General features: G+C 41.5%; 60 protein-coding genes and 3 pseudogenes (1 of these 63 cut by a window edge). 24 read left to right on the top strand and 39 right to left on the bottom strand.

The annotated features are described in order from the left end of the window. Together H6G86_RS06995 and H6G86_RS06990 are read right to left on the bottom strand one after the other, a co-directional pair. Positions 1 to 166, bottom strand: the beginning of a protein-coding gene (locus H6G86_RS06995; protein WP_190933719.1) for a DICT sensory domain-containing protein. Its footprint begins 1,232 nt before the window's first position; the window shows 166 of its 1,398 coding nt (coding positions 1–166); its start codon is at positions 164 to 166; its stop codon lies beyond the left edge, outside the window. Positions 167 to 243: 77 nt separating this feature from the next. Next, positions 244 to 1,836 (bottom strand): photosystem II high light acclimation radical SAM protein, encoded by a 1,593-nt coding sequence (locus H6G86_RS06990; RefSeq protein ID WP_114082787.1) that lies wholly within the window; start codon positions 1,834 to 1,836, stop codon positions 244 to 246. A 575-nt stretch (positions 1,837 to 2,411) separates the two neighbouring features. Between H6G86_RS06990 and H6G86_RS06985 the strand changes: the two genes are divergently transcribed. After that, positions 2,412 to 2,792: a DUF1830 domain-containing protein gene (locus H6G86_RS06985; RefSeq protein ID WP_114082788.1), complete on the top strand. Its 381-nt coding sequence runs from the start codon at positions 2,412 to 2,414 to the stop codon at positions 2,790 to 2,792. 82 nt (positions 2,793 to 2,874) lie between these two features. Here H6G86_RS06985 and H6G86_RS06980 read toward each other — a convergent pair whose 3' ends face one another. After that, positions 2,875 to 3,102 (bottom strand): hypothetical protein, encoded by a 228-nt coding sequence (locus tag H6G86_RS06980; protein ID WP_190933718.1) that lies wholly within the window; start codon positions 3,100 to 3,102, stop codon positions 2,875 to 2,877. Between the two features lie 4 nt (positions 3,103 to 3,106). Here H6G86_RS06980 and H6G86_RS06975 point away from each other — a divergent pair, with 4 nt between their 5' ends. The 3 genes from H6G86_RS06975 to H6G86_RS06965 all read left to right on the top strand — a co-directional run bounded on the left by H6G86_RS06975 (position 3,107) and on the right by H6G86_RS06965 (position 5,132). Continuing rightward, positions 3,107 to 3,568 carry a DUF4079 domain-containing protein gene (locus tag H6G86_RS06975; protein ID WP_190933717.1) on the top strand — a complete coding sequence of 154 codons (462 nt, stop codon included), beginning with the start codon at positions 3,107 to 3,109 and terminating at the stop codon, positions 3,566 to 3,568. Between the two features lie 109 nt (positions 3,569 to 3,677). Continuing rightward, positions 3,678 to 4,244 carry a hypothetical protein gene (locus H6G86_RS06970; protein ID WP_190933716.1) on the top strand — a complete coding sequence of 189 codons (567 nt, stop codon included), beginning with the start codon at positions 3,678 to 3,680 and terminating at the stop codon, positions 4,242 to 4,244. 120 nt (positions 4,245 to 4,364) lie between these two features. Then, complete coding sequence (locus tag H6G86_RS06965) at positions 4,365 to 5,132, top strand: ABC transporter ATP-binding protein (RefSeq protein WP_190933715.1); 768 nt, start codon at positions 4,365 to 4,367, stop codon at positions 5,130 to 5,132. 88 nt (positions 5,133 to 5,220) lie between these two features. On the opposite strand, the gene H6G86_RS06960 is transcribed toward H6G86_RS06965, so the two are convergent. Then, complete coding sequence (locus tag H6G86_RS06960) at positions 5,221 to 5,994, bottom strand: response regulator transcription factor (protein ID WP_012410259.1); 774 nt, start codon at positions 5,992 to 5,994, stop codon at positions 5,221 to 5,223. A gap of 577 nt (positions 5,995 to 6,571) precedes the next feature. Between H6G86_RS06960 and H6G86_RS06955 the strand changes: the two genes are divergently transcribed. After that, on the top strand, positions 6,572 to 6,820 hold the full coding sequence (locus H6G86_RS06955; RefSeq protein ID WP_190933714.1) for a DUF6761 family protein: 249 nt from the start codon (positions 6,572 to 6,574) through the stop codon (positions 6,818 to 6,820). Positions 6,821 to 7,126: 306 nt separating this feature from the next. On the opposite strand, the gene grxD is transcribed toward H6G86_RS06955, so the two are convergent. The 7 genes from grxD to H6G86_RS06920 form a co-directional block, all read right to left on the bottom strand. Continuing rightward, complete coding sequence (grxD, locus tag H6G86_RS06950) at positions 7,127 to 7,450, bottom strand: Grx4 family monothiol glutaredoxin (protein ID WP_163928538.1); 324 nt, start codon at positions 7,448 to 7,450, stop codon at positions 7,127 to 7,129. An 85-nt stretch (positions 7,451 to 7,535) separates the two neighbouring features. Then, a complete protein-coding gene (locus H6G86_RS06945; RefSeq protein ID WP_069070136.1) occupies positions 7,536 to 7,793 on the bottom strand; it encodes a BolA family protein in 258 nt (85 codons plus the stop codon). 228 nt (positions 7,794 to 8,021) lie between these two features. After that, on the bottom strand, positions 8,022 to 8,630 hold the full coding sequence (locus tag H6G86_RS06940) for a hypothetical protein (protein WP_041566305.1): 609 nt from the start codon (positions 8,628 to 8,630) through the stop codon (positions 8,022 to 8,024). Positions 8,631 to 9,183: 553 nt separating this feature from the next. Further along, complete coding sequence (locus H6G86_RS06935; protein WP_190933713.1) at positions 9,184 to 9,942, bottom strand: lysophospholipid acyltransferase family protein; 759 nt, start codon at positions 9,940 to 9,942, stop codon at positions 9,184 to 9,186. A gap of 113 nt (positions 9,943 to 10,055) precedes the next feature. Continuing rightward, complete coding sequence (tadA, locus tag H6G86_RS06930) at positions 10,056 to 10,541, bottom strand: tRNA adenosine(34) deaminase TadA (RefSeq protein WP_190933712.1); 486 nt, start codon at positions 10,539 to 10,541, stop codon at positions 10,056 to 10,058. Positions 10,542 to 10,859: 318 nt separating this feature from the next. After that, positions 10,860 to 11,174 carry a glutaredoxin 3 gene (gene grxC, locus H6G86_RS06925; protein ID WP_099102680.1) on the bottom strand — a complete coding sequence of 105 codons (315 nt, stop codon included), beginning with the start codon at positions 11,172 to 11,174 and terminating at the stop codon, positions 10,860 to 10,862. A 47-nt stretch (positions 11,175 to 11,221) separates the two neighbouring features. Further along, positions 11,222 to 11,794: a DUF981 family protein gene (locus H6G86_RS06920; protein WP_190933711.1), complete on the bottom strand. Its 573-nt coding sequence runs from the start codon at positions 11,792 to 11,794 to the stop codon at positions 11,222 to 11,224. A gap of 355 nt (positions 11,795 to 12,149) precedes the next feature. Between H6G86_RS06920 and glpX the strand changes: the two genes are divergently transcribed. The 4 genes and pseudogenes from glpX to H6G86_RS06900 all read left to right on the top strand — a co-directional run bounded on the left by glpX (position 12,150) and on the right by H6G86_RS06900 (position 16,006). Next, positions 12,150 to 13,187 (top strand): class II fructose-bisphosphatase, encoded by a 1,038-nt coding sequence (gene glpX / locus H6G86_RS06915; RefSeq protein ID WP_190933710.1) that lies wholly within the window; start codon positions 12,150 to 12,152, stop codon positions 13,185 to 13,187. A 238-nt stretch (positions 13,188 to 13,425) separates the two neighbouring features. Next, positions 13,426 to 14,712 (top strand): glutamyl-tRNA reductase, encoded by a 1,287-nt coding sequence (locus H6G86_RS06910; RefSeq protein ID WP_190933709.1) that lies wholly within the window; start codon positions 13,426 to 13,428, stop codon positions 14,710 to 14,712. Between the two features lie 99 nt (positions 14,713 to 14,811). After that, positions 14,812 to 15,372, top strand: coding sequence for a DUF2087 domain-containing protein (locus H6G86_RS06905; RefSeq protein WP_190933708.1), 561 nt, complete (start codon positions 14,812 to 14,814; stop codon positions 15,370 to 15,372). Between the two features lie 43 nt (positions 15,373 to 15,415). Then, positions 15,416 to 16,006, top strand: a pseudogene (locus tag H6G86_RS06900) (Uma2 family endonuclease). An 88-nt stretch (positions 16,007 to 16,094) separates the two neighbouring features. On the opposite strand, the gene H6G86_RS38565 reads toward H6G86_RS06900, so the two are convergent. From H6G86_RS38565 to H6G86_RS06885, 3 genes are all read right to left on the bottom strand, one after another. After that, positions 16,095 to 16,319 carry a hypothetical protein gene (locus tag H6G86_RS38565; protein ID WP_242064717.1) on the bottom strand — a complete coding sequence of 75 codons (225 nt, stop codon included), beginning with the start codon at positions 16,317 to 16,319 and terminating at the stop codon, positions 16,095 to 16,097. 132 nt (positions 16,320 to 16,451) lie between these two features. Continuing rightward, positions 16,452 to 17,234 carry an ABC transporter ATP-binding protein gene (locus tag H6G86_RS06890; protein ID WP_190933707.1) on the bottom strand — a complete coding sequence of 261 codons (783 nt, stop codon included), beginning with the start codon at positions 17,232 to 17,234 and terminating at the stop codon, positions 16,452 to 16,454. Further along, the gene (locus H6G86_RS06885; protein WP_190933706.1) at positions 17,224 to 18,357 is read right to left on the bottom strand and encodes a branched-chain amino acid ABC transporter permease; all 1,134 of its coding nucleotides are present in this window, start codon (positions 18,355 to 18,357) and stop codon (positions 17,224 to 17,226) included. The genes H6G86_RS06890 and H6G86_RS06885 overlap by 11 nt, the downstream gene beginning before the upstream one ends. Before the next feature lie 315 nt (positions 18,358 to 18,672). On the opposite strand from H6G86_RS06885, the gene H6G86_RS06880 reads away from it, so the two are divergent. The 3 genes from H6G86_RS06880 (at position 18,673) to H6G86_RS06870 (ending at position 20,889) form a co-directional block, all read left to right on the top strand. Then, entirely contained in the window at positions 18,673 to 18,870 is a 198-nt protein-coding gene (locus H6G86_RS06880; RefSeq protein ID WP_114082804.1) for a hypothetical protein, read from the top strand. Positions 18,871 to 18,932: 62 nt separating this feature from the next. Then, positions 18,933 to 19,190 (top strand): hypothetical protein, encoded by a 258-nt coding sequence (locus tag H6G86_RS06875; RefSeq protein ID WP_012410276.1) that lies wholly within the window; start codon positions 18,933 to 18,935, stop codon positions 19,188 to 19,190. Between the two features lie 112 nt (positions 19,191 to 19,302). Then, positions 19,303 to 20,889, top strand: a complete 1,587-nt coding sequence (locus H6G86_RS06870) for a glucose-6-phosphate isomerase (RefSeq protein WP_190933705.1) — start codon at positions 19,303 to 19,305, stop codon at positions 20,887 to 20,889. Between the two features lie 430 nt (positions 20,890 to 21,319). On the opposite strand, the gene H6G86_RS06865 is transcribed toward H6G86_RS06870, so the two are convergent. From H6G86_RS06865 to H6G86_RS06850, 4 genes are all read right to left on the bottom strand, one after another. Then, a complete protein-coding gene (locus tag H6G86_RS06865) occupies positions 21,320 to 21,982 on the bottom strand; it encodes a Nif11-like leader peptide family natural product precursor (RefSeq protein WP_190933704.1) in 663 nt (220 codons plus the stop codon). 366 nt (positions 21,983 to 22,348) lie between these two features. Further along, entirely contained in the window at positions 22,349 to 23,833 is a 1,485-nt protein-coding gene (locus H6G86_RS06860; RefSeq protein WP_190933703.1) for a DUF1802 family protein, read from the bottom strand. Then, a complete protein-coding gene (locus H6G86_RS06855; protein ID WP_190933702.1) occupies positions 23,830 to 25,668 on the bottom strand; it encodes a hypothetical protein in 1,839 nt (612 codons plus the stop codon). The genes H6G86_RS06860 and H6G86_RS06855 overlap by 4 nt, the downstream gene beginning before the upstream one ends. 20 nt (positions 25,669 to 25,688) lie before the next feature. Continuing rightward, positions 25,689 to 26,342 (bottom strand): hypothetical protein, encoded by a 654-nt coding sequence (locus tag H6G86_RS06850; RefSeq protein ID WP_190933701.1) that lies wholly within the window; start codon positions 26,340 to 26,342, stop codon positions 25,689 to 25,691. Positions 26,343 to 26,680: 338 nt separating this feature from the next. On the opposite strand from H6G86_RS06850, the gene H6G86_RS06845 reads away from it, so the two are divergent. Further along, positions 26,681 to 27,169, top strand: coding sequence for a hypothetical protein (locus tag H6G86_RS06845; RefSeq protein ID WP_190933700.1), 489 nt, complete (start codon positions 26,681 to 26,683; stop codon positions 27,167 to 27,169). A 93-nt stretch (positions 27,170 to 27,262) separates the two neighbouring features. Next, entirely contained in the window at positions 27,263 to 27,586 is a 324-nt protein-coding gene (locus H6G86_RS06840) for a translation initiation factor (protein ID WP_190933699.1), read from the top strand. A 254-nt stretch (positions 27,587 to 27,840) separates the two neighbouring features. Here the strand turns inward: H6G86_RS06840 and mdh are convergent, their stop codons facing one another. The 5 genes from mdh to H6G86_RS06815 all read right to left on the bottom strand — a co-directional run bounded on the left by mdh (position 27,841) and on the right by H6G86_RS06815 (position 31,420). Continuing rightward, on the bottom strand, positions 27,841 to 28,824 hold the full coding sequence (mdh, locus tag H6G86_RS06835; protein ID WP_190933698.1) for a malate dehydrogenase: 984 nt from the start codon (positions 28,822 to 28,824) through the stop codon (positions 27,841 to 27,843). An 88-nt stretch (positions 28,825 to 28,912) separates the two neighbouring features. Further along, positions 28,913 to 29,128: an NAD(P)H-quinone oxidoreductase subunit O gene (locus H6G86_RS06830; protein ID WP_114082812.1), complete on the bottom strand. Its 216-nt coding sequence runs from the start codon at positions 29,126 to 29,128 to the stop codon at positions 28,913 to 28,915. Positions 29,129 to 29,214: 86 nt separating this feature from the next. Continuing rightward, positions 29,215 to 30,081: a DNA-formamidopyrimidine glycosylase gene (locus H6G86_RS06825; protein ID WP_190933697.1), complete on the bottom strand. Its 867-nt coding sequence runs from the start codon at positions 30,079 to 30,081 to the stop codon at positions 29,215 to 29,217. A gap of 251 nt (positions 30,082 to 30,332) precedes the next feature. Then, entirely contained in the window at positions 30,333 to 30,548 is a 216-nt protein-coding gene (locus H6G86_RS06820; protein ID WP_012410286.1) for a photosystem I reaction center subunit IV, read from the bottom strand. 287 nt (positions 30,549 to 30,835) lie between these two features. Continuing rightward, positions 30,836 to 31,420, bottom strand: a complete 585-nt coding sequence (locus tag H6G86_RS06815) for a PAP/fibrillin family protein (RefSeq protein WP_190933696.1) — start codon at positions 31,418 to 31,420, stop codon at positions 30,836 to 30,838. A gap of 242 nt (positions 31,421 to 31,662) precedes the next feature. Here H6G86_RS06815 and H6G86_RS06810 point away from each other — a divergent pair, with 242 nt between their 5' ends. Further along, a complete protein-coding gene (locus tag H6G86_RS06810; protein ID WP_012410288.1) occupies positions 31,663 to 31,899 on the top strand; it encodes a DUF3134 domain-containing protein in 237 nt (78 codons plus the stop codon). A gap of 79 nt (positions 31,900 to 31,978) precedes the next feature. Beyond that, complete coding sequence (mraY, locus tag H6G86_RS06805) at positions 31,979 to 33,070, top strand: phospho-N-acetylmuramoyl-pentapeptide-transferase (RefSeq protein ID WP_190933695.1); 1,092 nt, start codon at positions 31,979 to 31,981, stop codon at positions 33,068 to 33,070. Positions 33,071 to 33,350: 280 nt separating this feature from the next. Here the strand turns inward: mraY and H6G86_RS06800 are convergent, their stop codons facing one another. From H6G86_RS06800 to dtd, 4 genes and pseudogenes are all read right to left on the bottom strand, one after another. Continuing rightward, a complete protein-coding gene (locus H6G86_RS06800) occupies positions 33,351 to 35,108 on the bottom strand; it encodes a diguanylate cyclase (RefSeq protein ID WP_190933694.1) in 1,758 nt (585 codons plus the stop codon). A gap of 126 nt (positions 35,109 to 35,234) precedes the next feature. Beyond that, on the bottom strand, positions 35,235 to 35,747 hold the full coding sequence (locus H6G86_RS06795) for a MogA/MoaB family molybdenum cofactor biosynthesis protein (RefSeq protein WP_190933693.1): 513 nt from the start codon (positions 35,745 to 35,747) through the stop codon (positions 35,235 to 35,237). A gap of 104 nt (positions 35,748 to 35,851) precedes the next feature. Beyond that, positions 35,852 to 36,193, bottom strand: a complete 342-nt coding sequence (gene psb28, locus H6G86_RS06790) for a photosystem II reaction center protein Psb28 (protein ID WP_185585945.1) — start codon at positions 36,191 to 36,193, stop codon at positions 35,852 to 35,854. A gap of 102 nt (positions 36,194 to 36,295) precedes the next feature. Continuing rightward, positions 36,296 to 36,719: pseudogene (gene dtd / locus H6G86_RS06785) on the bottom strand (D-aminoacyl-tRNA deacylase). Here dtd and H6G86_RS38150 point away from each other — a divergent pair. Beyond that, positions 36,694 to 36,816 (top strand): annotated as a pseudogene (locus H6G86_RS38150) (DUF4351 domain-containing protein); the annotation flags it as partial. The pseudogenes dtd and H6G86_RS38150 overlap by 26 nt on opposite strands. Before the next feature lie 14 nt (positions 36,817 to 36,830). Here the strand turns inward: H6G86_RS38150 and H6G86_RS06780 are convergent. After that, complete coding sequence (locus H6G86_RS06780; RefSeq protein ID WP_190933692.1) at positions 36,831 to 38,312, bottom strand: GTP-binding protein; 1,482 nt, start codon at positions 38,310 to 38,312, stop codon at positions 36,831 to 36,833. Between the two features lie 233 nt (positions 38,313 to 38,545). On the opposite strand from H6G86_RS06780, the gene tpiA reads away from it, so the two are divergent. Together tpiA and folP are read left to right on the top strand one after the other, a co-directional pair. Continuing rightward, positions 38,546 to 39,277 carry a triose-phosphate isomerase gene (gene tpiA / locus H6G86_RS06775; protein WP_163930153.1) on the top strand — a complete coding sequence of 244 codons (732 nt, stop codon included), beginning with the start codon at positions 38,546 to 38,548 and terminating at the stop codon, positions 39,275 to 39,277. A 52-nt stretch (positions 39,278 to 39,329) separates the two neighbouring features. Next, entirely contained in the window at positions 39,330 to 40,190 is an 861-nt protein-coding gene (folP, locus tag H6G86_RS06770; protein WP_190933691.1) for a dihydropteroate synthase, read from the top strand. Between the two features lie 3 nt (positions 40,191 to 40,193). Here folP and H6G86_RS06765 read toward each other — a convergent pair whose 3' ends face one another. Next, complete coding sequence (locus H6G86_RS06765) at positions 40,194 to 41,030, bottom strand: SPFH domain-containing protein (RefSeq protein WP_190933690.1); 837 nt, start codon at positions 41,028 to 41,030, stop codon at positions 40,194 to 40,196. Between the two features lie 409 nt (positions 41,031 to 41,439). Between H6G86_RS06765 and H6G86_RS06760 the strand changes: the two genes are divergently transcribed. Together H6G86_RS06760 and rpsU are read left to right on the top strand one after the other, a co-directional pair. Beyond that, positions 41,440 to 41,784: a hypothetical protein gene (locus H6G86_RS06760; protein WP_190933689.1), complete on the top strand. Its 345-nt coding sequence runs from the start codon at positions 41,440 to 41,442 to the stop codon at positions 41,782 to 41,784. 405 nt (positions 41,785 to 42,189) lie between these two features. After that, positions 42,190 to 42,369 carry a 30S ribosomal protein S21 gene (rpsU, locus tag H6G86_RS06755; protein WP_012410658.1) on the top strand — a complete coding sequence of 60 codons (180 nt, stop codon included), beginning with the start codon at positions 42,190 to 42,192 and terminating at the stop codon, positions 42,367 to 42,369. 231 nt (positions 42,370 to 42,600) lie between these two features. Here the strand turns inward: rpsU and pth are convergent, their stop codons facing one another. The 3 genes from pth to psbH all read right to left on the bottom strand — a co-directional run bounded on the left by pth (position 42,601) and on the right by psbH (position 44,023). Next, positions 42,601 to 43,242 (bottom strand): aminoacyl-tRNA hydrolase, encoded by a 642-nt coding sequence (gene pth, locus H6G86_RS06750; protein WP_190933688.1) that lies wholly within the window; start codon positions 43,240 to 43,242, stop codon positions 42,601 to 42,603. A 151-nt stretch (positions 43,243 to 43,393) separates the two neighbouring features. Further along, a complete protein-coding gene (locus H6G86_RS06745; protein ID WP_190933687.1) occupies positions 43,394 to 43,669 on the bottom strand; it encodes a TatA/E family twin arginine-targeting protein translocase in 276 nt (91 codons plus the stop codon). A 150-nt stretch (positions 43,670 to 43,819) separates the two neighbouring features. Beyond that, on the bottom strand, positions 43,820 to 44,023 hold the full coding sequence (psbH, locus tag H6G86_RS06740; protein WP_094327589.1) for a photosystem II reaction center phosphoprotein PsbH: 204 nt from the start codon (positions 44,021 to 44,023) through the stop codon (positions 43,820 to 43,822). Between the two features lie 85 nt (positions 44,024 to 44,108). On the opposite strand from psbH, the gene psbN reads away from it, so the two are divergent. After that, the gene (gene psbN, locus H6G86_RS06735) at positions 44,109 to 44,240 is read left to right on the top strand and encodes a photosystem II reaction center protein PsbN (protein WP_012410654.1); all 132 of its coding nucleotides are present in this window, start codon (positions 44,109 to 44,111) and stop codon (positions 44,238 to 44,240) included. Between the two features lie 76 nt (positions 44,241 to 44,316). Here psbN and H6G86_RS06730 read toward each other — a convergent pair whose 3' ends face one another. Continuing rightward, the gene (locus H6G86_RS06730; RefSeq protein ID WP_190933686.1) at positions 44,317 to 47,571 is read right to left on the bottom strand and encodes an alpha-mannosidase; all 3,255 of its coding nucleotides are present in this window, start codon (positions 47,569 to 47,571) and stop codon (positions 44,317 to 44,319) included. Between the two features lie 87 nt (positions 47,572 to 47,658). Here H6G86_RS06730 and H6G86_RS06725 point away from each other — a divergent pair, with 87 nt between their 5' ends. Next, entirely contained in the window at positions 47,659 to 49,311 is a 1,653-nt protein-coding gene (locus H6G86_RS06725; RefSeq protein ID WP_190933685.1) for a hypothetical protein, read from the top strand. A gap of 90 nt (positions 49,312 to 49,401) precedes the next feature. On the opposite strand, the gene H6G86_RS06720 is transcribed toward H6G86_RS06725, so the two are convergent. Continuing rightward, entirely contained in the window at positions 49,402 to 50,277 is an 876-nt protein-coding gene (locus H6G86_RS06720; RefSeq protein ID WP_190933827.1) for a lysophospholipid acyltransferase family protein, read from the bottom strand. Positions 50,278 to 50,610: 333 nt separating this feature from the next. On the opposite strand from H6G86_RS06720, the gene H6G86_RS06715 reads away from it, so the two are divergent. Continuing rightward, positions 50,611 to 51,516, top strand: a complete 906-nt coding sequence (locus H6G86_RS06715; RefSeq protein ID WP_190933684.1) for an alpha/beta hydrolase — start codon at positions 50,611 to 50,613, stop codon at positions 51,514 to 51,516. 171 nt (positions 51,517 to 51,687) lie between these two features. On the opposite strand, the gene H6G86_RS06710 is transcribed toward H6G86_RS06715, so the two are convergent. The 5 genes from H6G86_RS06710 to H6G86_RS38370 form a co-directional block, all read right to left on the bottom strand. Continuing rightward, entirely contained in the window at positions 51,688 to 54,312 is a 2,625-nt protein-coding gene (locus H6G86_RS06710; RefSeq protein ID WP_190933683.1) for a carboxypeptidase-like regulatory domain-containing protein, read from the bottom strand. Positions 54,313 to 54,701: 389 nt separating this feature from the next. Beyond that, complete coding sequence (locus tag H6G86_RS06705; protein WP_190933682.1) at positions 54,702 to 55,529, bottom strand: fimbrial biogenesis chaperone; 828 nt, start codon at positions 55,527 to 55,529, stop codon at positions 54,702 to 54,704. Positions 55,530 to 55,710: 181 nt separating this feature from the next. Then, positions 55,711 to 56,184: a hypothetical protein gene (locus H6G86_RS06700; RefSeq protein WP_190933681.1), complete on the bottom strand. Its 474-nt coding sequence runs from the start codon at positions 56,182 to 56,184 to the stop codon at positions 55,711 to 55,713. Between the two features lie 41 nt (positions 56,185 to 56,225). Next, entirely contained in the window at positions 56,226 to 56,705 is a 480-nt protein-coding gene (locus tag H6G86_RS06695) for a hypothetical protein (protein ID WP_190933680.1), read from the bottom strand. 259 nt (positions 56,706 to 56,964) lie between these two features. After that, positions 56,965 to 57,148: hypothetical protein (locus H6G86_RS38370; protein WP_206758427.1), on the bottom strand; the 184-nt coding region annotated here is incomplete at its 5' end.

The following is a 57,148-nucleotide window of genomic DNA, read 5'->3' as shown; positions in this document are numbered from 1 at the left end:
GAAAGGCTGTGATAACTAGGGGTGTACCGTCATCTGTTAAGATATGGTCTTCTAGAGCGTGGCACAGGGCAACTAGGGTATTTTTGTAGTAAACACCGAATCGAATTGGCCTGGTGGTATGGCGATGGGCTGTTTCTAGCTGTTGTAGGATTGAACCTTCTAACATGGGATTTGGTAAAAATAACCGCAGAGGCGCTAAGGACACAGAGAAAGAGAGGGGGAGAAAATCAGAATTCGTGTTTTCTAGGATATACCCGCTAACTGTTTTTCTTTCGTTTCTATTGGTGCGGAAAGTGCTGCTTCTAGGTCGGCACAACCCAGTTTTTCTTCTAAGATTTTCATGACTTCGCGTCCGAAATCGTTGGGGTTTTGTTGCCAAGCTTGCAAGCAGACTTCGCCGAAGAATGAACCAAGGGGTTCGGGATTCCAGAGAAGTTTTTTGGCTGTCCACGGCATCAAGCTCATTGGATCATACCCTGGTTTGAGGATGCCTTCTTTGAAAGCGTATTCTTCTAAATGGGTATGAGGTTGCAGCCCAATAAAAAAGATAGCAGGTTCGACTTTATCAGCACCAAAAATTCGTTCTAGTTCGCGGTGGTAGGCGATGGTTTGGCGGATGGTTTCGGGACGTTCGTCAATAACGTTAAAGGAGTAGTTGACGGAAACTAAGTCATTGAAACCAGCTGCTTTTAAGTCACGGCAGTTTTGCAAGACGGTTCGCAGGTTGTACCCCATCCGCATTTTCCGCACGAGTTCTTGAGAACCACTGGTAATGCCGATTTCAAAGTAATTCATCCCGGTTTTCGCCATCAAGTCGCACAATTCGGGTGTCAAATTGTCGGCTCTGATATATGCTGCCCAGTGGATATCTGTCATACCAGAATCGACGATTTTTTGCAATAGTTCTATGGCATCGTCGATAAATTTTCGTGCGGGGATGAATTGGGCATCGGTAAACCAAAAGTTGCGAATGCCGCGATCGTATAATTGGCGCATCTCAGCAACTACTTCATCTGCTGGGTTGATGCGTACTTGTTTGCCTTCGACAACCGTATAGACGCAATAACAACAGTTGTGGGGGCAACCACGCTTAGTTTGTACACCTATATAAAAGTCTTCTTCTTGCAGGTAAAAGTTAAATTCCGGCCAGATGGTTTCGATATAGTCGTAGTTACAAGCTGTTTTTTCTAGTGGGGTGGGTTGTTCGTGAATCAGGCGTTTTCGTGGTTGGGTTTCTCCCGCAACATAACAGCGTTCATCTCGAAAATCTTTGCCACTTAAAAGTTTTTCCAGCAGGGTTTCCCCTTCACCCACAGAAATAATTGTCCCTTGGGGTAAGCTTTTACCCAATTGTTCGTAAAATACGCTAACTGCACCACCACCGACAACGACACGGGCATTAGAATTATATTTTTGGGCACGCTTTAAACCGCGTTTGATTAAGCCCTGGTTTCGCCATAACTCTACATAGTAAGCGATGAAAATTCGTAAACCGCCCAATCCACCACGTAGTTTTAATAGAGGATTCTTAGCGTAGTAAAATTCAAAGGCGTTTTGCAGTGGGTTGCCACCACGTCCGCCAACTGGGGCATAAATTTGAATATCCCGCCAAGAAAATACTAGCAGTGTCGGTTTAAATTCATCGATACAGCGATCCAGAGCAGAATTGTAGTCTAAAGGTGGCACCGTTCCTAAATCGAAGATGCGCTGTGCAATATTAGGAAACTGCTTATGGACATGATCGCTCAAGTAGACAACCCCAATAGGAAAGATGGGGTTACAAGGAAGGCGAACGTAAAGAATTCGATTTTCCATCATTTGTGTTTTGACTTCCATCTTGCCAATCTTTGGAGAAAGCGAGAAAAACATCCAATTTTAAAGTATGTGCTTGTTTTATTGGGTTTTAATTATCACAATCGCCCTTGACATTTCATTTGATTGCTGGTAAGGAGAAAATTAATATTAGCAATTGCAGGAAACGCTAAAATTGCTATGCATAAAACATACATAGAATTTATAGATAGGCTTTATGAAGATATTTTTCATATAGCTTTACCATAACATTGAGTTTATTCATTAAGCGATGATCCCAGCCTATTAATCCTGAGATAGATGAAACGGCAAAACTCCCTTACTCGCTAGGCGAAAAGCAAGGGGATCGTCGTCTTATCTGCTCTAAGAGAATTAAAGCTTTAATACCAGGATAAAAATCTTAAAAACTTTTGTGTATAGTGTATAATTCCGAAAAAGCCACAAAAAATTACAAAATTTTTATAACTAAAAATATATCTTTAGGAAGAAATAATCTCCAAAGACACAGTTGGTATTCACAGTTACAGCAACTGGGGATCAGTGAGTGCTAGGCTTGCCTCGTGTAATGTAAAATTGTGGCGTAAAGCTCCTCAGCAGTTATGGCTCAAATATTAGATCCTCTACCACCAGAGCAATCGGGAAAAATTCTCTGCTGCTACATTAATGCCACGAGCAAAATACAGGTGGCTCGCATCTGCAATATTCCCAACTGGTACTTTGAAAGGGTTGTTTTCCCTGGACAACGTTTAGTTTTTGAAGCTCCACGAAAAGGTCAATTGGAGATTCATACAGGGATGATGGCAAGTGCAATTTTATCCGATAAGATTCCGTGCGATCGCCTGATGCTCGAAGAAACCAGTACTCATGAGTTTGATACAGACTCATTATCTGGAAAAGACCCTATTAATACCAAATCATTGGTGCAGCAAATTAATACAAACACTGGAGATAGTATAAAACCCTTACAAGTCGCTCTTTAGGAGCTATTCATTAAAAAAAACAATTTGACTAAATTTTAGGGTTGCTGAATTCGGTAGCCCTTTTTATATTGGGCATGGGACATCAATACTTTTCGGTTAAGGGGGAAAGGGGAAAGGGAAAGGGTTTAAATTTACCTTTACCCCAAAACCAGTAAGCTTTACCCAGACCAAAAGAGAGATTGTTGGGTTTATCCGAAAAGTATTGCATGGGACATGGAAACAAGGAGAGTTGGGGACAAGGGAAAAGACTTGTTGCAATTTCTCGCTTTTTCTCCTGATCTCCCCACTGCCCACTCTCATCTACAATCATTCTTATGAATCTGCCTTCATTTCTTTGGTTGTGGAAAATAGCGGCCTGGTCGATGGGTTTGTCCCTGCTGGCATATCTGATGTTAGCAATCACCGGCGTTTTAATGTTTCGAGCGAGAACTTCGCAGCAATTTCCTTTTATTACGCCATTTATGGGCGGAAATAAAGGGGTGCGATCGCTCCACTATACAATGGGCATCAGCATGGTCAGCTTAGTGTTACTATTGCTGGCGATCGGTATTGTTGGCACTTTAGGGCACTTTGGTTCTTTAGGTCACTCCTCACACTTGGTCGCTGGATTGATAGTCGTAACATTAGTTTTACTGTCTGCTTTCAGCGCCACACAGATTAGCACCAGACGACCTTGGGCTAGACCCTTACATATCGGCATAAATATTATTCTGTTTATAGGATTTGCCTGGGTATCCCTTACTGGTTGGATTGTAGTGCAAAAGTATTTACCTTAAAGAATTAGTAATTACGAATTACGAATTGTTAAAGTGGCATACCTTATTTCAACAGTCCAGCTAAGACATAGACCTACCCTACAATGAAGAAAAGCATTGTAATTAAGCCGTGACAGCAAACTCAGCCAATATCTCAGTTTCTATTTTTCGTCTGTCTCCTTTAATTCGGATAACGCTGCTGAGTCTATACATAGCACTCACAGTCCCATTACCCTTTTTATCGCAGGTAACAGCCGCACCCGTACCCCCAGAATTTTTGTGGATAGGGATTAGCATCGGTTTAGTTGCCTTGTACGCGGTATTGACTGAACAAGTAATGGTAGATGACCAGGGAATTCAGGTTACTTACCCCGCTTGGGTGCCCCGATTTTTTCGTAAAGGCTGGTTTTTACCTTGGTCAGAGGTGAAAGAGTTAAAACCCCGCACCACTGGTCAAGGAGGGTTAGTTTATTACTTCCTCAGCCAGGATGGAAAAGCTTATTTACTACCAATGCGTGTAGCTGGATTTGCCCGTTTCGTGCAAATTGTCCAAGCAAAGACAGGCATTGATACTACAGATGTTCGCCCTTTAGCACAGCCGTGGATGTACCTGATTTTACTAGGATTCACACTGCTGTTACTATTAGTCGATGGCTGGGCGATCGCTACAGCCTTAACTACTGCACAATTAACTTAAAATTGACATAGGACATTGGGCATAGGGCATGGGGCATGGCTCAAGAATCAATCAGTAGTTCATTCTTCCCCTGCTCCCCCTGCTTCCCCTGCTTCCCCATCTCCCCACTCCCCACTCCCCTTGAATAAGGTAACACTCAGGCTAGAGCAAGTTAATCTGTTTACAAAGCTGAAAACCCAACTTCCAGGCAATCAGCAAGGGTATCCCATATTGCAAGATATTGACTTGGAAGTATTTCAGGGCGAACGTATTGCCATTGTAGGGTCAGTAGGAGCTGGTAAAACTTCGTTATTACGCCTCATCAACCGCCTAATTGAACCCACCAGTGGCAAAATCTATCTAGAAAATCAAGAATATCGCCAAATTCCTGTCATCCAGCTACGCCAGATGCTTGTACTTGTATTGCAAGAGTCAAAGCTGTTGGGGATGACAGTTGGGCAAGCTTTGGCTTATCCTTTAGTTTTGCGTGGTTTGCCCAAACAGACAATTCAGCAACAAGTAAGTTATTGGACAGAACAACTGCACATTCCCAATGAATGGTTAGGGCGAACTGAGGTACAACTTTCTGCTGGACAACGACAACTAGTAGCGATCGCCCGTGCCTTACTCATCCAGCCTAAAATATTATTATTAGACGAGCCAACCTCTGCCCTTGATACTGGTACAGCTTCTCATCTAATGCAAGTCTTAAACCAGTTGAGTCAAACTCATCAAACCACGATTCTGATGGTAAATCACCAACTGGAACTTGCCCAAATGTTTTGTACTCGATTATTACACCTAGAACAAGGTCGTTTATCCGCAAATCAAACAGTCTCTGAGATAGACTGGCTTGAATTACGAGAAAGCTTAATTCAAGCAGAAGCTCAGGATGATTTTGGATTTTAGATTTTGGATTTTAGATTTTGAATTGGTTAGGAGACAGGAGTTAAGAGTCGTTATCTTACTTTCTCAATTCCCAATGCCCAATTCCCCATCACACTTGACTACTAGTAAGTGTTGAACGTTGATTATTAAATCTCTCTCTAGCTAACTTTGTTGTTTGTGATTGTGAAATATTGGTATTCAAAATTTCCATGTTAAAACGGTATCCTACATTGCGGATAGTTTGAATCAAGTTTGGTTGGCGAGGATCAAGTTCAACCTTTTTCCGCAGTGATAAAACGTGAGTATCAATGGTACGAGGGTTATCGATAGCGTCGGGCCAAGCACGACGCAGCAATTCCGACCTACTCAGAGGTACTCCTCCAGCTTGTGCCAAGACGTACAACAAACTGAACTCTTGGGGCGTTAAGTCGATAAACTCCCCCTGGAAGCGGACACGGCGCTGGACTAAATCTATTTGTAAAGTGCCATAATCCAAATAAGCTGGTGCAGTAGGTGTGCGTTTCCGGCGAATCAGTGCCTCTACCCGTGCCAAAAACTCTTGCATCCCAAAAGGTTTACTCAGGTAATCATCTGCACCCGCCTTTAAACCTGCGACGATATCACCTTCACTATTACGAGCAGATAGCATTAAGATTAGAGGTTGCTGCTGACGATGCAACCAACGACAAAACTCAATGCCATCACCATCGGGCAGGTCTGCATCCAATACTACCAGTGTTGGTTGATGGCTTAAAAATACTTCCCTTGCTTGATAAATACTGGCAGCTTGATGCACACGGTATTCCAGCTGTTGCAAGTGCCAACCCAACAACGACCTCAGATGGGGATTCCCCTCAATGATTTCTATACAAACCGAACCCACGGCGGCAAGACCCCTTAGCGTCTGATGACTTTCAAAGTAACAAGCCCATCTCTAAGGTTTTGTAGCCTTTGTTACTTCAACTGCTATTAGCTTTACATTTCCTCATAAAAAACGTGGCAATATCTTTAATTTATGCCTTGCCGATAGGGGATTAGAAATATTATTAAATTTTTATTAAATTTCTCAGCAGTGTTGTTAGACGTATCAAAAATTCTTGTAACTTAACATTCTGCTTTTAATGGGTGTAATGTGGGAATATCTATAACCAATCAGCTAAACGTTAATACAACAGCTTTTCAACCTGATGGTAAAAGTAGATTTCTCCGCAAAATTACTGCCCTCTCCAGGAATATAACACCAATACAATTGTGCCATTGAATATGAAAATCAGACAAATAACTGAGCAGATAACTAGAATCGATGTTTTCTGGAATAGGATTAAAGTAGCTTGTAGCTGCTAGGGGTAGTACCCAAAGTAGATGTGTTGACTTTGAATTAATGCCAAAGTGAAATTACACTTCACATTTGAGCGTGAATCATTTACAATTCTCATTCCAAAGAGATTAATACAGCAGTTATGCTCCAAGACACACAAACCATCCGCTATTACCAAAGACTCACCGACACCTTCGTCGAGTTATGGAATCGCGGTTATCGCACGGATGATATGCGGATGTATTTGGATGGATATCTAGCCGCACTGCGACATAGCAACGTTATTGAACCTTATCTGATTCATCGTCTAGAAGAGGAAGCCAGCCGCTACTTGTACGATGGGTCAAACTTTGCAGTGCCGCAACCACAGCCACAACCAGATTACTACTAAGTACCATTTAGTTGGTCATTAATAGTAACCGTTAATTACCGCAGATGATTATAGCATATTATCTGTATTGGTCAACGGGTTGCCGTGGTGTGAGATTTTGGAGATATTGTATTGATTAAACGCATCCCCTCAGCCCTATATTGGTCTTGCCAATACGACTGAGGGGATTGTTGTCTAAAACCTATTAAAAAACCTTGAAAGGGGAGATAAATAGTGTCTCTCCTCTCAAGGACATTAAAAATGGCATATAGCCTAGATAAAGAAGCGCAAATTGAGCGTATTCCCTCTAGTTTGCTTAGAGAAACATTAGGAAGCTAGTGCTACTTCTACCTTTTGCTGCAATTCACCTTTTTGGTAAAGTTCAATCAAGATATCAGAACCGCCAACAAATTCACCATTGATATACACTTGGGGAATTGTCGGCCAGTTAGAGTATTCTTTAATTCCTTGACGGATTTCAGAGTCTGAGAGAACATCAACCGTCTCGAAGGGAACTCCCAAGGTATTGAGAATCTGCACAACGTTGTTGGAGAAACCACATTGGGGCATTAACTTGTTTCCCTTCATAAAAACTAGAATTTTGTTCTGTTCTAGCAAGTTATCAATTTTCTCTTTGAGTTCTGGTGTCATGGTATTTGTGTTTCCTATGTTGCATTCAACGATGATGATTCGGGAGTTAAAAATTTTATAACTCCTAACTCCTATACTCCTAACTTTAGGAACTTGCTGTAGCTTGCCAAGCTTCAGGAGTGTATGTTTTTACCGCCAAGGCATGAATCGCTTCAGTTGACATAGCTTGACCCAACGCACCATAAACTAACTGGTGCTGTTGCACTAGTCCTTTACCTGCAAAGTGCGATGAAACTACTGTCACTTGATAGTGGTCGCCGCCACCAGTCAAGTCTTGCACCTGAACCTGTGCGTCTGGCAGTTCCGCCTTGATCATTGCCTCAACCTGCTGCGGACTAATCATCGCAATTCCTGAAAAAACTTACTTTTCTATTATTAACAGATATGGAGTAAATGCCCGTGCCAACTTCAGGTTTTGGCAAGGCTGTAGATAAACCCACCTCTGAGGTGTATTTTTGAGAACGCTCAGGTTTTGGCAATGGCGGATAGCTCTATCCTAGCACTGGGGCGTTCCCAAGCGACTGGTTAGGGAGATAAGGGAGATGGGAAAAAGAGGCAACAAAAATTTAATTTATTTTTTTGGGGAGGAGGAAGATGAAGTACCACCTTCTCTGGGATAGGGAGAATCAACAAAACCCAACTCAAACAACTGTTTATAGGCTTTCTTGCCTAAATCTCGTGTCGGATTTTGACTCTTAATTATTTGAACCAACAACGGCACAGCTAATTCTGGTTGATTTTGGGCGCGATGTACCAATGCTAGCTGAAAGGTGGCTTCATCCCGCTTTTGGGCTGTTAATAGAGCTTTTTGACGCTGAGAATCAGAAACTCTGTTGTCAATTCCCGAAAAGCTAGAATTTAACTCTTGATAAAAATTAGATAGCTGATTATAAACCTGACGTGCTTCTTGTAGCTTTTTAGCAGCTAAGGTGTAGTTTTGAGCAGAAACAGCTTGTTCTGCATCTTTTACTAAGCGATCGCCACCTTCAATGCTCAAAAGGCTGTTACTTTGGGTTATGGGGCGCAGATTATTAGGATCGTTGGGGTCAATGGGTTGTGGTTGGCTAGTAGTGCCTGGTGACTGTGATACCTGAGCATTCACAGGTGATAGCAGGCTGAGGACTGCTATGACTGATAAAAGGGTACGGTGCATCAAGGTAACAGCGGCAGCAGTGTTCATGGGATCAATTAGTGCGACAACTATATAAAAAGTTATGGAAACTTCGGGTATCTTAACTCTGTTTTGGTTTTGGACAAAGCAAAGTTACATCCTAAGTATCTCTGATTTAGGACTGAAAATCGCTTTAATAGAGTTCCCATTGCCCTTGTATAGTAACTAACTTAAATCTTCGTGATGAGCGATACTACGGTGGGCTGGGTTAACACGTTAATTACTCTGATTTTCCAATCATCGGTTTACTCGCAACCACCTTGTAACTATCTAACTGAAGTAGCAAAAATGTTTCTTCTAAAGCGATTCAGTAGTTTGCAGACAATTATTAGCTATTTACTCAAAAAAATGCCAATTTGGCTAAATATCCTGTCAATAGGGAGTAATCTATATATGTATACATCCTCAAAGCTTGCAAAATAGCACTAAATCTTTAGTGACTTAATTCAGGATGGATATAGCTAGTTAGCAATTAGTGTCAAATATTGAAAACGTGCAGTTTCTTAATCATGCACGGTCAGTGGTTAAGAGGCAGTATTGGGACTTTTGCCTTTTGACAAGATCAAGAATTAGTAATTTCTGCAAATGCGTGATTAGTAATTTTTGTTTCTTGATGACTTAATTGTTGCAGTGCCTTTCCTAAATCAGTTGTGATGCTTTTGGCATCGTGTTTTATACAACCACTCATGTAATCCGCTACTCTAATTGGGGAGCCAATGTCAATACTGACATCTGTACCCCAATTTGGATAAGGTTGGCTGTAATTAATACCTATGGGTATAATTTTCACTCCCAGCCCAGAATGACTAGATTCAGCACTCAAAGCAAGACGAGCAATTCCCGGCTTCAACTGGTGAACTTGGCCATCACGAAAAATATTACCTTCTGGAAAAATTACCAGGGTTTTTTTCTGCTGAAGTAGCTCAACTCCATGTCGCAGTGTGCGGATTGACGGATGCTTAGAATTTACAGGAAACCCCCCCAAACGTTTGACAAACCAGCCTTGCAAACCTTGGCATTCGTCAATTGTCACCATAAACCGCAGGTCTTGTTCTCTGCGACAATCAGCAGTCGCGTAGGGTACAAGTAATGCATCCCAACGTGCCCGATGAGTAGGCGCGAGGATAATAGGCCCAGTTGTAGGGATATTTTTTTGTCCGGTTATTCTAATTTGTCCAAAGAATAATGGTAATAGGCAGTGACGACCTAATAAATATGCCAGAGGACTTAACCAAGGAGAAACCCTTGAGGTAGTACCAGCTACCTGATGATTTGCTGGTGGGCGCTGGCAGGGATCGGATGAAGAGTAAAATTCCATCATGACGGATGCAGCTGATTGACGGGTAAAAATTTAACGAAAAGCCTGATTAGTTACACCGTAGATTCTCTTGCGTGACTTGTGTCGTACTAGATGGACAGTTTTACCTCTGTCCGTTAGTTTACCTTACGCCGCCTAGTAGCAAACCAAGCCTGTAATTGTTGACGACAAGCTGACTCTAGAATGCCTCCAATGACTTGGAGACGGTGATTAGAAGCAGCACTATCGGGTATGTTAATAACTGTACGTATTGCGCCAGTTTTTGTATCGTCTACTCCATATACAAGTTGTCCGAGACGCGCTTGCAAAATAGCACCTGCACACATCGGACACGGTTCAAGAGTTACGTAGAGGGTACATTCATTAAGATGCCAATTTTGTAAAGTTGTTGCAGCTGTCTTGAGAGCGAGAATTTCCGCATGGGCGGTAGGGTCTTTGTCGCGTTCTTTTCTGTTTTCTCCTTGTGCCAGCAATTTGCCTGTTGAATCAATGATAACAGCACCTACGGGAACCTCACCTGCATCACCTGCTGCTTTTGCTAATTCTAAGGCACAATTCATCCATTGCTCATGTATAAGATATTCTGTGTATTTAGTTAGCATATTCTTATCAATATAAAAATTTTAAAATTATGCTTGCCTTGATTAAGACAAGAGACGCGATGAATCGCCGTCTCTACAATAATTCAGTCTTTCATCTTGACGGCAATTTATCGCGTCTTTGCGATCTAGAATTTTCATCAAAAAAGAAAAAGCATATACCCCGCAAATCTAGAGGGGTTTCCAAAAAATAAATGATCCAAAATTATTTGCAGATTTTTTGGGGCGCACAAATGTAAGCCCCAGAGATGGGATGTTTTTTTACTAGAAATCTGAGGCTAAACAATTTAGCAGTTTAACTGTTGGAGATTAATTTGATTTCTAAATAGCGGCTTGGGCTAAAAGGGGATCGAGTTGACTTTGTGTGTCTAGCTGATAGAGGTCATCGCAGCCACCAATGTGCTGGTTATTAATAAAAATTTGCGGTACGGTACGTCGACCGTTAGCGCGTTCTGCCATTTTAGCTCTGGCTGCTTCGTCACCGTCGATTTTATATTCAGTAAAATTTACACCTTTCCACCACAGCAGTATCTTGGCACGAATGCAGTAAGGGCAAGTTTGCCAGGTGTAAAGCTCTACGTTGGCTTTAACTCGTTCTGGATGGCGATTTAATAAGGGATTAAGAAAGTCCAGCATATTGTCTTAAGCAAGATTTTAACTATGTCTCTAGCCTAGATCATTGCTTACCGCATCGGCGCTGGAACCCACTTTTGAAAACCCTCTAAATGATTCCAGTAAGCCAAATATCCAGTTAATGCCCAAATTAGAGCGGCTACTATTAGCACTGCTACGCCAATTAACCGCCAGGTTCGGTTGGTTTTCCAGTAGAGGGTTGGCGCTGCAAAAATACCACCTAAGCCAGTTAAAATAAAGCCAATTCCCGATAAAAGCGGTTGCTTAGTCAAATTCATGTTGATGATGCGGAAACCCACTACGATCGCAACTAGACCAGCAAAGAAGCCGTAAATTGCTATTGTCAATAAATCCCAACCTTGAGCAAGAGAAACCGCAGCCGCAACAAACAAGATTCCAAATAAGACACTTGTTTCACCGAAAGCAATATTAAAGCTACCAATAATGGGCCAAGTGAAACTCATGTGTAAACCAGTTGTGAGTGCGATCGCACCCGTAATTCCAAAACCGGGAATCCACTGTCTCTGATTAGAACTATCTATACCACGATACACATAGTCAGCCAGTAGAAATAGCCCAGCTACCATATTGATCAACATGAGTGTGATGTAGTCGATAAACACTATTGACCTCTCAATTTGACAAGCTATTTACTCTGCGCTTCGTTTTTCAGTTTTTAGTGAATTTACTAATTTTTTTATTTACTATTTTATACCTGAATATAAACACTGAAGAACAGCAATATTCTAAAATATTTACTGCTAAATAATTTTTGCAGTTTTTAACTTAGTTACTTTTAAACAGGTTTTATACTGGAGTTGGATGAGTGAAAAATAAGGATGTGCTAAATGGTACTTTTCTAACCAGTTAGCAGTAAAACTTAACTTTCTTCCACGTGTATCCGCCCTTTGGTAGACTTGAAGACTGAAATAGCCAGATAAAGCGGCGGAAATTCAAGCAGTTGAGAGGGCAGACTCTGTGGAAAATACACTTGGGTTAGAGATTATTGAAGTAGTAGAGCAAGCCGCGATCGCTTCCTCGAAATGGATGGGCAAAGGCGAAAAAAATATCGCTGACCAGGTAGCTGTGGAAGCTATGCGGGAGCGGATGAATAAAATCCACATGCGTGGTCGCATCGTTATCGGAGAAGGCGAACGCGATGACGCACCGATGCTATACATCGGGGAAGAAGTTGGTATCTGTACCCAACCAGATGCTGCAAATTTCTGTAACCCTGATGAACTAATTGAAATTGATATCGCCGTTGACCCCTGTGAAGGTACGAACTTGGTAGCTTATGGACAACCTGGTTCGATGGCTGTCTTGGCAATTTCTGAAAAGGGTGGATTATTTGCAGCTCCTGACTTTTACATGAAGAAGTTAGCAGCACCTCCTGCGGCTAAGGGCAAGGTAGACATCAACAAGTCAGCAACAGAAAACCTCAAGATTCTCGCTGAGTGCCTAGATCGGAGTATTGAAGAACTTGTGATCGTGGTCATGAAGCGCGAACGCCACAACGATTTAATTAAAGAAATCCGTGAAGCTGGAGCGAGAGTCGCCCTAATTTCAGACGGTGATGTGGGTGCAGCTATAAGCTGCGGTTTTGCTGGAACTAATATCCACGCTCTGATGGGTATTGGTGCGGCTCCTGAAGGTGTAATCTCGGCAGCTGCAATGCGTGCTTTAGGTGGACACTTCCAAGGTCAACTGATTTACGATCCGGCAGTAGTCAAAACAGGTCTGATTGGAGAAAGTAGAGAAGCTAACATCGATCGTTTAAAGTCGATGAATATCAATGACCCCGATAAGGTCTATGATGCTCACGAACTAGCATCTGGTGAAACTGTTCTGTTCGCTGCTAGCGGCATTACCAGTGGTAATCTGATGAATGGTGTACGTTTCTTCAACGGCGGAGCCAGAACTCAAAGCTTGGTAATTTCCAACCAGTCGAAAACTGCTCGATTTGTTGATACAATTCACATGTTTGGTGAACCCAAGACTCTCCAACTGAACTAATTTTTAGGGAATGGGGAAATAAAAGTATGGGCGAAGCATTTGGAAAGAAATCTTTCGATCAAACTGAAAAATAGTCACCCAAATGCTTCACCCTTGCAGTAGTTAGTAGTTAGTAGTTAGTGATTATTTATTGTTTGTTGCTGGGAAAAACTACCAACCAATAAACAAAAATTCCCCATTCCCTATTCTGACTCAATGCCCTATTTTCAACTACCAACTAGTAACTACGATTTAGCAAATGAATATAGCAGTGGTGGGGTTAAGCCATAAAACAGCCCCAGTAGAAGTCCGGGAAAAACTGAGCATTCCAGAACCACAAATTGAAAGTGCGATCGCTCAACTGGCCAGCTATCCTCATATTGATGAAGTTGCAATTCTTAGCACTTGTAATCGCCTGGAAATCTACATTGTTACCAGTGAAGCAGACCAAGGTATCCGAGAGATAACTCAGTTTCTTGCGGAATATAGTAAATTGCCCGTGCTTTCTCTGCGACAGCACTTATTTATGTTGCTACATGATGATGCAGTGATGCACGTTATGCGAGTAGCAGGTGGTTTAGATAGTCTGGTACTCGGAGAAGGTCAAATTCTGGCTCAGGTGAAAACTACTCACAAACTGGGACAGCAATATAACGGTATAAAAACCATTTTGAATCGATTATTTAAACAAGCGCTCACAGCTGGTAAGCGGGTTCGGACTGAAACTAGTATTGGTACTGGTGCTGTTTCTATTAGTTCGGCAGCTGTGGAATTAGCACAGATAAAAGTGGCAAATTTAGCAGCTTGCCGAGTGGTAATTCTGGGCGCTGGTAAAATGTCACGCCTGCTGGTGCAACACCTACTTTCTAAAGGTGCTGTGCAAATTAGTATTGTAAATCGCTCTCGGGAACGTGCCGAGGAATTAATAAAGCAGTTCCCTCAGCAACCTATTGAAATTCATCCGCTATCAGAAATGATGGCAGCGATCGCTAATAGTGATTTGGTATTTACAAGTACTTCGGCAACAGAGCCGATACTTGACCGCGCCAAGTTGGAAATGGTTTTAGAAGTTCAGCGTTCATTGATGTTATTTGATATTTCTGTGCCGCGTAATGTTCATGCGGATGTCAATGAACTGGAAAATGTGCAAGCGTTTAATGTGGATGATTTGAAGGCTGTAGTGGCGCAAAACTACGAAAGCCGTCGGAAGATTGCACAGGAAGCCGAGCGACTTTTAGAAGAAGAAGTGGAAGCTTTTGATATTTGGTGGCGCAGTTTAGAAACTGTTACCACTATTAGCTGTCTGCGAAATAAAGTTGAAACCATCCGCGAACAAGAGTTAGAAAAAGCTTTATCAAGATTGGGTTCGGAATTCGCTGAAAAACATCAAGAGGTGATTGAAGCATTAACACGGGGAATTGTCAATAAAATTTTACATGACCCGATGGTACAGTTGCGATCGCAGCAAGATGTTGAAGCTAGACGGCGCTGTATGCAAACTCTGCAAATGCTGTTCAACCTCGATGCAGAAGAACAATTTAGTTAAATTTAACAACAAAATCCCCAGCTTCTGTGAAAAGTTGGGGATCTGAGCTTTCAATTAGATATACTTCTAATTAGATAGATATCTAATTAGAAGTTAGTTATGCAACCAGAGCAATTTAACATCTTACTCCGCTTTTTCAAGGCATTAGCGGATGATAGCCGATTGAAGATTGTAGGTATCCTGGCGAATCAGGAGTGCAGCGTTGAAGAACTGGCGGCGCTACTGCAACTCAAGGAACCAACGGTATCTCATCATTTAGCGAAACTTAAAGAGCTAAATTTGATGACAATGCGTCCTGAAGGTAATAGCCGTCTATATCAATTGGATAGTGAGGCTTTGCAAACCATTAGTAAAGAAATTTTCACACCTGAGAAAATGGCATCCTTGATTGAGAATGTGGATACTGAAGCTTGGGAAAGCAAAGTGTTGAAAAACTATTTCGAGGGTGGATACCTTAAGGAAATCCCCGCTAGTCGCAAAAAGCGTCTAGTAATTCTCAAGTGGTTAGCAAACCAATTTGATTTAGGAGTCAACTACCCTGAATGCCTAGTAAATGATATTCTCAAACGCTACCATATTGACTGCGCTACCCTGCGACGAGAGTTAATTGCTTGCAAGTTAATGCAGCGAGAAAATGGGATTTATTGGCGTACAACATAGATGTGAAAGATGAATAAACCGCACAATCATAGGTTGTATTTTTATGCAGTTAGAAACACAAAAATTCTATTACACACCTGAAGAGTATTTAGAAATTGAAGAAAAGGCAGAATATAAAAGCGAATACCGTGATGGAGAAATTGTACCGATGACGGGTGGCACTACAAATCATAATAAAATCGCTTTGAATTTAGCTGCATCCTTAAAAATTGCTTGAAGGCGTAAAAATTATGATGTTTATATTGGTGATGTGCGTTTGTGGATACCCCGTTATCGGCAGCATACGTATCCCGATGTGATGGTGATTGAGGGACAACCTATTTATACAGGAACCAGCGCAACAACGGTTATGAACCCGATGTTAATTGCTAAAGTTTTATCTAAATCAACTAAAAATTATGAACAAGGCGATAAGTTTCTTTATTATCGCTCTATTCCCGAATTTAAGGAATATATTTTAATTGACCAATATCAGTATCATGTGATGCAGTATGTAAAAACTGCGGAAAGTCAATGGTCATTTACTGAATTTGAACATAAATCTGCAACTTTATCGCTGCAAACGGTTGATTTTAAAATTGAATTGCGCGACCTTTACGAGCAAGTAAATTTTACAGAAAATAACGAAGATTAAAAAATAAAGCTTTTATTCACCTTGGATGCTGATTCATCCAACAAAATTAACTTGGAATTATTTAGCGATTAGCTATCAAAATCCTTCACTAAATTTGTGTTTCTTCCTCGGTAAAGATAGGAGGCCACAATTCAGTAACGGGCAATTCCCAACCGGGAAAAAGTTCTGGTATGGTTAAAGCCTGTGGATTACTAAAATCAAAAACTAAATCATCTAAATTAAGCTTAAAGGAAGATTCTGCTGCTTTAGTATCATTCTGAATTTCTGCGAACTTTTGTGTCTTAATGCGTTTATAGCTAGCTGTAATACCCATAATATTTAGTTGAACCTAAATGCTGTTAATAGTGTTGCCTTTGACTTTGGACAAGTAACGGTATTCATCTACTTTTATTTGTCCAAAGTCAAATTACTAAATACATTGCATAAACAGAAAGTTTATAGCACTTTATTTTCCCAAATAAGCTTCTAGAACTTTGGGATTAGTTTGAATCTCCGAGGGTGTACCATCAGCTAAATTTTGTCCTTCGGCAAGTACCCAAACGCGATCGCACAAGGACATAATCACATCCATATTGTGTTCAATAATCAGAAAGGTCATCCCGTCTTGGCGATTCCAAGTGATAATGCGATCGCAAATATCATCAATCAGTTTCGGATTCACCCCAGCAGCCGGTTCATCCAACAAAATTAACTTGGGATTAGTCATCAGCGCCCGTCCCATTTCCAGCAACTTACGTTGTCCACCAGACAAGCAACCAGCATAATCGTGTGCTTTTTTTGCCAAGCCCACCGATTCTAATAGGTACATTGCTCGCTCTTGCAGTTGCTTTTCTTCCTTAGCGACAACGTGCGGTTGCAATTGCACCTGCCAAAAATTCTCACCCGTTTGTTTTTGTGCCGCCAGCAGCATATTTTCTAACACCGACAACCGCGAGAGAGTCCGTGCAACCTGAAAGGTGCGGATTATTCCCTGTTGGGCGATTTGATATGGTTGCAAATTGTGAATGGGTTCGCCGTCAAAAATTACTCGTCCTTTATCGGGGCGAATGAAGTTTGAGAGTAAGTTAAATAAAGTGGTTTTACCAGCACCATTAGGGCCAATCAAGCCCGTAATGCTGCCTTTAGCAACTTCGATTCTCGCCTCATTAACTGCTTTGACACCACCAAAGCTTTTAGAAAGTCCAGTGGCTACCAAAAGGGGAAGGGGCGATGACTGGTTATTTACCAAGGGTGAGTTCCTCCTTTTTCCCTAGAATACCTTGAGGTCGCCAAATCATCAGTATCATCAAAATTAGTCCGATTACCATGATCCGAAATGCACCCAAACGGGCTTCATCAAGGGGGACGATTCTAGGTAAGACTTCTCGTGTGAGCGCATCGTAAGCAAAGAAAATTACCGCCCCTAAGATTGTGCCAACGTTATTTCCAGAACCGCCTAAAATCACCATGATCCAAGTGTCAAAGGTGATCTGCGGTTGAAAGTTATCGGGGTAAATGGCGGCCAGCTGCCAAGCAAAAAAAGCACCAGCAATACCCGCGATCGCACCCCCTAACATGAGAGATTGTAATTTATACCAAAAGACATTTTTTCCCAGCGCCTTGGGAATTTCTTCATCTTCACGGATGGCTTTGAGAATTCTACCCCAAGGCGATCGCACCAAAATTTCTAAGCGCCAGTATACAAGTGCTAAAACCAATAGCAACACCAGCATTAAACCCGCTTTTGGGTTGTAATTATACAGTCCAATTACCCCAGAAATATAAATTGCTGTTGCCAACACTGCTAATATAATTCCCACAACCAAGCGCGACAAAAATTCTTGCTTGCTAGTTGTCCTTTTGCCTAAATCAGTAGTCCGAGATATTTGGGTGGTACGAATCCATTGCCATAACGTAAAAAAAGTTACGGCAGCTAGTAGCGTTAACAACCCAATCATCACTAATCTGACAAACAAATTCGGCTCTGTGGATAGGGGTATGGAATAACTTTGCACACCAAACGCCCCAGAAACCCAGGTATCACCCACAGGTAAATCCTGATTATTTACTACCAAACGAATTAATTCACCCGTACCAATGGTGACAATTCCTAAATAATCTTCCCGTAAGCGTAGAGTTGCAAAACCAATTATCAAACCCAACAAGGCGGCAACAATTGCCCCAGCCAGTGCCGATATCAATAGGGGCACGCCCTTTAAACTTAACAATACCGTTGTATACGCTCCAAGGGTCATGAAAGCAATATGACCAAAGTTAATTAACCCTGTAAAGCCCCACTGTAAATTGAGTCCCAGTCCGAATAAAGCAAAAAGAGCTGTAGAAATTGCTAAGAAAATAAGATAGTCAACCATATTAAATAGTTATTTTGGCATTGGGAATTGGGAATTGGGAATTGGGAATTGGGCATTGGGAATTAGGAATTGGGAATTGGGAATTGAGAATTGGGAATTGGGAATTGTTATTTTCATTTTCCTTGTCCCCCTTGTCTCCCCCTGCTTCCCCTGCCTCCCCTGCTCCCTGCCACCTGCTCCCCTGCCCCCTGCCCCTTCACTGGGCGAATAAATTTTAGCGTAGCTTGAGCATAGTGCTACATTGCCGTTAACCTTTGCTAATTTTGTGGGAATAATATTTACTGTTGGTGTTGGGTTGTAGGTAAAAATTGGCCTATGAATTTGCTGAGGCTGAGAATGCATCACTTAATCGAGCAGTTAGGTGATGACGATTTGCAAGACATTTGGAACGTTCTGGAAGGTTTATATTATGACTTTTATATGCTCAAAGCGATACAACAAGTTAAGCGAGCGCAGCAACCGTGGGATATCTTAACCCATGAAGAAGCGGTACGACTGTTGATGTTTTTCTGATTCAGCAGCGCTTTCTTTTCTTGTGCCAGTGGCCCCTCAAGTTTTGGTTAAGGTAAAGCCTAGTGAGTCTAGAAATGCGCTATGCAAGGTCTTTTTTGCTAGACCTGAAAAATTTAGAACCTGCTGCTTACGAGCGGGTGCATGATTTTGTCTTTGTTGAGTTAGCCCAAAAGTGGCAACTGAGCGATCTAAAAGAACTACGACAGCTTGATGGTGAAGGCATTTTTCACCGTTTCACACTGGATAATTATCTGATTGGTATAGAAATCAGGGGTGAAATTGTGAAATTTCTGCGTGTCATTCCTATGCCAGATGTTTAAAGTGAAGAGTTCAGGGAACACTTAAAACTGTAAACTGTATAAGGCTAGGCAGGGATCGCTATAACCTTACATTAAACTGGTTTTTGAAAAACACTTTATTTGAGATTTCCCTATGGATGCTAGGGCACTTTGGCAACGATACCAAAACTGGTTATATTTCCACGAGGGATTGGGACTGTACTTAGATATAAGTCGAATGCGGTTCGATGATGCCTTCGTAGAATCGTTGCAGCCGAAGTTTGACAAGGCGTTTGCGGATATGGCTGAACTGGAGAAGGGTGCGATCGCAAATCCCGACGAGAACCGCATGGTTGGACACTACTGGCTGCGAAATCCTGATTTAGCGCCAACTCCAGAACTTACACAAGAAATTGTCCAAACCCTAGAACAAATCGAAGCTTTTGCGGAAAAAGTCCAAACAGGTGCTATTCATCCTCCCAGAGCAAACCGCTTCACGGATATTATCTCCATTGGCATTGGTGGTTCCGCCCTCGGCCCCCAATTCGTCGCAGAAGCTCTCGCTCCTGATTTCCCACCTCTGAAACTTCACTTTATCGATAACAACGATCCGGCAGGTATCGATCGCGTCATCAATCATCTACGAAATAGCCTCGCCAGCACTTTGGTATTGGTGATTTCCAAATCTGGGGGAACACCGGAACCCCGCAACGGCATGATTGAGGTTAAAAAAGCTTACGCCGGACACAATTTGGAGTTTGCTCAATATGCGGTAGCAATTACCAGCGTTGACAGCAACCTCGATAAACTAGCCAAAGATGAAGGTTGGCTGGCCAGATTTCCCATGTATGACTGGGTGGGAGGACGCACATCAGAAATGTCTGCTGTAGGGCTAGTACCAGCCGCATTACAGGGCATTGATGTTCGCGCCATCCTAGATGGTGCAAAAGAAATGGATGACGCTACCCGCGTCCCAGATGTGAAAAATAACCCAGCAGCCTTGCTAGCTCTGTCTTGGTACTTTGCTGGCAATGGAAAGGGCGAAAAAGATATGGTTGTCTTGCCTTACAAGGACAGCTTATTTTTATTCAGTCGCTATTTGCAACAGCTGGTGATGGAATCTTTGGGCAAAGAAAAAGACTTAGACGGTAACGTTGTCCATCAAGGCATCGCCGTTTATGGCAATAAAGGCTCAACAGATCAACACGCTTATGTCCAGCAGTTGCGTGAGGGTGTAGCTAATTTCTTTGCTACCTTCGTTGAAGTATTGGAAGATCGTCAGGGACCATCCACTGAAATAGATCCGGGAGTTACATCAGGCGATTATCTTTCTGGTTTTCTCCAAGGAACCCGACAAGCGCTTTATGAAAATCACCGCGATTCGATTACAGTTACCATTCCCCAAGTTAACCCCCGAACTGTAGGGGCATTAATAGCTTTGTATGAACGTGCTGTTGGTTTATACGCTAGCTTGGTTAACGTCAACGCCTACCATCAGCCAGGGGTAGAAGCTGGCAAAAAAGCTGCTGCCTCCATTCTCGATTTGCAAACACGAGTGGTAGCAGTGCTGCAAAAAGAAAAAACTCCCATTTCTCTTGACGAACTCGCCGAGAAAGCTGGCGCATCAGACCAAGTTGAGGCAATTTACAAGATTTTGCGTCATATCCATGCCAATCAGCGAGGTGTGGTTTTGCAAGGTGATCTTCAGAAACCCGGCAGTTTAACCGTTTCTGCTAGCTGATAGCTCTAGTTTAAATATCACTTTTTGTCCCTAATTGTTGTATCAGCAACAATTTTTGATTGTGAAGCATCCTAGATAAAAGTTTTATCTAGGATGCTTTGCTGTATAGTTTGTAACTTGAAATCGCCAATTAAGTTTTATAAGTTTAATTTAATTTTTTGAATTTTGACGCAGCTATGTTGAGAGACTCAAAGGTTGTTTGAAAAGTATTTCATTGTGACTTTAGGCACTTTATATCCCCCCTAACTCCCCTTAAAGAGAGGAGGAAACCAGAATCAAAGTCCCCCAATTTATCGGGGAATTTAGAGAAATCTAAAACTTTTGATACCGCCAAAAAGACTTTTCAAAGATCCTCTCAAGATGCCCGGCTTTTTATAAAAATCGAGCATCTTTTTGTTCGTAACTCCTGCACGGATTACTATATACATCATTACGAATTAATACTTACCAAAAGACGTTGATTAAGATAGCTTTTGGGTAGAAAACAGCGATCGAGTAAAAAAGGGTTATTGGCATCTTCAAATAATATGTTACCCGGCTTCTGTCGATGACAGAATGGTGGCACAATTCCCCAGTCTTCTGCTAGCCAAATCCAGTACCCTATGTCAATTCTGCCGTAGTTTGAACCTGTGAGAATCTCCCCGACACTGTTGTTGATAGATACTATTTCTGCCGATGATTTGATTTCAATTAGCAGCCAAGCTAACTCTTCTACAGAAAAAGAATAGCCATTATCAGCAGCTATGTTGACAAACTGCTGCGGATTTTTCGCAATGAGCAATTCTTCTTTGAGAGATGGCGTTTTTTGTGCAAAATCAAAAAGATCCCAAATCTGTCTTCTTGTAACTAGAAACCACGCAAGTTGTTCTGCCGTCAAATTATAACCATTGTCTTTTGCTAACTTAAGAAACGGCTCAAGGCTATCGGTTTCTGCTAGTTGACTTTTCAATTGGAAAGTTTGCTCTACTAAAGACAAAAAATCAACAATTTTTTGCCATACAACTTTGTTGCAAGTTTTGTTAACTTTTATTTGTTCTTTCCAATAAATGTATTTATCTTCTTTAAGAAAGAAATTCCAAATTTGATAATACATGGGTCATCTCACCTAAGTTTTAAACTTGCTACAGGTTGGTTATTAATGAACACCAGTGTAGTAAGTATAATGTGTTTCTTCGACAGTACTAAATCTGCTATCTCATGTAAATCAAGTTACACAGTATCTAAGTGTAAAATTTTTGTAAAGTTTGTGACTATGAATAAAATATACTGAGAAAAAGATGACGATATCTGCGGCGGGCTGTGCGATCGCTCTTTATTGAGATTCATAAAAATAAAGTTAAGTCAATAGATAGTATTAATTATTCATAAATGAATTAACCGCAAAACAACTTGCACTTCAGTTACTTTGAAACGAACCGCAGAGACGCAGAAAGAAGAAAAGAAATATATTTTGCTGTTTTTAGCTAATAGGTAAATCCCGGAGGAAGTAAAAGCGATCGCTATTCCAATCATTACCTTTGATTCGCCCTAAATAGCCTGTTAATGGTGAAGAAAGTTCTATCAGTAAATCGTGAACTACTTCATCATTTAGCCGATGATTATGAGTAGCATTGTAATGAGCGCGAATTTCTGTAACGGTGAAACTCCGATGTGTAGCTTTTGCAGTTTCGTTGTCTTGTTCAGAGAGTTGTTTAACTGCTGTGATTATCTGCGATCGCAACTTAATTTCTCTCTCAGCTTTATCAATATATTCATTAATTTTATATTCAATTTGTCCAGGTTCTAAATATTGCTGTAATTCGACTAAGTTAATAGCACCTGGATATTTTGCTTTGAATTCAACTAGCCTTTGTAAAGTCATAGCATTAATAATACTTACTTTCCATTTTTGTGCGGCTTTTAGTATATCCGCAGATGGATTACCTGGGCCAATTACTAATTTTGCTGAATCAAGAAATTGATCAGCACCTAAATGCATTCCGCCTAGCTTAATTAATTCCTCAACTGTACCACTAGGAATAAGTCTACCCGCTTTACACTCGCAAACAATAGGGTAAGGTTTTGAACAAAATAAATCTAAGCCTCCAGCACCACCTTTGTAAGCATTTTCAACTTTGAACCCTAAAAACTCTAAACTTTGACGTGCGATGTTTTCAAAATCTGTACCAGCTTGGTAGTTGCTTTTTTTCTCCTCTAGCTCGATGCTGCGATCGCCCAATGATGCGATATCATTTATCCAGTTCAGATTTTGATCTAATTTTTTGCAAGATGGTTCACTAGTCCATCCCAAAAATTTTTTAATGTCGTAATTAAATTGTTGAGCATCTGGATTGTTTTGGGCAATCTGCTCACATTTAAAATGCAAACTTTCTATGTCTGTATATGGATATAAACTTCCTGTTAATAATAAAGTTTTACGCCTAATAAAACTAGCATCAGAAACTATCAAGGTATCATTTTCACTTGCATTATTTATTAAGTCTTCAGGCTTATTCCAGTAAAATGCACTAGGAGAAACTGGTGTGTTAACTACAGATAAAGTAGACAAATGGTAAACTCGCAATATCAATAATTTCAGAACTTGATATTGTTCAAAAATATGTTCCAAAGCACTCAATTGCCAAATTGTCGATTTTGCAATTTTAGGTAAAAGCTGCTTTTGATCAGCATTAATATGCCAGTGAAGTTCACAACGTGCCCAAGCTTTAATATGAATAGGATATGTTGTATGTTGATCTGAACAAATTTTAGCTTTTGTTAAATATTCAGGCTGATAATATTGTTCTAGACTGAGATTGTGCGGTAGCTTTTGACCTGGATATAGCCAGAATAGTTTGCCTTGTTTTTGAAATTGATTGAAAGGTACTACAATTAACTTACCTATAGTCAACATTTCTACGTCAAAAGCTGGAATTTGAATTCCATGAATTATGGTAATACTCATAATTCCACGGGCGCACTTAGGATTTCACAAATGAGTAGGTTATCAGCAACCAGTCTTAAACTTTTAACAAAAATAGTCACTTCTTCTTTGTCAAAACCGTAGTTTTCAGCTTGGTCATAAATTGCTTCAATTGCTACCAAAGGTCTAATTTCATCCTTCTTAAAAATAACTACTTCACCTCCTTTTTGTTTTTCAAGCTGTTCTTTAAGTTGGTTTCCAACTTTCCAATTTTTCGGTACAGAAGTAGAACGGACTAGACATCCACGGGTAATACCATGTTTATTATAGTCTAGCAGTCTCGCCATTACTGCATTAAATGTTTTGCCATTTGTAGCTTCAGATACTCTAATCCCAATCTTGACATTGCGCTTATGTAAAGAGTCATATCCTGAAATAGTCAAATGTAAATCATGTGATGCGTCAGAAATTTTATCAACTTTAGTAATCACTACATTTTCTGTACCTCCATCAGGAATCATTTTCATACCACAGGTGATGATTGCTGCCAATTTATCATCATCTTTGATTGGGATATCAATTTGGTTGTTCAGCAATTCGTTATATTTTTCTAAAAATTCTTTCTTTTTTTTATGTTCAGTATTTGGTGAGGGATCGTCTTTACCTGGAAGTATCACACCTTTTTCAAACTCTTCAGCACACCATTTCATTAGTGAACGTACACCAGCAGATTCACTCGCAATATTCCTTATTTCATTTTCCTTAAAAGGATATAAATTTGGATAGTCAAGAGAATTAAGATTGTTGTGCTTATAGAACCAATCTAACCGGAGTTTGACAAGCTCTATCATCTGTCCCCCAGTCGGTGGTTTGGCGGTAACTGACCTTTGACCAACTCGATCTGGAATACCACTTCCCATCTGCTCAATTTCTCTCCATGTGTCGCTGATAACGCAACAGATGAGAATCACATTACTGCATTGAAAGTAAATTTGATCAATGCATTTAGCGATAATTTGAGAGCCACTGTCCCCAGAATCGCTGTCATTTACACCATAATCTATTTGGTCAAAGCAAATTAGCACAGGCAATGATGCTATTTCAGCTAGTTTGCATATCTGCTGAATAATCCAGATAGATTTATCTTCTTGTTGTTCAATTGAGAATTCGGGTAATCCTAATTTTTTAATTTCAGGATGATCTTCACCTTTAATCCATGCAAAAGCAATTTGAGCAGATTTTACACTTTTTAGAAGCAAAAATAATAGCGCCCTCAAAAAATAGAAATCAATTCCAGGTTGATTTTCTAATATTGCTTCAACTAATTCATCAAAAAATTCTAATAGTGTATCTTTCGTTTGAGTTGCAACAATATACTTTCTTAGTTCATTAGGAGCATCACATTTTTCAATGTATGCACTATATTTCTCGTTAAGTTCTGTTATTTTTAAGGTTTTAATTGCTGCTGCTGCAAGTTTTTGCCATTGTGTTACTCCTTGAATATCTTGATGATTGAAGCTATCTGCTAGATAAAAGCGCACATGAGAGTTGATACGTTTGGGATTAGCACAAGGGCCTATATAAGCAAAGACAGATCCTCCTTCTTGTGCAATGTTTTTCCATATCCGGTGAATGACATGGCTTTTTCCAGTACCTCTATCACCTTTGACAGCAATACCAATCTTGTTGGAATATTTTTTCCGAATCTCAAAGATTGCATCAGATATCCTTTCGTCAATATGTTGATTCAAGCTAGGTAAATCAGTCATAACCTCACCCCAAACCTCATTAGCTGAGATGACTGATTTCAGTGTGAAAGGATTAGGACATTGCTTGCGTGCTTGGTCAAATATTCTATACAAATCTGTAGTTGACATAATTATTTTCTACCTTACTCTTAAGATGGTTTACTAGCGAAAAACAGAAGACCTCGAATATCACTGTTGATTGAGTTTCTCTTCTGTTCTTCTGTGGCTCCGCGAGCTTCTCCACTCTGGAGATAAAACAACTGCTCACTCTGCATAGCCATCATCCAGTTGTTGAAGTTGTCAAGACTTACTCGCTTCCCTAATGTGTGACGCAAATGCCATATCGGCACAAGACCGCTGTAGCTGCTGGTAGTGTTTAGCGTATCAAACAAGTCAAGAATCTCTGGTTTAAACTCGTCGTAAGATACGATCGCACCCTTCCCATTAACTGGTACATCTGCACTAACTACTGCAACATCAATCTGACTAATCCACCGCAACAACGCATTCGCCGCCCAAGTACCGACAATCGTCCCTTCAAACTTAAACTCGCCACTCCTCAAACCCTCACCCAATACCTCTAAACCCTTGGGAGATGTCAGAGAATACCCCTTTTTGGAGAATGCGATCGCACCCTGATTCTGTAATTCCTCGAATATGCCCTGATAATCTGCTACCTTCTGGCTTTTAGATACAATTCGCTTGGTAAGTTGACCCTTTTTAACTTCCTGCTGCGTTCCTCCCAAATCCCACAAAGCCAAAAGGAGACGAGTGCTAGTTTGGGCTGTATTTTTTGATGTCATATTTAATCTATTTTTTGACAAAGATCATCATAGTAGCTGTATCTTTGTAATTTATTTACTCAGAAAAAATAACCGAGAAATTGCTGAATATTTCGGCGTTTCAGCTAAATAGATTAATTAAAAATCAATAATATATTTCTTTGGGATGAATGCAATTTCTCTCAAAGGCAGGATGGAACAAGTGAGGAAACCGATCATCATAAAAGTGAAACGCTGTAGCTGTGCAGTTACAAATTAAGTGAAATATGTTTTTTCAATCCCAGGTGAAATAACAGGATTTCCAACTTGGTTTTTGCAACAGCGAGGCTTTTAGCAAATACAGGTGATGAAGAAATCCAATGAACACAATATTTAAAGAACGTAAAATAGTGTCGCGTCTATTTGCAGTGCTACTTTCGGCATTGTTAATGGTACCCTTGCTGAGTAGCTGCGGAGGCGGTTCCCAAAAAGCTTCAGTACCACCACCTGTTGATGATACCGTTGGTAGAACAGTCAGCGATCGCACAAACCAAACCGAAGTTAAGAAAGGATTGGGTACAGGACAAAAAGTAGCAATTTTAGCGGGAGCTGCCGCACTTTATTACCTCTACAACCAACATAAGAATGCTCCACAAGAAGGAGCGCAAGGTAAGTACTATCTTTCCAAGAACGGGCGCGTATACTACCGCGATGCAGAACATCGCGCTCACTGGGTAACTCCACCACCAGAAGGAATCCGAGTACCCGAATCTGAAGCACAAAAGTATCGGGAATTCCAAGGCTATAACCGGAATTCTACAGGTCGCGATCTAACTGGTATAACTTCATCCGCAGCACCAGCACTCTAGATCGGCGAAGCGTGTGTAAATATCAAGCGGGTTTCCCGGAGGATAACGCCATCGCGCACGTCGGAAACACGAACTTAAATCAGGAGACAGATTATGGTAAATGAATTTTTCCGAAAGGCGAAAGATTTACTCTTGGGATCAAACAGCGATCAAGATGCTGAATTCCGCGATCGCAATGTACGTCCAGCCAGCGAAGACCCCTACGGCGATCCCGCAGATCCAGCGTCTTACGGCAACGTTATTCCAGCCAGTCAAGATCCCTACGGCGACCCCGCAGATATATCGTCTTACGGCAACGTTCGCCCAGCTAGTGAAGACCCTTACGGCGACCCCGCAGACACAGGGGAGTTTGGTGATGTCCGCCCAGCCAGCGAAGACCCCTACGGCGACCCCGCAGATGAGGATTACCGTCGTTAACGCGAATGGCACAAATATTCTGGTGAGTTTGACGAACCTCTCTCCCTGCCTTGAACTTTAGTTCAAGTCTGTCCCTCTCCGACTCGGAGAGGGACTGTTTTATGTAGTAAGAGAATTGCAAAAAATAAATTATCCACAAAGACACGATAAATCGCCGTCTCTACAAATAATCAGTCCTTTGTAGAGACGGCGATTTATCGCGTCTCTTCCCTTAACCGAACCGTATTGCACTATATGACATGTTGAATTACGAATTAGGAATTATTTTTGTTACCCAAAATTTCCTGCGATCGCTCAATATTTTGACGCACAGATTGAGCCGAAGTATGCAAACCCTCTCTTTCTTCATCGCTGAGTGTCAATTCCAAAACACTCTCAATTCCACCGCATCCCAACCGACAGGGAACACCAATTACAACATCTTCTAAACCGTATTCACCTTGCAGATATGCCGCTACAGGCAACAACCTCGACTGATTTAATAAAATCGATTCTACCATCACGCTAGTAGCGGATGCTGGAGCAAAAAAAGCACCTCCCGTCTGCATCAATTCCACAATTTCTGCGCCACCGTTGCGTGTTCTTTCCACCAAGCGTTCAATTGTGGCTGCATCCAGCAATTCAGTGATGGGAATGCCGTTAACGGTAGCATAACGAGACAAGGGAACCATTAAATCGCCGTGGCTACCCAATACCATCGCTTTGACATCGGCGGGTAAAACGCCCAATTCTAGGGCAATAAAGGTCTCAAAACGGGCGGAATCTAACACACCAGCCATACCCATAATGCGATCGCGTGGTAAACCCGTTGCTTGCCAAGCTAAATAAGTCATCACATCCAAGGGATTGGTGACGACAATAAAAATAGCATTGGGAGAATGAGCGATCGCATTTTTTGCCGCTTCCACCACAATCTTGGCATTGGTTTTCAGCAAATCATCCCGACTCATCCCTGGTTTGCGAGGAAGTCCTGCGGTAATCACCACAATTTGAGAACCAGATGTATCAGCATAATTATTTGTGCCGATAATCTGGCGATTATGTATTTCAATTCCCCTGGCTTCCATCAAATCCAGCGCCAAGCCTTGGGGCATTCCTGCAATAATATCTAGTAAAACTACATCTGCAAGGTTTTTCTCTGCAATGCGTTGAGCTAAAGTGCTACCAACTCTACCCGCACCCACGATGGTGACACGGGGTAAATTACACACAATTGGGGAGTTAGGAGAAAAAGACATAATTATTAAAGTGCGATTTTTATCAACAAGAATTCAAGAGTCAGAATTCATCCTGACTCTTGGATTATGACTTCTAAATTCTTTGTGCTTATTTAAACTCTTCTAGTTGATCGACGCGTAACCAAACGTTTGGCGTTGGCACTTTCCCAAACTTAATCAGGGCGTAATCACCTTTAACATCTACTATTTCACCCTTGGTTTCAAACAAATAAGAAGGAAAGCGAGTATCACTGGCTTTTGCTTCCAGACTGTTTTCCAGTTTCTCGCGGATAGCGCGAACCATATCTCCCTTTTTAACTGCCATGAATTCCCCTCTCAAATTTCTAGATTGTTTTATCTGCATTTTAGGAGACTTCCGAATTAGAAGTAACAATTCCTGTAAAAACGCGATTAATCGCGTCTCCTAATTCCCCCTGGCGTTTGACACTCAGAGCAAAAATGACTAGATCGCCCAGCTAGCCTAATCCGTTGAATTGGCATACCACAAACTCGACAGGGTTCTCCAGCGCGATTATAAACCCAGGCAACACCACCATAGTTGCCGTTAGTACCTTTAACATTTAGGAAATTACTAAAAGTCGTACCACCAGCTTCAATGCTGGTTTCTAAAACTTGAATGATGGCTGTTCGCAAAAGCTCAATTTGCTTTAGCTGCAAATCTATACACAAAGTTTCAGGTAAAATTCCACTCTTAAACAGGGCTTCATCGGCATAAATGTTGCCTAATCCCGCCACTACAGACTGATCGAGTAGCGCAGTTTTAATCGGACGGCGGCGGTTTTTGAGTTTGCTTGCTAGATATTCAACAGTGAATTCTGGCGAAAATGGATCTGCTGCCAGTTTTGCCAAACCAGTGATAATACTCTCTACAGCAACACCAGGCGGAACCCACCAAATTTTACCGAAGGTGCGCTGATCGACAAAACGTAATTCCTGCTGATTCCCAAAAAATAATCTAACCCGCGTGTGCTTATGTAATGGTTCATCTCGATGCAGCCATAGTAATTGACCAGTCATTCGCAGATGAACCCCTAGCCAACTGGTTGAAGAAGGGGAAGAGAGTTCGGCCAGGAGATATTTACCGCGACGATGCCAAGTAGCGATCGCATTTTTTTCAATTCCATTAACAAACTCACCAACAGAAAACGGGTAGGCGATGGTGCGATTGAGCAACACATCTCCACCCGTAATTTCTTGGTTAAGAGTCAATTGATTTAGACCCTTTCGGACTGTTTCAACTTCAGGCAGTTCAGGCATTTAAGCTGATTAAGCAGACAATTTTGATGTACTTGGGGGTTCAAATAAATAAGAGATGGGATACTAACTTACACATCCGTAGATGGCTCGTATTATTACCCAAAAGAAACCGTGAATACCCGCAGGGCGGCTCTCATAGATTAGGGTAGGCTAGGGTGAAGAATGAATGAACTGAAATTTTCAGATTTCATACTTCAGACTTAAGACTACCCTTCATCATCGCATCAAACAACCCCCTTGTAGCTTTGCTGCTATTTTTTAGCTGGTTTAGCCTTTGGTGCTTCAACCTCGACTAATTCATCTTGGGCAAAGTTGTTGGTATTGATACCAGAGTAATTGACCTTTTCAAAGCGGACAATTACAGGGTATTTGATGCCGCTTTGGTCAATGGAAGCCACAGTTCCTAGATCCTGAAACCAGTAGGATTCAGGGCGGAGAATACGTACTTTAGAACCACGTTGAACCATGATTATTTTCCCTTTTAGTTATCAATCGCCAATCTAGAGGGCTAATTGATTTCACTCTACAACCTGAAGGTCGCGGCAGGAGTATTTGTTAAGTTATTTGTCTGAATTGGTACTGGGGAATGGCGCACAAGAGGTAGAGGGGAGGGGTAAGGGGAAAATTCAAATTATCTCTTTTCCTTCTGCTCTACTCCCCACTCCCAAAAAAATTTAAAAAGGTATCATACCCTACTTGACAAGGTGTACATTATAGCTTACCTTCATTCGCAAATAGTATTTTTGTACAAACTTTATGTTTTACTCAATATGAACACGCTCCCCTCGTTACCTCTGCCAATCCGCAGATCGTTATCTATATAAGTGATATCTAACCAGCCTTGCTGTTTATCACTGTTTATGGCAACATCAATCGCCGGAAATTTTCTACCTGCTTCAATTTGTTGGATAAAAGTTCCCGGAGAATTGTATTCTATTAAACGTTGTAAGCCGATAATAGACCGCTCAAATTTCACTTGGACACGCCGACCTGAAACTGGCTCAAATTTAGCAGCAATGCTGACTAATCCTTCTAAATAAGGTAAGCCATAAATCTCAGCTATGTTGTAAACACTGGTAGTCTCTACCCGGATACACTGATAGATTTGACCCAATTTACAAAAAGGTAGACGATCTAAATTTAAAAGAGCCTTGCTAGTGGTGTATAGTAATCGCCAATTGCCATCTAGCAAATTACCAGCTTCTACCGGGCGGGGTGTAGGATTAAAGTCTTCTAAATTGGCGATCGCAGCTAAGATAGCTTGTTTCTGTGCTTCAGTCGCCAGTAGACCACGATTTGTACCAGCGATCGCATCCATGAGAGCCGCTTTTCCCATCATCGCCTGTCACCTCTAAAATCAGTCACTTTCCATCAGCATAAACAAGATATTCATAACCTATGTGTAGAGCCATAAAAATTACTAAGAATTGCTTGACTTAAGCCTTATGCCTATTAAATAAAAAATTTCTATCTGAATGCGGATTTATTCACTAAAGGGTTGAAAAGATAACTAAATAAATCCGTGTCAAGTGATAGACTCTAAATGTCAACTTACGTAAACCTTTTCTTGTCTTCTTTGATATGTTGAACTCTCCATTACGTGAAGAACCCCGTAACCAGCGAGCCCATGTCATCCCCCTCAAGCCAGAGTCCTCTTTGTTGGATTGGTTGGAAAATAAAGGTCGGATCATAACACGTGACGTTCACGACCCGGATTTTCAAGATGGTGAAGAAGAAATAGACTCCCTAATGGGTGTAGAAGATGGGATTGGCTACGACCTTGATGATGATGACGATATAGGAATCGCCGAGGATTAGCCTTTTAAGGCTAGGGACTTGGTAGTATCCCTAGCTACTAATATTCAATTTTATAAGTGTGGAGTGAAGGGAAACTTCTGTGGACGCTAAATTATCTCCTGAGCAAGGATTAAATATTTCTGGAATTGCACTAGCCTCTTTATTAGCCATCGGGCTAGGTACAACAGCATTTTTCTTGGATTCGATGGCCAACAGGCTACCCTGGCAAAGTATGTCGCTAACCCTGCCACTGTTGTTGTGTGCTATGGGTTCAGGTGTGGTTGGCTTTTGGGTAATACCTTTACTCCAAGCACTCAAAACTGGACAAATAATCCGCGAAGATGGCCCCCAAGCCCATCTAAAAAAAGCAGGCACTCCCACAATGGGAGGTATATTCTTTATCCCTGTAGGTGTAATTATTGCCTGCATATTGTCCAACTTTGCTACAGATGTTCTTGCAGTTTCGGCATTGACAACCAGCTACGGATTGATTGGCTGGCTCGACGATTGGCAAATTCTGCGCCGGAAATCAAATAAAGGTATATCTCCCCGAACAAAACTTGCTTTGCAAGTTGGTTTTGCGGCAGTATTTTGCCTCTGGCTAATGTTTAATCAACCTTCTAATATTACAAATATTGCTTTACCTTGGGTCAGCTTCACACTACCATTAGGATTTCTATTTTGGCCAATAGCCGGTTTTGTGCTAGTTGCAGAAAGTAACGCGACTAATTTAACAGATGGTATTGATGGCTTGGCAGCAGGAACAGTAGCGATCGCACTTTTGGCATTAGGAGCCTTAATTGCACCTACAGCACCAGGGTTAATGGTTTTCTGTGCGGCTTTAAGTGGTGGTTGTTTAGGTTTCTTAGCCCATAATCGTAACCCAGCCCGCGTTTTCATGGGAGATACCGGTTCCCTCGCACTGGGAGGAGCATTAGCTGCTGTAGCGCTATTGACAAACACCTTAGTAGCACTGTTCATTCTCAGTGGTATCTTCTTCGTAGAAACTCTTTCGGTGATGGCACAGGTAAGTTATTACAAAGCCACCAAGGGCCCTGATGGCAAAGGCAAGCGCCTCTTTAAAATGGCACCCTTACACCATCATTTAGAACTCACTGGCTGGTCAGAATTGCAAGTGGTTGGAGTATTTTATGTTATCGCGGCTATTTTGGCTGCCATCTGCTTGGCGTAGGCGCAGCCCAACCCAGGCATCACTCCATTCTGAATCATGTTTTGAGAAAATAGTAAAAGATAAAAAACAACTCCCACATCTTCAGGGAGTTGTTTTTTTATACGGGAAAATGCTTTATCGAACAGAATTCTTTTTCAACCAAAACCCTCGTAGAAACGCGAAATTGCACTGAGCTTCTCTACACTCTATTCCACCGCTTACAGAATTACGAATTACGTACAGCCCTTTGGGCATGAAAACAGCGTAGCGGGGCGTAGCCCATTACGAATTACGAATTATTTTAATCGTACCTATTTACATACTCCATAACCCGATTCTTCCCTGTTCGCTTTGCTTCAAGCATCGCTTGATTTGCTCGATTCAAAAAATCTTTAACTGTAATCCCTGGTTCTGATACAGCTATTCCAAAAGAGGCGGTGATTCCTTGAAGGATCTGATCGCCATCCTTCAATTGCATTTGTTCAACATCTGCCCTTAATTGTTCTACTCGCTTCCTGAGCGCTTCCAGCGTCATATTAGGCATGACAATCACAAATTCTTCACCACCCCATCTGCAAGGAATATCAAAAGAGCGAATAGATTTTAACAGCAGTTTTCCTAATCCCTGAATAACAATATTGGCAGTCACATGCCCATAGCGCGAGTTATAAGATTTGAAGTTATCGATATCAAGGAAAATAACACTAAGAGGTTCTCCCGATCGTTCCGCTTCAGCTAGCCTTTGTTCAGTTATAGTTTCCATATAGCTTTGATTGAATAGTTGGGTCATCCCATCCCGCAAATTCTCATAGGTAAGACGTTGTTTTATTGATAGATTATTTAGTGCAAAGCCTAAAGTTCTAGCAATAATCTCACTGATTTGTTGATCTTCTGGACTGATCTTTTCAAGGGCATAAATGTGTAGAATCCCAACTACTTCGCCTTGTCCAAACAATGGAACACACAGATGTGTACCGCTAACAGGCTGGATTAAATGGCTGCATATTAGTCCTGATTTACCAGAAGATAAAAGGTTGAATTTGCCTCTCCGCAATGCCCAACATTCAGATTGTGAAAATATTTCTTTACTGGTTCTGATTCTTTCGTCTCCCCAAATACTATTTATCTGAACATAATTTTTAGAATTAGCAATTATACAGATATAACCACTCATATTAGGAAATAGCTTAGAACAGGTTAAAGCGACTGCTTGATACACCTCATCTTTAGACTCGCAACAATAAAGCATATCTGCCATATCTGAGAGATATATGAGTTCTTGTTTTTTGGCTTCTAATTTCAGTGTTTTTTCTTCTAATTGCCGATTTAGATCGGTGAGCGATCGCTGTGCTTCTATAGATTCTGTAATATCGATACTGATCCCACCGATGCGGCGATCGCCCGTTGCGCCATCGCTAAACGGAAACTTAAACGATAGCCAGTAACATGGCTGATTATTGCCAGGTATTTTTACCTTTTCAATCAGCTTTAAGGGGCGTAGAGTCTTCAAAACGACTCGATCGTTTTCCATTACTCTCTGCCCCTCTTCGGGATCTGGCAAGAATTCACTATCCGTTTTTCCTAACCATTCTTGTGAATCTACTGAAAATCTAGACTGTAGCTCCTGGTTGTAATAAAGCACTCTAGATTGCTCATCTTTGATATAGGCCCCAAAGGGGCCCTGATCTAGAAATAGCCGTTGCATCTGCTGGCTGCGTTGAAGTTCGCGGGTATCTTCTTGATATTTGGCGATCGCCTCTACAATTTGATAAGCCGTTGGCATTAAGTAGAGTAAGGCAGACAAAGAAACAAACGCCATTACATCAAGCACGACTAAGTGCAACAGCGACACTGCCAAATGTTTCTCAAAAATCGCCAAAAGGTGATGAAATCCGCAAAGTAGTACGAATCCACCTGATAATAAAAAGGCTAGCCAAAACTTAGAAGGGATAGTTGCCTTAGTTTTGGCAAAGAAAACCCCTATTAATACGGGGATGCCAAAGTATGAAAATGCAGTGATGCTGTGAGCAATTATGCAATTCCAGTAAATAGGCTGCATTGCTTATCTAATATGAATATTTCATCCGTTTCACTATAATTCTGGGTAGTTGCAAGATGTAAGTAGAGAAAGGATGATTTCAGTGCCTCATAGCTTAGTTTTATGATAACCCCCCTGAAAGGCTGCTCATTTCACTCCCTTACAAAGCTGACTTACCAAGTGAGTGAGTTCAGGCACAATCAGTTTTTCCATTGCCAGCCGCACAGCATTACTAGAACCAGGAAGCGAGAAGATTAATTTATCTTGATAAACACCAGCAACAGCGCGAGAAGCGATCGCTCGCGAACCAATTTCTTGATAACTTAAAAAACGGAATAACTCACCAAATCCCGGCAAAGTTTTCTCCAATAACTTCTCAATGGCATCATAAGTAGTATCTCTTGGCGCAATACCTGTGCCACCATTAAAAATTACAGCATCCAAATTTGAGCTTTTACCCAAATTTTCTATCTGCTCTTGAATCTGTGTTGGTTCATCTTTGATAATCGTGTAGGCTCCAACAGCATAGTTAGCACCAAGAAGTAACTGCTGAATTAGCTGACCACTTTTGTCTGTTTCGGGTGTGCGTGTATCGCTGACAGTAACCACAGCGCAAGTTACCGTAATCCCAAGCGAATCTGGATGTGGTTGTTGTGTCATGGATTAGGGTTTTAACTTTTGATAATGGGCAATTGGGCACGGAGAATGGCGCATTGGACATGAAAAAATTACCTATGCCATTCGCCATTCACCCTACACACTATTTATTTTTCAGCTTTGCTGAGTCCAAGATCGTTTTCTTCAGCATACCGTTCCATGAAGCGCATAAACCGATCCCATTCTTGGGCAGATTTCATTACGTAAAGTGCTTCTAATGCTTCCGGTTTTCCGTTGACAAATTTTGCCTTAACTTCACGGGTAATTATTTCGCCTTCTTCGTCACTCAAGTACATCCCGGTAATATCTTCGGTGCTACCTTGATCTAAAATTTTCGGATTCGTAAAAATAAACGTGGCTGTACCACTGTCACCAGTGCGCGATCGCGTCAGCCGCACTTCTGGAATTACTACTTCGTCAAGACCTTTAGAAAACTGGATTTTCGCCATGATGAATGAATTTAAACTTTTGTGATGGTTAATTTAATATTCTCTCATCAATTAGAACTCCACTGTCTATAGGCTTCTGTTATTCTTTTTTGGTATATATACTTAAATTGCTTCTTTGTCTAGTATTAAAGTCACAGGGCCATAATTTTCAATTGTAACTTCCATCATTGCACCAAATTGATCGGTTTCCACTAGCTCTTAATTTGGTAACAAAACGATTATACAAATCTGCTGCTGATTGGGGAAGGGCTGAAGGGTCAAAAGAAGGACGGCGGCCTTTGCGACAATCACCATAAAGAGTAAACTGACTTACTACTAATAAATCGCCACCAATTTCTTGCACAGATTTTTGCCAACGGTCGTCTCCTTCCTCGTCAGGAAACAGCCGCAATTCCAAAGATTTACGTACCATCCAGTCAATTTCCGCATCAGTATCAGTATTAGCAATACCCACAAGTAAATTTAGCCCCCGCCCAATTTTGCCGACAATTTCACCGTTAATAGATTCATCAATATTCAAGAGAATTCGAGTCTTATCTACTGAACAATTAGAAGAAGAATTTTTAGACTTTTCAAATGTGTCTGATTTAGTCGCTTGGCTTGAGGAAAATACCAGCAGTTGAAATAAATCTATACATCACTTTTTGAGTTTTACCTTATGGAGTAATTCATCTTTAATCCGGTTGAAAATTGAGGTTTCATCCAGATTTGCCAGAATCCGATTAATTACTGCTTTTGGCCCATCAGGCCCCCAAGTCGCGCCATTGGCTAAATAAACTTTGGTAACTTGCCCAATACCGTAAGAAGAAACACCAGCTACTCCCCCTTGCGTAAGTGCCACTGATATATAAGGGCCAAGGGCAATACCTGCTGTAGCTGTTGCAGAGATACCAAGTAAAGTTTTCAATCCACTCAAACCCAAGTTTGCCAACAATTCACTAGCACCAATTCCGCCCATACTCAGGGCGATTTTTTGTAGCAGTTGTACAGCACCAGATTCAGTCATAGAGAAGCCATAAAGCTTAGATAAACCCAAAATCAGAGCAATATCAATGACCACACTACTCAGAATATCTACCACAGTTACGGGATTAAGTGCGATCGCTAATGCTTTAGTCATCACAGCCTTCCAAATCAACTGATTGGCATTCTGTTCCCGAATCATCAGTTTTCGCTCGATTAACTGCTCATTTACAACGTCGGCATAAAGCATGGTATTAAGAGCAACCAAGGCTTTACCCTCACGGTGCAGAATCTCCAAGATTTTCAGCTTCAATTCTTCAACTTGGGCATTCCCTGTACGCAACTGTATGCCCCTAGTACCATCAGGGCGACGAATCGCCGTCTTCACCAATGGCGATGCCGCAGCCATAACAATTTCTAAAGGCGTGAGTAATTCCCGCACCCTTTCATCGCGGATTTTGTGATAAATTGCCATCCGGTCAGCTTCTGGATACTGGTCTACTTTGTTAAACACCAGAATGATCGGTTTACCTGCTTCCCGCAACTGAGAAAGGGCAGCGTATTCTAGCTTTGTCATATCGCCAGAGATTACAAACAGAATCAAATCTGCTTGTTTGGCAATCTGTTCAGCTAACACAGCACGGGTTGCACCATCTACTTCGTCTAACCCAGGAGTATCAATCAATTCCACCTGCGATTGACCTACGCCAGGGAGAGTAACCCGTAAAGCCCGTTCAGTTTCTCCAATCGCTTCTTCACTAATACTCCAATTAACTGTTTGTGCAGTCCGAGTGACACCGTGCAGCGGCCCAGTTTCAAATACTGTTTGTCCCACCAAAGAATTGAGTAGCGAAGACTTACCACGCCCTACCATGCCAAAAGCTGCAATCTGCACTATCATGCGGTCTAACTTCCCCAGCATAGTTTCCAAATCAGCAATTTCCGTTTCCAATCCGGTTTTTTCTTGGGGGGTGAGGTCGAGATTGGCTACTAAGTTTCGCAGCGCGGTTTGTGCTTGTTTATAGTTCAGTTCTGTCTGAATGTCTTCAAAACTGAAAATAGCGCTATCCAGTTCTTCCTCCCAACTGAGAGAATTTGCGTCAGTGTTAGCGGAATCGCTTTGATCAGGTTCAGGCACAGGTAATGTCGAAGTCATATCAATATGAGGTTTGAAATTTTGGGATTTTTAAATTACCCCTGTCTCTTATCCTAGTTATTTTTAACAAGGGTTTGGGGAGTAGGGGGGCAGTGGTGCATAAAAGAATAACTCTTGACTAATGACTAATGACTAATGACCAATGACCAATGACCAATGACTAATGGATAACAAAAAGTCATAAACTGAAAAATGCATCTAAATAGCACGTTAGAATCTTGACTAAATTACCTGTGCGGAAAATCGTTATTGCCGGCAACTGGAAAATGTTCAAAACCCAGGCAGAAACCCAGGAGTTTTTACAAGGATTTCTGCCCCACTTAGAGGAAACCCCCCAAGGGCGAGAAGTTATATTGTGCCCTCCGTTCACTAATTTGAGTGTTTTGTCCAAAACTTTGCACGGTAGCCTCATCCAACTGGGGGCACAAAATATCCATTGGGAAGAATTTGGAGCCTATACAGGTGAGATTTCTGGCCCAATGCTGACAGAAAGTGGTGTACGCTTTGTGATTGTCGGTCATAGCGAACGACGGCAATACTTTGGTGAAACGGACGCAACTGTTAATCTGCGCCTCCGAACTGCTCAAAGGTTTGGTTTGACTCCAATTCTCTGTGTTGGTGAAACTAAACAACAACGAGATGCAGGAGAAACTGAAGCACTGATTGCTCTCCAACTCGACAAAGGTTTGGTAGATATCGATCAGAATAATTTGGTGATTGCCTACGAGCCAATTTGGGCAATTGGGACTGGTGAAACTTGTGAAGCAGTGGAAGCTAATCGAATAATTGGCTTAATTCGGAGCCAGTTGAGTAATCCAAATGTATCAATTCAATATGGTGGCTCAGTGAAGCCAAATAATATTGATGAAATCATGGCTCAACCAGAAATCGATGGCGTTTTAGTCGGAGGAGCAAGTTTAGAACCTGAGAGTTTCGCTCGGATTGTGAATTTTCACTTAGTGTAATGTGCCTTATTTTCGTTCCCATGCTCTGCATGGGAATGCCTAATGTAGATTTATGCCAAGCAATTTAATAATTCGAGAACGCTGTTTCGAGTGGGGACAGCGAACTTATTTGATGGGCATTTTGAATGTAACGCCTGATAGCTTTAGTGATGGGGGTGAGTTTAACACTACCTCTGCGGCTTTAGTGCAGGCGCAAGCATTGGTAGCGGCTGGTGCTGACATTATCGATGTGGGTGGTCAATCAACTCGGCCAGGGGCAAAGCAAATAACTCTGGCGGAGGAACTTGACCGGGTGTTATCGGTGTTACAGGTGCTAAGACCAGAAATTTCAGTCCCGATTTCTGTAGATACAACCCGTGCAGCTGTAGCCAAGGCATCTGTAGAAGCTGGAGCGGATATTATTAATGATATTTCTGGCGGCACTTTTGACTCAGAAATGTTGCCGACAGTTGCAGAGTTAAGTGTACCGATAATTTTAATGCACATCCGTGGGACACCACAGACGATGCAACAACAGACTGATTATCAAGATTTGCTCGGTGAAATTTCTAGTTTTTTGGCTCGGCAAATTCAGGCAGCAACTACTGCGGGCATCGATCTGGATAAAATTATTATTGATCCTGGTATTGGTTTTGCTAAGAACTATGAGCAAAATTTAGAAATTTTTCGCGGCTTGCGATCGCTAACAACACTCAATTGTCCTATCTTGGTAGGAGCATCCCGTAAAAGTTTCATTGGTCGCATTTTAAATCAACCAGATCCCAAAGCACGAGTTTGGGGAACGGCAGCAGCTTGTTGTGCTGCTATTTTTAATGGCGCTGATATCCTCCGAGTTCACGATGTTCAAGAAATGCATGATGTTTCACTAGTAGCCGATGCTCTATTGAGACAACGTACACAGCTTAATTGCTAGGTATTAGCGTTCTTCGTTTTTTTTGCCGTTACCTTCTTGAGTTACTGACTCAGCTATCAACTCCTGAAACATTTCACTTGAGTTAGCTGGGTCTACAAAGACAATTTTGGCGTTATTGCTCTCACCAAGTTTTTGGCTAGCATCTACGTAATCTTGAGCCACGAGATACCGCAGAATATCCCTACTATCTGGATTGGAACGGAGAGCTTGAGAAATGATTTGCACTGAAGCCATAGTTCCTTCTGCTTTCTTAATAGCAGCTTCCTTTTCCCCTTCTGCTTCGGTAATTAGCGCCCGTTTTTTGATGACGGCGGCTTGCTCCTCTTCTCTAGACTTTCGCACACTTTCAGGTAGGGTAATTCTCTGAATATCTAACCGGAGAATCTCAACTCCCCAATCTGCCGTTACATTATTCAACTGATCTAATATAGCTGAGTCCATCTCTGCTCTAGAGACGTTGGTCTGCTCTAGGGTATTTTGGGCAATGATTTCTCGGAGCGTAGTTGTAGTTATCTGTGTTAATGCCCCTTGCAGATCCTCAATCGCGTAAAAGCTTCTCTCAATATCTCGAATGCGCCAGTATACAATAGCATCCACTTCTACGTAAATATTATCTTGGGTGATCACATTCTGAGGTTTGATGTCTGTATACTGCTCTCGTGTAGTATCTTCCATCACAATCTGATCTACCAAGGGAACAATAAAGTTCAACCCCGGTTTAAGTTTCCGATGATACCGCCCCAAACGTTCAACTAGGGCTTCATTTCCTTGATTAATCAGTTTTGCAGAACCTAATGCATAACCTATAAGGGCTAAAACTATAGCAATAATTGGCTCCATGTATGCTCCTATTCGGCTTTTGGGAGAATTTAGTGTCAAAGATATGCTACTAGCTTGTCATATCTTTAGAGTTTAATGTTTTGAGTCTGTAATTTTATGAACACCAGCAGCGATGTCGAGTCGCTGCGCGTCTTGTACATAATTTTCTAAGTAAAACTATTTTGCGGAATGCGTAGAAGCTTTACTTCTTGTCGTCAGACATCGCTATTAAAGCACCTCGATCGCACCCTGGCAAGGACTACTTCATGTAATCAACATTACTTGTACTGACATCTTTAGCCAGTCGAGACTGACATACAGTATATTCACTTAAATTTAACCAATTTTACGTAAAATTTAGTAGCGGTTTAAAAATTCCCCTACAAATCGGGTTAAAATTGGCTTCAGACATTAAAAATATAAAAATATTATGGGCAAATTGTTAATAAAACTTATAGGTTTAATCCTATTTTTCACAGGGTTATACTTTTTTGGTCAAAATATTATATTTGTTAGCGGTTACTACATACCTTTTTCCAGCAGATTACCAGCGACAGTTTCCGTATTAGCGATTATGGCAGGTGTGTTTACATTGGTGTTTTTTCGCAGGGAAGCTAGTCAGCTTGGATGGATTTTGTTAGGTATTGGGATAGTACTAGTTTTCTTGAGTGGTGGAGTAATTTTCAGATCAACTAGCTTATGGAATCTATTTGTTGCTTTCGGCGCATTAGCAACTGGATATAAATTATTGAATGAGGGCAGAATCAACTTTTAAAGTTTTGAAATATAATCAAATTTTATCATATTTGCGATAGCAATCTTATTTAATTAATATGAATTGAAAGACAAAGTTCCTCAACTTATCACAGAAGTTGGGGACTTTCTATCTCACGAATAACTTAGGATTGTGATAGTAGCCAAAACTACAATTGTCGCTACTTCATATTACAGTCAGGAAAATTTGACATTATAATTTCTCTATCTGCTCTACTAGTGCTGAGAGTGTATTAGAGCGCTTAAATTAACTTTTAGTTAAGTGCCAATTTGACGTTCTACAGGTACACATAATCCGTGTCAACTGGATGGATAGCCTCTTAATGATGACTTTAGATCAGGGGGTTTTACTAAGGTTGAGGCTACTATTACAATGGAAAATGTTGATTATGAGGAACAAGCAAGAATGACCCAAGTGATTCTTGGAGAGAATGAAGCAATAGACTCAGCTTTGCGTCGGTTTAAACGTCAGGTTTCCAAAGCTGGGATATTAGCTGATGTGAAATATCATCGGCACTTTGAAACACCCATTGAAAAACGCAAACGTAAGGCAGTGGCAGCTAGACGCAAAAGAACTTTTAAATAAACCTATTTGGTGTGATACTGGCGTTGCTTGAGGTTATGACCTAAAACAGGCAATAGCGCTTAGGCGTAGCCCTTCCTAGACATCGCCATTATTCTTACAAAAATTAAGCAAACTATGCCGCACTTCAATTAGGGTGTAGAGCGTGTTAAAGGCTTTATTTCGGTTGGATAGAGCAAGCTAAAATCGCTGCCCATCAACCAAAATAAACGCCTTTAGTAAACAAACTGGCCCCTAAGACTCAGAATTATTAATGGTGCGGCTATTACAAACATTCATCGCCTTTTCTACTCCCTGCTTGAGACTTAGTTCAATACACTCAACCACGAACTGAAGTACAAGAGACATTTGCTGATTTTCGGCAGAGGAGAATCGTCCCAGCACATGGGAGACAGTATTAGAATCATCGTTATTAGCTGCACCTTTGGGTTTACCAATACCGATTCGTAAACGGGGAAAATTTTGGGTACTCAGATGTGCGATCGCACTTTTCATCCCGTTATGTCCCCCAGCCGAACCAGATAAGCGCAGCCGAGTTTTTCCCAAAGGCAAATCCATATCGTCATAAACTATCAGCACTGACTCAGGCGGCAATTTATACCAACTTGTCACCGCTTGTATTGACTGCCCTGAGCGATTCATATAAGTTAACGGCTTTAGCAAGCGAATCTTACCTCCACCTGGGGCCATACCCTCGCCATACTCACCTTGAAACTTGCGGTTTTCTGCCAAAGAAATGCGCCAAGAACGGCAGAGGGCTTCTACAGCAGCAAAGCCGATATTATGGCGTGTTTGGTCGTACTTGCTTTCTGGATTCCCCAAACCAACAATTAGTTGTGGAATCACCAAAGCTGGTTGCGTAGAAGCTTCTGTCATTTTGCCTATAGTCAATTGATATTCATAACTCTCCTAGTCCAATGTCTAAGCTAGTTTTGAGGGTTTGTAGTAAGCACTTCAGTGCTTAAAATCCAGGACTAAAGTCCTTACTACGAACTTGTTCACCCTTGGTAACTAATCAGACAAACTACTAGCTAGGTTGAGAAGAACTAGTGGTAGTATCCTGCTCCGATTTAGCAGGGTAGATTTGCTTAGGTTCCAATTCAGCAGTAGTCTTGACAGCTTCTTCTAACTGTTCTGCTTCTTTTTGAAACTCGGTTTGAAACTCCTTAGAAGCTTCTTGGAAACTACGAATTGTTTTACCCACACTCCGACCAATTTCTGGTAGCTTCTTTGGCCCAAAGATTAATAGCGCCACTACCATAATTACACCCATTTCCGGCAGACCAATACCAAATATATTCATTTTTGTCTCCTGTCAACTATAGAACCACTACAGAAACTCATATATTATGTAGTCTACTCAATAGTTAGTATGCACTGACCATTCACAAAAAAACCCGGAAGAACCGGGTGTAACTTAACTTGTTATCCAAACTTGATAGCGGTGTATCCGTTAGCGTCCTAAACTCCGCCAATCGACATTTACATCCTGAACTAACAGTGATCTATTGTAAAGTTGCAGAATAATCAGCAAAAACACAAAAAATAGCGCCATAAAAACAGCCATTACAGGGGTAGTACCCCAACCTGGAGCCACTTTTCCATACTCAGAGTTAAGTGGTTTTAGGATATCTCCCAACCTAGTCCTTTGTGCCATAGTTCACCTAATATTACTTGCCAAAGCTTTTTTTAATCTTCTGTAATATTCTATAAGAATAGCACTCATCATCTATCCCTCAATTATGGAACCCGCAATAGTTCTTAGCATTTCTATGGCCGCCGTGGTGGTTGCAATCACCGGAATTTCAATTTATACCTCTTTTGGCCCTCCTAGCAAGGAATTGAACGATCCGTTTGACGATCACGAAGATTAAAAGAGTCATTGGTCATTTGTCATTTGTCATTGGTCAGTGGAAAACCACAACTGACCACTGACAGAGCAATAGTGACTCACTCCAGCCTGGAATTGATCGCTGGTATTACCTTGAAACTGGCGATTTTCCAAGGCTGTATTGTTAAAATTTGTTGCCCAGATGAGAATTCAGTAGTAGAGGAACGCTCTAACAAATCTACTGTATCTCCTAGATTTAACCCTAAATTACTTTGCAAAGATAACTCGGCTGTTTCTCCGTGACATTCATAACACCGCAGAATTAACTGCTGTGGGTCATCTTCAGATGGCTTCAAGGCCATCAAGATTAAATTTTCAGCTGATAAATCTAGGAAACTCATCCCCAACCCATCTTTACCAGTAGAAAGGGGAGGGTTTTCATTAGTAGGATTCAATATCACTTGTAACGGTATATTCAATTCATAGCCACGCCGTACTGTATGGGCTGATTCCCAGCTACCAGCATGAGGATACAAAGTATATGTAAACTCATGAAAACCTTTATCAGCTTCTGAGTCTGGCCAATTAGGGCTGCGTAGCAGTGTTAGGCGGAGTTGATTTGGTTTGCTGTCGTAACCGTATTTACAATCATTTAGCAAACTAACTCCGTGAATACCCTCCTGTGTTTCTCCTGTCAAATCCGCCCAACGCAAAGCAGGGACTTCCCATTTTGCCTCTTCTGCGGGGGTTTGCGGTTTAGTTGTCCGGCGAATCGCCCCACAGGGAATTTCATAAGTAGCAAAGTCTGCTTCGATATTCAAAGGAAAAGCAGCTTTCACCAATACATGATTTTCTTGCCAATTGACGCTGGTAGCTATCTTCAGTAGAGGTGAACCAGCTTGCAAAATATAGTCTTGGCAAAATTCCGATTCACCCAATTGACGCACCACGCGCACACGACTTTGCACTGGCCCTTGTTCTAGCCACTGAATAGATCGAAGATTTGTTGAGGGTAAGGGATGTTGCGCATAATTGGGGTCTATATTCCAAGCATCCCAATATTGACCGCTATCTTTAAAAGCTTGTAGTTGATTTCCTGCACCACTCAAAAGTTCTCGTTGATAAGTTTTATCAAAAACACTTGATAAATCTCCCGTATCAGGATCGATAACAACTTGCAAGAATTCATTTTCTAAAATCCAGTCTGGGAGGAGTGAGGGAGATGTAGCTTTAGCTTCCCGCAGAGTTGGAGATGAAGGGGAAAGCCAAAATATGCGGTAGCCAACAGGTGGAATTTCAGTAGCGAGAAATAGTAGGGTTGATGGTTCAGATAATTGGGAGATAAGTTGCTTACCTGAAGTATCGTAAATCTGCCATTCTTGTGGTGGGGGTAAGGCTACAGAGACTACCTCAGAACGCTGCCAATTGAGAGAATTGAAAACGAAAATAGGTAAACTATTGGGTTTTGGTGGTTCTGATAGGGTAATGTGAGATGCGATCGCTAAAAGTGATTCTTGTAATATCTTCGTTCCAACTTGTTCCACTTGCTGCCACTGGGGTAACGCATCTGTGTAAACTTGAGTAATTGAAGAACCAGGTAAAATATCGTGAAACTGTTGAAATAAAACCTGCTTCCAAGCTGCTTCGATTTCGGCTTTGGGATATGTCACACCACAGCTTGCGGTTGCCAAGGTAGCAAATAGTTCAGCTTCATACAATAAATTTTCACAACGACGATTCCAGCGTTTTTGGTCTGCGTGGGTAGTGTAGCAACCGCGATGGAATTCGAGGTATAGTTCGTCATCCCAGATGGGAAAGGCAGGGGGAGCAGGGGATGTAGGGGAGATAGGAGGGGAATTATAATTACTGACAGACGCGATGAATCGCGTCTCTACAATTTGCTGTAAATACTTTTCAGCCGTTGTGAATTCTAAGTCTGGAAAGAAAGGTGACTTTTGCCAGCGTTGAGCGATTTCTAACATATCACGAGTGGGGCCGCCGCCGTGGTCGCCGACACCGGGAAGCCAGAGGGATTCTGATAAACCAGTTTGGGATTGCCATTCCAGAGCGTAGGCTGCCATTTTAACTGGGTCAATGTTTTCCCCCATAGGTGCAGACATCAAACTAAAGACTTCGCTACCATCAGGCGATCGCCACCAAAAAGCCCCATAATCAAATTTAGTAGTATCATTCCACCGCAACTTCTGGGTGACAAAATACTCAATTCCAGCATTAGCGAAAAACTGCGGTAAAGTTGCACAGAAACCAAAAGTATCTGGAACCCATACCATAGTTGAAATCTGGCCAAACTTTTCCTGGATGTATCGTTGACCATACAATAGCTGACGGACTATTGATTCACCAGCAATGAGATTGAGTTCCGGTTCCACCCACATTCCGCCAACAACTTCCCAACGTCCAGCAGCTACCTGTGCTTGAATCGTCTGAAACAAATCCGGGCGATGTTCTTCAATCCAAGCGTAAAGTGCGGGAGTCGAATGACAGAAAATTAACTCAGGAAAATCTGCTTGCAACTTCAGAACCGACTCAAAAGTATTTTGCGCCGCATTCCAAGTTTCACTCACAGGCCATAACCATGCTAAATCTAAGTGAGCATGACCCAATAAGAATATTTTAGATTTTTGATCCCCCCAACCCCCGATCAATTGGGGGGCTAAGATATCGGATTGAATTAGGTTTTGGCGTAGAGACAAAAACGATCTTGCTAACTCTTCCTTCGCGTCCTTCGCGCCTTCGCGGTTCGTAACCTCCTCCACCATCTCCACCAAAACATCCAACCTCTCCGGCGCAAACCTTTCCAAATAAAGCTGCACCACAGCCAATTCATCAGCCACAAAACCCGGATCGGGATTATTATCATCAATAGACTCATAAACTAGGAGCGATCGCACTAAAGCACCATCACAATGCCCCGGACTCACTAACCGCAAAGCTACAACAAACTCTTCCCCTGGCGTTACCCCCTGACTGAGAAGCACTCTCGGCGAACAATCAAATAAATCACCCTCCAGTACTAACTGCCCATTCACATAAATCTCAGCAGAATCTGCCCACCAAACCAGCGCCAGCCGCAAAGATAACCCAGCTAAAGGATAACCCTGTAAATCTTGGGGCACTACCAACCTTTGCATGAGCCATAATACTTTTTTCCCCCCAGTCCAAGCGATATGTTCTTTAGCATTCAACTTAACAGGTTGCCAATGAGACAAATCAGCAGCGACAACATCAGTAATAATCAGGTCAGATTCCTGGTATAGCCAGCTAGACTGAAGATTAACTTGACAAAAAGAGCGCAATTGCTCAATTGCTTGTGAGATGATTTTGGTATGAGATTGAGAGACAGTCGGGGTCATATATTCGCTAAGATGAGGTGTTGGTTGTTTTTATTGTTTGGCGCGAGTCTCACAACTTAACAAGACTTGAACTAAAAAATTACTACTATGTCTTCTGGTTCCTCTGGTCGTTATCAAAGCAGACTATTTAACTTTGTCCACCAGCAATCTCGGCGGGTGACACAACAGTGGGAACACACCTTCCGGCATTTGCAAGTTGCCACTAAGTGGGGTGTGGAGGCACTACTTTACCCAGTGTATCTACTGTTTCAGTCATCTGAATCATCCGGGAAAACGTTACAGACCAAAGAGCCACAAACTAGACTAAAGTTACAACCAAATAATACCGATTTCCAGCCCGAAATTCCAAATGCTGATAGTCCTATTCAACAAGTACTAGAAGCAGTCAATTACGTGTTGTCAGATGAAGCCGTTTCCACTCCTACAAAAACATCTGAAAATTTCAATCCCTTGGCTTTATTGGGAATTTTTCGGCTGAAGTTTGTTGATAAAAACTCGACAAATAATGTAAGTTATATAGAATCTTCAAGTATTACAGAGAATAAAGCGGAGATTATCAATCTACAGTTAGATAACCCTCTAAAACAGCATTTTCCAGCAGTGCGGGGAATTGCCACAAATTTGATGAATCGGAGTTTAGTACTTGTTACTACAGAAAATGAAATTCTAGATATTTTGACACCCCAGCAGCAGGCAAAGTTAGAAGATCGAATTATTAACGAAGTTGCTAATTACTGGCAGTCCTGGCGGTTGATTATAACCAAAAAGGAAACGGAGCTATTACCACAAATTGACCGTTTATTAGTAAAACTCACTGACGTAAATACAACCAAAATTCCAGCTTTAGCTGAGGGCATATCAAAAGATTTACTTAATACTGAAAGATTATTGGCATTTCTCGATATAGCTGTTGCTAAATTGGAGTCAAATGCTTTAGTACCTGTGCAAGAACGTAGCCAGGAAATTGTTCAAGTTGCCCAAACTCAGTTAAACATATTTCTTTATGGCAAAGAGCAATTAGCTGCTAGAGGAGAAATTGCAACTACTAATGATGGTTTGGAAACTCATACACTGAATATTCAAGCTTTGATTGAGGCGGCGCTTAATTACTTTTTTGGTGTTGGTAATAGGAAAACACTTGGTTCAACAACTAGTGATGAGCAATTGCCAGGTAAAGTATTCTCATCACGCTTTAGAAAAGCCTTGTCTAAAAGCCCTCTGTTGGAGAACCAGGATTTAGCTGTTGATCCTTGGCTAACATGGAATGATTTATTTGGAGACACTGAAACTGTTGCTAACAAGTCAGTTACACTTTCTCAAGTAGAAAATAAAAATCCTGCTTTAGCGGCAAGTTTATCATTAGGGCATTTTCCCCAAAAGAATTTAACTGTAAAACAACCTAAAATCGGATCTGGTTTGGTGCAAAGGAAACAATCAACTAGTAATCTTGCCTCAAACCAAAAAATATCTGGAAAAGTTTCCTCTGCCAAACAAACTCAAGCCCATACTTCTCTAACTAAACGCGAGAGTCGGAAAGGGGAAATTTTGCAACAGCAGTTTCATCAAAGTAGTCAAATTGAGGCACAGCCAGATTGGATAGAAACCAAAGCAACTTCAACAGGCTATGAGAAACATCCCTTAGAACAAATTTTGGAATGGGTTGATTATGCTATGCTCTGGCTAGAAGAGAGATTTGTAAAGATTTTTCAGTCATTACGGCAGATGTGGCAGGGAAAATAACATTAATTCGTAATACTTCTCTACGAGAGGCTGCGCCAACGGCTACGCTCAGTACAAGTTCGTAATTCGTAATTCGTAATTCGTAATCTTTTACCACAACATGTGATTTAGAAAAGAACGTAACAGCTTGGTTCCGGTTGGTTCTTGATAGTTAGTTGGCAACATAGCCAGCATCGCATTCTGTAACTTCTCCAAAGCTACTTCTACTTCCTGACGTTTTGGTCTGGTTGTTTGGGCAAAGTGTAACGGTTCACCGACCCGAATTGTTAACTCCTTTCCCAAATAGAGGTCATGAGTCCCAATCAGTGCAACTGGAATAATCGGTACACCAGCCCGCAAGGCATAAATCACAGTCCCGCGTTTTAAAGGGAGATGCAATTTACCCTCAGCAGTTCCGAGTCGTCCTTCGGGAAAGAGAATCATCCCATCTCCACGAGTCAAAATTGCGAGGATAATCCGGTCTATCTGTCGGAGTGTGTGTATATCTTCTCCTGTCGGTACTGTCTGTTTAATTGCTGTAGCTAGCTCAACTAAATCTTGCCTTCCTGCTTTAGCCGCTTCCATCACAGCAACTTCTTCTTTCCACACCCGTTCCAAAGGAATCACGCCCCCCGCAAAACCGAGGATAAAGCGCTTCCACCACTTGTTATAAAGAGTACGAGCATCGCCCAGGATGTAATAGTGGGGTTGGGTAGGGAGTTCGGCTAACAGGAGTAAGGGATCGATATGGTGGAGATGGTTGACAGCTAAAATTGCAGGTTTCTGAGGTATTCTTTCGAGGTGTTCGACCCGTACCTTGAAAAAGGCATGGATGAGCGATCGCATCACAAAACGACGCAGCCCAGAGTTGGCTCTAGGTTCTGAATACCCCTGATTAACACCTTTCAAGCGATTGAGGGTTTTTTCGATAATCTGGCGAACAGCGCGATCGCCAGCAGCAGCTACACCCTCTTTTACCCGCTTTATACTTGCAGCAGTTAAAGTTTCTAATTGTGTACTATCTTCCTGCTGATGGCTAAATTTCGAATCGGTATGAACTTCGGAAATTACCCCATCAGCTTGGTCTTCCTGAACAGATACCTTAGAAGAATTTTTGATAAAAATCTCCTTGAATTCATAAATAAATCATAATTCTTGAGGTTATATAATTAACCAACCCACGGTTAGAAATTGTGGAATGCTCTTATCAAGATTTTAAATAAATTAGCTGTAATTATCCCCATAGCCAGAAGCTATTTTTATACAATCAGTGTTGACATATTAGTAACTTGCTGAGAAGATACCTAAAAAATTAACCAGATGATTGACCATAGCGATCGCATCGCGTCTCGTAAAGAAGGCACATTCCAAGGTGTTGGAGGGCTTGACCTCTATTACCAAAGCTGGCATCCAGAGAGTAAAGTAAGAGCAATATTAGCCATTGTGCATGGACTCGGAGCCCACAGCGATCGCTACAGTAATGTAATTCAGCATTTGATACCCAAACAATATGCTATCTATGCCTTAGACTTGCGTGGTCATGGACGCTCACCAGGTCAGCGAGGCTATATTAACGCTTGGAGTGAGTTTCGAGAAGATTTGGGAGCCTTTTTACAGTTAATTCAAACTCAGAATCCTGGCTGCCCAATTTTTCTTTTGGGTCATAGCTTAGGTGGGGTGATTGTCTTAGATTATATTCTGCGCTATCCCCAACAAGCATCAGTTTTGCAAGGTGCGATCGCTCTTGCGCCAACTTTGGGGAAAGTCGGGATTTCACCGATTCGGGTGCTTTTAGGAAAACTGCTCTCACGGGTGTGGCCGCGTTTCACACTGAATACAGGCATTGACATCAGTGCTGGTTCAAGAGATCCGCAGGTTTTAGCTGCGATCGCTCAAGATACACTGCGACATACCCTTGGTACTGCCCGTCTAGCTACAGAATTCTTTGCAACAGTTGATTGGATTAATGCTCACGCAGGTGATTGGCAATTACCATTATTGATTCTTCACGGTGGCGCAGACCGAGTGGCTTTACCTGAAGGAAGTGACATCTTTTATCAACGGGTAAACTGCACAGATAAGCTGAGAATTGAGTATCCAGAAGCCTATCACGAAATTCAGCGTGACCTCAATTATCGAGAGGTAATGGCTGATTTAGAGAATTGGTTGGAGCAACACTTATCGTCTGAGGTGGTGCAGTTAGGACGGGGAAGCACTGAATTATAGGGACTTCTAAATAAAAAAACATTCCAAATTTTATTGTGGGATGGCTGTCCGCACCCGTCCCATATTCAGGGTGCGCAGGATGCCCACCCCACAAGATGGATAATTTATTTCTTGTCAGTCCCTAATTATTTTTAATTAATAATTTTTAATTTTTAATTGTAGCGAAGCGACTTACGGCTGTTGCAAATTAAGCTCTTGGAATGGTTCAGAGGACTCTTCCAATTTCAAGCTACCAGCAGATTTACCGTTGATTTGCAGAGTGTACTTACCCTGTGACAAGCCTTCTAAATAATAGACTCCAGACCCGTTGGTGACAGAAAAACGCCGAGTTGTTTGATCTGGTTGTATTGCTTCTACCCGTGCGCCTGCGATCGCTTGACCTTGAGTATCCGTGACTACCCCCGATCGCGCGTAAGAACGAATTAACGGAATCATCACAGGGGTGTAACTCCCAGCAACTACATCAACGGCTACAGACTCAACCATAGGCTGCCAATCAGGGGGTAAACCTGCTGGATCGAGGTCGAGGCGATAAATACCAGGAGGCATTCTTACTAAAGTGCGATTGCCCTGAATTTGTGGCGAAAATAACTTAAGTGGTTTATTGTTCAAAGTCAACAACAAATCAGCATTATCTGTATAAACTTCTTCGCCTCTATCCTGTTTACCATTATTGTTCCGGTCAAAAAATGGCTTAATCAACAGTCCGCCTTGTGTACGAAAGTAATTAGAACGGCGATCGCCTGGACTAATACCCCCTTGGAGATTCAGGCTAGAAGCTAAATCTATGCTGAAAGTTGCTTCATCGGAACTCGGCGATACACCTTGATAACGCGCCCGTAATAGCAAACCGGGTAAAACTGTTGTTGATAATGTGGCTAGTATTCCATTACCCTGAGAACCAACGCCATAACCTAACTGTGCTTCCCATTGATAGCTACCATCAATCGCCTGTTGTTGTGAACGATAGCGCCAACTCACACTTAGCAAGTTGTCGCTACGATTTTGATTCTGTGTTTCATAATTTAACAGCAGTGAGTTGCCACCACTAGAAAAGCGGTTTTTAGACAAGTTGTAATTCAGTTCCGACAAAGTACTGATTTCGTTACCACGTTGCGTTAATTCTAGTTTTCCAAGACGTTGCAGCAAATTCCAGCGCAGACGGTTTTTAGTATCTAAGCTGATACGGGCAAAGGTAAAGGCATCTTTGCCACTCAAGTTAAATTGCATTCCGCCAGATTTTGCATCACCCGTGTCACTACTGGCGAATAAAGTGAATTGAGGCAAAACTCGCCAATCTAGATTAAAACGGCTAGATAAGCGATCGCTGGTAAATATAGCACTCAAGTTAGAAGCTGGATCATAGCGAATATCTGTATTCACATCCCACTTATTACCCGTCAGTGCTGAAACTGCTACCTGCAAAGGTAAGTTTCTAGCACGCCAAAATAATTCTGCTAAGGCTTTAGGCGATTCGTCATACACTCCACCTAAGCCTACTGTCAGATTTTCCGATAAACCCCAACGTCCAGCAATTCCTCCCCGAAACTCAGAAAAGTTGCCCAACAGACTTTGATTTCCCAAAGAATCCCGTCGTAACCCGCCAGAAAAGATTAATCCTGAAGCGCCTGCTGGTAATTGTCCTGGGACTGTAGAAAAATTAGCCTGTTGAATTTCTGGTTGGGCGGTGAGTCGCCCTTGGGGATACAGCAAGACGCGATAATTATTTGCCAAAAATTGATTTTGACTTTTAATATTTTCAAAGCGGTAAATGCCAGAAGAATCAACTAAAATTTCGGCAATTATGCGATCGCTAAAACCTTGTACTAAGCGCACTAATGTACCTGGTTCAGCCTTACCAGCAATTGTGCGTCCAATAACATCTGCTTGTAAACGTTGGCGAGGATCGGAAGAACCACCACCAAAAGGTTGAGGTGGTACAAACCCCTGTCGTTGAATGGATGTAAAACCCCAATAGTCTCCTGTTCCTTGAGTTTGCCAAAAAGTTGGCTGGGAACCCACAAAATAATCAGCTGAATTAGTTTGTCGCAGAAATTGCGCTTCAGCAATATTCCAAGTTTGCAGATTTTGTAAATTTGGTTGATCGGTGCGGATGAACCACGAACCACCGAAAGCACTACCAACAGCCAGGAAATCACCTCGATAACTTGTTGATCTCGTAGCACCACCGCTAGCATTTATCTTTTGTTCAACTGCCGCAACACTAAACTTTTTAGGTGTAATGTGTGGTAATCCTTCTAGTTGAATCGGAGTTTCTGTTTCTGCTAGTTTGCCGCTAGATTGATCTACCCCTGGAACATCTAAAATAATGGCATATTCATTGATGTCAAATTTTGCCCCTATGCCAAAGAGAGTTTGTAAATCTTGAATTGTAAACACTAATCCTAATTCTGGATCGGTGCGAAGTTTTGTTGGGTTGATGCGAGTCACAAAACTAAGCGATCGCACTTCTAATTGACCGTCTGATAAAGTGGTAACATTTAATTTCAACCCTTGAATGACGGCATCATAGGGTAATAGCCAATTTAAAAAATCAATTGTTTGGGAACCATCTTCTTGACCACGCACCAAAACGCTAGAATTGACATTGCGGTTGCCGACATTCAATCCTACAGGAAAAACTTTAAATTCGGAATCCTTAGCTAATTGGGTAATTGTAGGTGTTTGTGGATTTGATGCAGGCGTATCTGCCTTAGCTGGGATGATAATAATTTGATAGATAAGAGCGATCGCAGCTAGCAGACATTTGCCTCTAATTAATAACCGAAGTTGCACAAAATTTTCATTTCTCAGTAAATTTATTTATAAAAATAGAGAAACTGCTTTGCAACGTCTCTACAACCATATAATTCCCAATTACCAAACAAAATTATCGATATTATCTCTGTATTTGACAGCAATATAAATTATTCAAAACTAGAATCAAAATACAAACCTAAAAACATACATTGAATATAAATTTATTAATTATTTAAGCACTTTCAAATAAGAGACTTGCAAAAAATAAATCATCCCCAATTATTTATATATTTGTAGGGACGCAAGGTCTTGCGCCCCTACGACAAGATATTTTTTAACTGCGATCGTCTCTATTTCTCCTTTCTCTGTGTTCTCTGCGTCTCTGTGGTTAGTTTATTCTTTAGAAATCCCTAATTATTACCGAATCATTTCTTCTGTGATGTAGAGGTTTGTGCAGGAATAGTAATATTTACATTGAAAGGCAACTTACTTTTATTATTCTCTTCACCCCAGAATAACTCACCACTTAGCTGATATTGACCAGGATTCAAAGCTGGTTGGTCTTTATTGGGGTAATTTAATAAAAAATTGCGATCGCTATTTGCCACTACAGCATTAGTATCTATCTGCCCAGTTTTGACAACAGTTTGCCCTTGGCGTAACGTCCAATTTAAACTGGGGAGAACAGTTGCTTGTCCACTATTGCGAACTAAAAGTTGAATTTGTTTTTGCTCTGGGTTAAAACTGGCACTATCAATTGCTAGTTGAGGAGAAAGATTGCCTTTTCTGACATAGAATGTTACGCCAATTCGTGCCACTAAAGTAATCTTATTACCAGCAGCATCTTTCGATTCAGTAAGAGTTTCATTAAATACGACCGCTCGATATTCCCCATCTGGTAAATTAGGAGCCAAGCGACTGATGAGGCGTACCCGGCGAACTTCTCCTGGTTTGACAGTCAACTCACGCGGTGAGAATTGTAGATATTTCGTCAAGTCATTGGGACTAGAGGATAAAGTTTGAAACCCTGCATCGCGTCTATATGTAAAAGGTTCAGCATAGATGCGAATGCGAGAGGGGGTTTTGCTAGTATTAGAAATCGTAATCATTCCTTGGGCTTGTCCGCGTTCCGCTTTGGCTTCAATCACTAGCGGAGAAACGCTCATTTGTGCTTTAGCAGCAGCAGGAAACAAAACTAGGGCGAATAAGCCAGCACTAACAGCAGCGAGAGAGCGCCAATTACTCTTGAGCATATTTATAACTATGGCAGGATTGTAAAGTTAATTTCTGATTTATAGTTCCCAAAAGGAGATTTATAGTATCTATTGGTCATGAAAAAAATATCTTGCCCCTTGAAGATTTACTCTCTAGCGACAAGATATTCAATAACTATTTTTCTCAAGCAAATTGAAGGAAAACTGGGAAAATTTTAGACTATGGCACGATAGTCAATGTTGTTACATAGCTATAGTTTCCAGGAACAAGGGGACTGCCCTTATCTACTATCATGTCTATATCCAAAGGCAAACCGCTACCAGAGGGCAGCAACACAGGACTACCACCCTGAGAACTCGTATTGCCAAAAGGTGAATTGATATAGCCATTAGAGTTAATGGGTGTAAAACTAGGGCCTCCGGTCTGCTGTGGCTTAGATATACTCACTCTGGCACCTTGGTTACAGCTAACAAAGACCTTACCAAATTGTCCTCCAGGATATCCTCCTGCTAATGAAGTTGGGTTAGTCTGCTGGTTAAGTCCCAATTTACCAGGGATAATTTGATCGAAGTTGCAGACACCACCAACATTTGCTGTAAAGGGCACATCAGCCGTTTGTGCAATTGTTTTGGGTGCAAGAGCAGCAGAACCAACAATTATCAAAGCAATAGTTAATAAAGAACGACGAATCATTTTTAAATCCTTCTCAAATAAATAAGGGTTGCAGAAAACAGCTATGGTGCGATCGTTAAGGTAACAACGTAAGTATAAATACCTGGCGTAAATGCTACAGGTCGCTCTATGAGCAAACCCACCTCTAAATTGGTATTACCTGCTGGTAAAGTTGCACTCCCACCGCCGACATCACTGCGAAGGTTAGTCGAACCAAATTTTAAAAATCCGATGTGCGTTGTTCCAGAAGGATCGGCACTAGGGCCAGATACAAATCTGGGGGGTGAAACAGAGATGGTGGCAGGTGTGCTAGTTTGCACACCCATAGTCGCAGGAGTTTGTGATTCAAACTTTGTCGGAATTCCACCAGAACTGCTAGAAATAGTTGGTTCAGCAGTGCCAGGCGCAGGAGCATTAAAGGTAGCTTCAGATGGAACTGTTCCATTGAAGGGAACATCTGCACTTTGAGCGATCGCAGCTTGATTTAGAGCGAATGCACTTGCCAGCACCAGGCTAGAGATTGACGCTAGACGGTAAAACATAAAGAAGTTACCTGATGACTCAGCTTTATCCTGTATCAGTGCATATTTTCATAATATCTATCAAAAAATACAATATCGACAGCAAAAATACGCAATTTAAACACTGAGTTCAAATTGCGTTAAGATACTTACTTGTATAAAATTTTTATAAAATCTAGAACTATGTAAAGAAAAATGAACTAGCTAAAATCCTTATACCTATTGCCTATTGCCCATTACCTAATCCCAACAACAATTATTTACGCCCACTTACTACTATTTATAAGATACAAGGTTGGGTGCAGCGATCGCGTAACCCAACATAAAATTTGGTGGTAATGTTGGGTTGCGTTTCACTCCACCCAACCTTGTATCTTAGAAATAGTAGTAGACCGTCCCAACCTTGGTCAAGAAAGACCGCTTCGTAGCATGGGTCACTACAACAATCTCTTTGACAGAACTCG

The organism is Nostoc sp. FACHB-133 (genome assembly GCF_014698055.1).
Lineage (GTDB): Bacteria > Cyanobacteriota > Cyanobacteriia > Cyanobacteriales > Nostocaceae > Nostoc.
This window is presented reverse-complemented; position numbering and strand designations above follow the sequence as displayed.

Excerpts from the sequence above, each read along its gene's own strand:
- H6G86_RS06905 (WP_190933708.1), top strand. The coding sequence starts at position 14,812 with ATGCAACCAGAGCAATTTAACATCTTACTCCGCTTTTTCAAGGCATTA.
- H6G86_RS06715 (WP_190933684.1), top strand. The coding sequence starts at position 50,611 with ATGATTGACCATAGCGATCGCATCGCGTCTCGTAAAGAAGGCACATTC.
- H6G86_RS06800 (WP_190933694.1), bottom strand. The coding sequence starts at position 35,108 with ATGCAGCCTATTTACTGGAATTGCATAATTGCTCACAGCATCACTGCA.
- H6G86_RS06870 (WP_190933705.1), top strand. The coding sequence starts at position 19,303 with ATGGATGCTAGGGCACTTTGGCAACGATACCAAAACTGGTTATATTTC.
- H6G86_RS06705 (WP_190933682.1), bottom strand. The coding sequence starts at position 55,529 with ATGCTCAAGAGTAATTGGCGCTCTCTCGCTGCTGTTAGTGCTGGCTTA.
- rpsU (WP_012410658.1), top strand. The coding sequence starts at position 42,190 with ATGACCCAAGTGATTCTTGGAGAGAATGAAGCAATAGACTCAGCTTTG.
- H6G86_RS06825 (WP_190933697.1), bottom strand. The coding sequence starts at position 30,081 with ATGCCTGAACTGCCTGAAGTTGAAACAGTCCGAAAGGGTCTAAATCAA.
- grxC (WP_099102680.1), bottom strand. The coding sequence starts at position 11,174 with ATGCTGGACTTTCTTAATCCCTTATTAAATCGCCATCCAGAACGAGTT.
- H6G86_RS06780 (WP_190933692.1), bottom strand. The coding sequence starts at position 38,312 with ATGACTTCGACATTACCTGTGCCTGAACCTGATCAAAGCGATTCCGCT.
- H6G86_RS06695 (WP_190933680.1), bottom strand. The coding sequence starts at position 56,705 with ATGTTTTACCGTCTAGCGTCAATCTCTAGCCTGGTGCTGGCAAGTGCA.
- pth (WP_190933688.1), bottom strand. The coding sequence starts at position 43,242 with ATGACAGAAGCTTCTACGCAACCAGCTTTGGTGATTCCACAACTAATT.
- psbH (WP_094327589.1), bottom strand. The coding sequence starts at position 44,023 with ATGGCACAAAGGACTAGGTTGGGAGATATCCTAAAACCACTTAACTCT.
- psbN (WP_012410654.1), top strand. The coding sequence starts at position 44,109 with ATGGAACCCGCAATAGTTCTTAGCATTTCTATGGCCGCCGTGGTGGTT.
- H6G86_RS06990 (WP_114082787.1), bottom strand. The coding sequence starts at position 1,836 with ATGGAAGTCAAAACACAAATGATGGAAAATCGAATTCTTTACGTTCGC.
- H6G86_RS06815 (WP_190933696.1), bottom strand. The coding sequence starts at position 31,420 with ATGATGGGAAAAGCGGCTCTCATGGATGCGATCGCTGGTACAAATCGT.
- H6G86_RS06840 (WP_190933699.1), top strand. The coding sequence starts at position 27,263 with ATGGTAAATGAATTTTTCCGAAAGGCGAAAGATTTACTCTTGGGATCA.
- H6G86_RS06980 (WP_190933718.1), bottom strand. The coding sequence starts at position 3,102 with ATGATTGTAGATGAGAGTGGGCAGTGGGGAGATCAGGAGAAAAAGCGA.
- H6G86_RS06865 (WP_190933704.1), bottom strand. The coding sequence starts at position 21,982 with ATGTATTATCAAATTTGGAATTTCTTTCTTAAAGAAGATAAATACATT.
- H6G86_RS06985 (WP_114082788.1), top strand. The coding sequence starts at position 2,412 with ATGGCTCAAATATTAGATCCTCTACCACCAGAGCAATCGGGAAAAATT.
- H6G86_RS06860 (WP_190933703.1), bottom strand. The coding sequence starts at position 23,833 with ATGAGTATTACCATAATTCATGGAATTCAAATTCCAGCTTTTGACGTA.
- H6G86_RS06795 (WP_190933693.1), bottom strand. The coding sequence starts at position 35,747 with ATGACACAACAACCACATCCAGATTCGCTTGGGATTACGGTAACTTGC.
- H6G86_RS06935 (WP_190933713.1), bottom strand. The coding sequence starts at position 9,942 with ATGATGGAATTTTACTCTTCATCCGATCCCTGCCAGCGCCCACCAGCA.
- H6G86_RS38565 (WP_242064717.1), bottom strand. The coding sequence starts at position 16,319 with ATGGGTATTACAGCTAGCTATAAACGCATTAAGACACAAAAGTTCGCA.
- grxD (WP_163928538.1), bottom strand. The coding sequence starts at position 7,450 with ATGACACCAGAACTCAAAGAGAAAATTGATAACTTGCTAGAACAGAAC.
- H6G86_RS06830 (WP_114082812.1), bottom strand. The coding sequence starts at position 29,128 with ATGGCAGTTAAAAAGGGAGATATGGTTCGCGCTATCCGCGAGAAACTG.
- H6G86_RS06810 (WP_012410288.1), top strand. The coding sequence starts at position 31,663 with ATGTTGAACTCTCCATTACGTGAAGAACCCCGTAACCAGCGAGCCCAT.
- H6G86_RS06765 (WP_190933690.1), bottom strand. The coding sequence starts at position 41,030 with ATGGAGCCAATTATTGCTATAGTTTTAGCCCTTATAGGTTATGCATTA.
- psb28 (WP_185585945.1), bottom strand. The coding sequence starts at position 36,193 with ATGGCGAAAATCCAGTTTTCTAAAGGTCTTGACGAAGTAGTAATTCCA.
- H6G86_RS06730 (WP_190933686.1), bottom strand. The coding sequence starts at position 47,571 with ATGACCCCGACTGTCTCTCAATCTCATACCAAAATCATCTCACAAGCA.
- folP (WP_190933691.1), top strand. The coding sequence starts at position 39,330 with ATGCCAAGCAATTTAATAATTCGAGAACGCTGTTTCGAGTGGGGACAG.
- H6G86_RS06850 (WP_190933701.1), bottom strand. The coding sequence starts at position 26,342 with ATGACATCAAAAAATACAGCCCAAACTAGCACTCGTCTCCTTTTGGCT.
- H6G86_RS06940 (WP_041566305.1), bottom strand. The coding sequence starts at position 8,630 with ATGAACACTGCTGCCGCTGTTACCTTGATGCACCGTACCCTTTTATCA.
- H6G86_RS06745 (WP_190933687.1), bottom strand. The coding sequence starts at position 43,669 with ATGAATATATTTGGTATTGGTCTGCCGGAAATGGGTGTAATTATGGTA.
- H6G86_RS06760 (WP_190933689.1), top strand. The coding sequence starts at position 41,440 with ATGGGCAAATTGTTAATAAAACTTATAGGTTTAATCCTATTTTTCACA.
- H6G86_RS06910 (WP_190933709.1), top strand. The coding sequence starts at position 13,426 with ATGAATATAGCAGTGGTGGGGTTAAGCCATAAAACAGCCCCAGTAGAA.
- tadA (WP_190933712.1), bottom strand. The coding sequence starts at position 10,541 with ATGCTAACTAAATACACAGAATATCTTATACATGAGCAATGGATGAAT.
- H6G86_RS06700 (WP_190933681.1), bottom strand. The coding sequence starts at position 56,184 with ATGATTCGTCGTTCTTTATTAACTATTGCTTTGATAATTGTTGGTTCT.
- H6G86_RS06855 (WP_190933702.1), bottom strand. The coding sequence starts at position 25,668 with ATGTCAACTACAGATTTGTATAGAATATTTGACCAAGCACGCAAGCAA.
- H6G86_RS06880 (WP_114082804.1), top strand. The coding sequence starts at position 18,673 with ATGAATTTGCTGAGGCTGAGAATGCATCACTTAATCGAGCAGTTAGGT.
- H6G86_RS06820 (WP_012410286.1), bottom strand. The coding sequence starts at position 30,548 with ATGGTTCAACGTGGTTCTAAAGTACGTATTCTCCGCCCTGAATCCTAC.
- H6G86_RS06975 (WP_190933717.1), top strand. The coding sequence starts at position 3,107 with ATGAATCTGCCTTCATTTCTTTGGTTGTGGAAAATAGCGGCCTGGTCG.
- H6G86_RS06725 (WP_190933685.1), top strand. The coding sequence starts at position 47,659 with ATGTCTTCTGGTTCCTCTGGTCGTTATCAAAGCAGACTATTTAACTTT.
- H6G86_RS06945 (WP_069070136.1), bottom strand. The coding sequence starts at position 7,793 with ATGATTAGTCCGCAGCAGGTTGAGGCAATGATCAAGGCGGAACTGCCA.
- mdh (WP_190933698.1), bottom strand. The coding sequence starts at position 28,824 with ATGTCTTTTTCTCCTAACTCCCCAATTGTGTGTAATTTACCCCGTGTC.
- H6G86_RS06885 (WP_190933706.1), bottom strand. The coding sequence starts at position 18,357 with ATGGTTGACTATCTTATTTTCTTAGCAATTTCTACAGCTCTTTTTGCT.
- H6G86_RS06955 (WP_190933714.1), top strand. The coding sequence starts at position 6,572 with ATGCTCCAAGACACACAAACCATCCGCTATTACCAAAGACTCACCGAC.
- H6G86_RS06845 (WP_190933700.1), top strand. The coding sequence starts at position 26,681 with ATGAACACAATATTTAAAGAACGTAAAATAGTGTCGCGTCTATTTGCA.